The sequence below is a fragment of the Vibrio sp. YT-19(2023) genome (assembly GCF_033337395.1).
Genome location: NZ_JAWOQN010000024.1, coordinates 1 through 57,671 on the forward strand (window position 1 = coordinate 1; position 57,671 = coordinate 57,671).

Here is a 57,671-nt window from a genome sequence, read left to right on the forward strand (position 1 = left end):
TGAAACTCAGTATATTGTATAAAAGTCGGTCAACTTTAGGAGGTTTGGTTTCTCGTCTGAATTACGCAACAAAGCCCTTTGACTCTGAAAAATTCACAACTCTCGACATAGCCTATGCCAATAAAGCTAACGTATTCGTTTTGGACAATGAGGCAAACCATGAATCCGAGCTTAACGGTAAACTGGCCGTGAAATGCTACTACCGACAACCTTACATGACCAAAGAATTGACCATCGCTCACAAGTGGGTTTCAGAAATCGTGGACTTCTCTATGCTTAGTTTTGATGAGGCTACTAAAAAAACGTACTTCGTAGATACTGAACAATTGAGAATGCAGGTAATCGAACAAATTAATGATGAAAAGCTTAGACACCAAATCGAACAGCAAGAAAGAAATCGAGCCAGAGAAACTGCCTTACAACAAGAAAGAGATACACAAGAGCGACTTAATAAGTTAGAACGCTTGTATTCAAATTTTCATGCACCCAAAACCTACAGAGAGAAAGCTCATCGAAACCAGAAACTATCCTCCGTACCAACGTCGGTCAAATCTGCTGGTAGCGCCTCAATCTGCCGAAAGTGCATGAACATAGGAAAACCTCGAAAAATGGGTAGATTAACCGTTTGCAGCAGATGTGGGCATGAAATCGACTAAAAACTAACTAATGAAGGCTTACCTATTCATATTCGTAGTCATTCATATATAATTCCAATAATACCAAAAAAATTTCATCTATAAGTACCGCATTGTAAGGAAGCAACTTGAAACAAGAAAAGCAAACAAATAGTTTGGCAAATAACTCTACATCCAGAGTAAGAAAAGTGGCAAACGTATTTTCCGAAGGAATAATTAGAGAGTTAGAGATATCGGTTAACTCTCAATGCAACCTAAACTGCATTGGTTGTGGTTTTAATGTTCCTAACCAATTATCTCCTTACAATAAATCAGGTGTAGATGAACATATATCTGCATTAGTAAATTTAAAAAAGTGCGGAATAAAAATAAATAAAATTGTTATTGCTGGCGGCGAAGCAACACTGTTTAAAGATCTAAACTCTACTATTATAAAGATAAAATCGCTGAACATATCAAATGAAATTGAATTAGTAACAAATGGTTTATATCCAAAAGGTGTATCTCCTGACTTACTTAACGTCTTGGATAGCATTGTTATAAGTGACTATATCAAAACAAATGCTTTCGAATCAGCATGGATTGATTTTCTTCAAGGCCATAACTTTAAAGGTAATGTTGATTTTAGACGCAAAGATGCTTGGGATGATCTTCTTTCAGAGGTTTTTAACAGCAAAGAAGAAACCGCACGTCATTGGCAAACATGTTTTTATAGAAAGTTCGATGTTACGTTAGAGCGCAGCCGTATTTTTAGTTGCTCTCGAATAGCTAAAAAAGGTTGGGATGATCAAGGTTTTCTTATTGATGAAAGCACTACGTCAGAGCAAGTTATCAACTACCTATCTGATGATAAACCTAAAGAAGCTTGTTATTCATGTGCAACAATAAACAGAGAATCAAATATTAAGGTTGCATTACAAAGTTCAGGAAACTTAGAAAGAATAGCTGACAAATCAATACAATATTTAAACGAGAACAATAACAAATGAATAACAAGCTTTACTTCGTAGTTGGATTAGAGGGATCTGGTAAAACCACAGCAACAAAACTTCTTGCTGATAGTGTCGAGGGTGGTGTAGCAGTCCAAACATCATCTCGTTTAATTTCTTTCTTAGAACAAGAAAATACATCCATCAAAGAAATAAACACCCTCTCTACACAGCAACGTGAAGAAATCATTAATAGATTTCACTATCAATTATATTATGATAAAGAAATAAACATATTTTCATTTTTTGATGGACATATGTTTGTGGATAACATTGAAAAAGGAATAAGAATTAAAGCTATGGCTACTGAAAACCGTTCAGTTAGTGATGGATTGATTTTTCTTAATGCCTCATCCTTTCAAATCAACAAAAACATTACGAATGACAATATAAATCAAACACGTTGTCGAAATGTAAAAAAAATAAATAAACTTAAAGAATTATCTGAAATTGAGTTTCAAGCAGCAGAAGATTATTGCTTAAAGAACAAACTTGATTTTGGTTTTTTAAATGCTACTGATAATAACGGGGAGTTTGCAAGTAAGCGTTTCTCTGACATTACATTTTTAAACCACTATTTATTGCCTCAAAATGAGGAGTTAAGAGATAAGTACAAAGATCAGTTTGATTTCGGTCTGAAACCATCATGCCTGAGAGAACGTCACCTTGATATTGGTCGGTTAATAGAACACTCTTTCCACACAAAGATCGATATCAGTAAAGATAGCTACCAAGTCATTTCAATGGATCGCTCTGGTAACTTCATTGCAAATGGTTTTGTCCATAACTTCGATGGACAATACTCTACATACCATCAGGGATGTAGTGCTATCGACTTAGTTTCTATGGATAAAGACCTTATTATCATCGACTCAGTAATTGATACTGGTGCGACAATTGAAGACATAGTGGGAAGATTTCCAAGTAACTACAACAAACAGATCCATGTTATCTGTCTATGCATCAATATCAAATCACTTCCTAAGCTACAAGCTCTTAGCAACAAAGTTACTTTCCATTGCTTGGGTTTTTCCAATAAAGAGGATAGACCTACTGGCAAGAAAGACATGGGTGCTCGTTTATATGGTACAAGCAGCTAAATAAAGGACCTTGATGCTTCGGTTGAGCCATTCTTTGGAGTGGCTCTCATCCAGTAAAGAGACTGTTCAATTACAGAAAGTTAATTAATCGTTAAATTTCGGACACCCTGCCATCTTCCATTGGGCTTGGTGCGGTTGCACCACCATTGCCATCCATCACTACGGAGTGGCCCGACTGAGATTGCCCAAGGAATTTAAAATCTTCTATCCATTTAACTTCAGCTTGCATGATTTACCTCATTTAGCATCGCTTATTCAAGGCATCGTTGCCCTTACTAGCGGTGTGTTTCTTGTCGATACTTTAGCTCTATCGCATAAAAGGGCAACGGAATTTTCAACATTACCGTAATTTTTTCGCTCGGTTACCTTTCTCTATACGTAACACTTTTTATTTAAGTAACACTTTCTACAAAAATAACGATGAGGTAGCTATGAAGAATATGTCTAAGTTATTGGCCGGTTTCTCCTTCGCACTTCCAGTCTTGTTTCTACTATTGAGTACAACAGGTACCGCCGATACGATGGATAAGCTGAAGGCTTCAGAGAATACAAGAATCGCAACGCTAGCTGGCGGTTGTTTCTGGTGTACAGAATCGGATTTAGAGCAACTGCCCGGCGTAATCGATGTTGTATCAGGTTATTCAGGTGGTCATATTGAAAACCCGACTTACCGCCAAGTCTCTTCTGGTAAATCTGGTCATATTGAAGTGATTGAGGTGAAGTACGATCCTGCTGTCGTGAACTACGAGCAAGTGCTGGACTACTTCTTCCGTCATATCGACCCTACCGACGATAAAGGTTCATTTGTTGACCGTGGCCCTCAATACCGTCCAGCGATCTTCTACCATAATGCGGAGCAAAAACAGATTGCTAAGCAGTTTATGATGGAAATCGACAAGGCGATGATCTATCCAAAACCGTTGAAAACAGAGCTGATCGAGTTTGAAAAGTTTTACCCTGCGGAGTCGTACCATCAGGATTACTACAAGAAGAGTAGCTTGAAGTACAAATACTACCGCTACGCATCAGGTCGCGATAAATATCTCGACGAAGTATTTGGTGAAGATCGAAAAGAAAGTCCTAAAACACTTCGACAGTTGATTGAAGAAAAAAAGCTGCTTTCGAAAGTGAAAGCGTACAGTAAACCTGCTCAGTCTGAAATCAAATCAAACTTAACAGAGCTACAGTATTACGTGACGCAAGAAGAAGGCACGGAGCGTCCGTTTGATAATGAATACTGGGACAACAAAGAAGCGGGAATTTATGTGGATATTGTGACCGGTGAACCGCTATTTTCTTCTACTGATAAATACAAATCTGGCACAGGTTGGCCAAGCTTTACTCGACCAATTAACCCGGGTTACATCGTGGAGAAAACCGATTATAAACTGCTCTACCCTAGAACGGAGATCCGCAGTAAGTTTGGTGATTCACACCTAGGTCATGTGTTTAAAGATGGTCCGAAGCCGACGGGATTACGCTATTGTATGAACTCTGCTGCGATGAAATTTGTACCTGTGAACAAGATGGCGAGTTTAGGCTACGGCGATTACCTGTACCTATTTGATAAGTAGTTTTAACCAAATTAGGAGTGAACATTCAGCGCGATGAAAGGTTTTAAATCCAACCTTCCCATGAAAGTCTGTCCGGTCTGTCAGCGCCCATTTTCTTGGAGAAAGAAGTGGGCGCGAAATTGGGAGGAAATCGTTTATTGTTCTGAGCGTTGCCGAAGAAATAAATCAACGAAAACGTAGGTCACTCCGACCCTCTCTGGAGTATGTTATTTCATTTGTATTAACGTTTGTACGCGTTCTCTTACCAAGGTAATAACGTCCCATCATAAGCCCAAAACGCCCCGCTATCTTGCGGGGTTGCTTTTTCTATCAAGCCTAATAAATCCTTAGCAACTCGCTCTGGCGTGAACAACTTTCCCTCTGGGACATTGGTTTGAAAAGGTGCCGACAAAGCGGTATCTGTGGTGCCAGGGTGAAGTGAAAGCACCGTGCCATGTTTGACCACTCTTTGCCATTCGATCGACATGGTTTTTAGGAACATGTTTAATGCGGCTTTCGATGCTCGATAGCTGTACCAACCACCTAACTGATTATCGCTAATGCTGCCAACTTTGGCCGAAATGGTCGCAAACTTGGGTGCAGTACTGCGCTTTAGCTTGGGCGTGAAGTATTTTGCCAACAGTAAACTTGGCAAAGTATTAACCGTGATGGTTTGCTGAAAGAAGTCTGCGTCGAGCGAGCTAAGATTCTTCTCAGGACCTTTCTCTTGGGTGTGCAACATACCAACACAGTTCACCAACCAATCGACGTGTTCAATCTGCTCACTGAACGCTTTTACCTGCTCGTCTTGCGATACATCCACTTGATGCCAAACGACATTTGGGTGTTGCCAATCTGGTTGCTGCTTACGATAAGTGGCATGCACGCGAGCTTGAGGAAACCGAGCTGCGGCTTCTCTCACCATCGCCAAACCAATTCCACCATTGCCACCGACGATGAGTATTTCCATCACAAGTTCTCCACGTTTTCTATGTAGTGCTCTGCGGTATCAAGAATCGCTTGGCGTTGTTGTTCTTCCATGTTGTCCCAAGAGCGGAAAATCATCCCGATTCGTGGATTGGCTGCGAGGCGCTTGTCGTGTTTGTTCATAAAGCGCCAATAAAGGCTGTTAAACGGACACGATCCTTCCCCACTCCTCGCCTTATTGTCGTAATGGCAACCCTTACAGTAGTCGCTCATTTTGTTGATGTAAGAACCACTCGCCGCGTAAGGTTTGGTGCCAACAATGCCGCCATCCGCAAACAATGCCATGCCACGAGTGTTCGGCATTTCGACCCATTCAATCGCATCAACATAGATACCGAGATACCACTCATCCACTTGGTCTGGATCTATCTCGGTTAGCAAACAAAAGTTACCTGTGACCATCAAACGTTGGATATGGTGTGCGTAGGCATAATCGAGGGATTGACCAATCGCATTGCGCATACAGGCCATTTTGGTTTCGCCATTCCAAAAGAAGTCTGGCAGCTTCCTTTCTGCGCCCAACTCGTTCTTTTTCGGGTAATGAGGCATGTTTGTCCAATAGACGCCTCGGATGTATTCTCGCCATCCTAAGATTTGGCGAATAAACCCTTCGACTTGAGAAATGTCGATATCTGCGTTGGAATGAAATGCCTTGAGTGAAGCATCAATGACTTCTCTCGGGTGCAGCAATTTGCTGTTAAGCGAGAATGAAATTCGGCTGTGATACAAGCTCCACTTAGCATCGTGCTGGCCTGTCATGGCATCTTGAAAACGTCCGAATAACGGCAGACAAACTTGGCAGAAATGCGCGAGTAAAGACAGGCTTTGCGCGCGATTGATCGGCCACAACAAGTCTCCTTCGAGGTTTCCGATGGTTTTGATGTCATGTTCTGCCAACCGCTCAATAATGCCGTGGACGTCGGTACTGAACATCAAAGGTTGTGGAAGTTGTTCAATGTCTTTGGCTTTGAGCTTGTTACGATTATTGGCATCGTAATTCCATTTTCCGCCGACAGGCTTTCCGTCTTGCATCAAGATGTCGAAGCGCTTGCGCATACGGCGGTAAAAGTGCTCCATCATGATGTGTTTGCCTTGAGGAAACTGCGATTCTATTTCCTCAAACGGTAACAAAAAGTGTTCCGAATCGACACAACGCGTCACGACCCCATCAAGCTTTAATTTGGCTAACTGCTCTAGCAGACGGTATTCATCCGGGCGTTGATATTCAAACTTACTTGCACCAACTTCACTCGCGTAGTGTTGCAAGACTTGCTCAAGATCGTCGAAGGATTGTGTGTCATCCAATGTGAGGTGCAGAACTTGGTGACCTTCACTCTGACGCTCTTTTGCAAACTGTTCCATTGCAGAAAAGAACGCACACACTTTCTGAATATGATGCGTGACGTAAGTATTCTCTTGCTTGAGCTCCGCAATCAGGTAAAGCACTTGCTCATCCGGTTGCTGAAACCAAGAGTGCTCACTGTTAAGTTGATCGCCCAAGATCAATCGTACGGTTTCAAATTGCATTACGGTTTCTCCGATGACGAAGCTTTGTCACTGCTGCCCATCACAATCGGCCAATCGACCATGTCTACACTATCCAAATGCGCGCCAGGACAACGACCTTGCCACCTATCGATGAACTCCATGTGCGGATCGTACATTTCGGTTTGCTTTTCGAGGTTGAATTGTCGTGAACCACGCGGATCAGCACCAACGCCCGCTAGGTATTGCCAATTTCCCCAGTTTGATGCCACATCGTAATCAACCAGTTGTGACTCAAAGTACGCCGCGCCATAACGCCAATCGAGGCCAAGTTCATGCACCAAACAACTGGCAACTAACTGTCTGCCACGATTCGACATATAACCCGTTTCATTAAGTTGGTGCATACACGCATTGACGATAGGAAATGGCGTTTCACCTTTCTTCCATTGTTGAAAACGGTGCGCGTAAAAGCTGGTGAGTGGTGCTCGATTTTGGATGCCACCGAATCGGAAGAGCTGTCGCTTGTGTCGACGGGCATACCAATAAAAGTATTCACGCCAAAGCAGTTCGAAGTAAATCCAGTAGGTTGAATCATTTGCACCATTCTCCGCTTCATAACGTTTCAACATGGCATAAATAGTTTTCGGAGAAACGCACCCATGAGCTAGCCAAGGAGAGAACTTGGTGGAGTAATTCATGCCATCTAAACCATTGCGTGTTTGTTTGTATTCACTGGCTAGTGTGGAAGCAAAATACTGGCGACAATGTTCAAGCCCGCGGCTTTCTCCACCATGAAACGCAGCTTTTGTGTCAAAGTAATATGCAGTAACGGAAGGAAGATTCACACCTAAGGGAATTGGAGGTAACGAACGGACACTCTCGTGGGGCCGAGAGATGTCTGAACCTTCAACTTGCTTTCTAAACTGCGTGAAAGTGGTAGGCAGATTGCTCAAGTCAAATGGTAGTTGTTCTTCCCTTAACAGGGTCCGGATTGTTTGCTGTTTTGTTTTTACATGAGAAGCGCCTTCAGCTACGCGATCTAACGCTTGTTGCTCATCCGAACCGGGAAAGGCGTCAGCATATATGTGTGTGACGCCGAAGCGATTAACAGCATACTTGATTGCTTGATCGGGCGTCAGTTCAACCGCCCATAATCGCTGACCAAGGTGATTCAAAGATTGATTGAGTTCACTAAGCGATAAGTCGAGAAACTGCAATTTCGCACGCCCGAAAGAGGCTTCCTGCGCAAAGTGATGCAAGTAAGGCGTCATTGAAGGGTAGCAATACAAGCAAATTAACTCGTCCATTTCTACACTGGCGCTTTTCAACAGTGGGTTGTCGTGCAATCGCAAGTCGTTCGTGAACCAATAAAGTCCTATTTTCTTTTTCAATTCGCACCCTCAGATGTTAATTCTTCGTCTACGAGTTCTTTTCACGGAGACCCTGACGTTAAGCATTTTGATTTACTTGCTTTTATACGAAAACGAGAGTTTGACGATCATTAGGTTACTAACGTTCACACGGAATCCATTTGCTGGATATCTCAAAACACGCAATACCACCAAATTCCTGTACATGTTTCATACTGATATTTTATAAAATTTGAATCCAACGGTATTGATCACGATCTTAATCACTCATTTTCTATATAAACCATGCAAAAGTGATAAAAATTAAAGCGACATTAGTTAATATCCGTTAATCTAAGCCCAATCCCATTTTGCTAGTACCATCGCAGAAATGACCGACGAGTTTAAGAAATCAACCGCTAATTTAAAAAAAGCGATCCCACTGATGATCAAAAACCATGTTGCTGCCACGCCAGCCAACTACGCGCTTTGGTATACCTACGTTGACAAGACCATTCCAGAACTCAACTTTGAGTTAGACATGGTGTTAGAAAACTACGGTATTTGCCCGCCAGCAACCAATAAACAGCTTTACAACAACTATGTGGCCAGCAAAGCAGAAACCAGCCTTGAAGATCTTAGAACCAATGTAGAAGTTCTGCTACACGAAGTATCCAGTTCAATGAGCGATACGATTTCAGATACTTCCTCCTTTTCCGAGATGGTAGACAAAAGCTTTAATAAACTGGAAAAAGTTGAGGACAATAGCCTAAGCATTGAAGAAGTGATGGTGGTGATTCGTCAACTTGTCGCAGAGTCACATGAAATTCGTCACTCAACAAAGTTTTTGAATAGCCAATTGACTAACGCGAGTGAAGAAATTTCTCGCCTCAAAAACCAACTGGCTGAAGTACAGCAAGATGCGTTGTTCGATGGTTTGTCAAACCTATACAACCGCCGAGCATTTGACAAAGATCTCTCTTCACTTATTGCATCAAATCAGGCAATGACCTTGATCATGCTTGATATCGATCATTTCAAATCATTTAACGACAATTACGGGCACCTTTTTGGCGATACAGTATTAAAAGCCATTGCCCGCCGGCTACAACAAAGCTGTCGAGATGGGATATGTGCGTACCGTTTTGGTGGTGAAGAATTCGCGTTAATTGTACCTAACAAATCTCTGCGAATTGCTCGCCAATATGCAGACACACTACGCCGGATGATAGAAAAACTGCGTATCAGAGATAAGCGCTCAGGCACACAAGTTCACAGCATTACCGCTTCTTTTGGGGTGGCAGAGTTTGAGCCTGGTGATACGCCTGAAGCCTTAATCAATAAAGCCGATAAACAGCTTTATGAAGCAAAACAACTCGGTCGTAACCGCGTGATGCCAATTTAAATAAACTGGCTAAGCGAAAACGACTTTTATGATAAAAAAGAAAACCCCGCGCTGTAAAGTGCGGGGTTTTTGTATCCAATCATGAGTATCTTAATCGACGCTGTAACAGTAACTTAGAATGTAGTCGTCACCATTTTTTGCGGTATATTCTTTATCTTCACTGCATGCCATCGGCTTACCTTTTTTGTCGCCTTTGATTAGGCTTATCCAATGGCGCATCGCGGTTGGTGCATTGCCAGTTAGTTCAGGATGAAACGTCGTGCGAGTTTCCAATTGAATATCGTCAATGTCCACTAATTCCACGCAACCAGTGCCTTTGTGACAGCCAAACAGCACTTCTACATGATTGCCCGAATCATCTTTAAACAAAATCGACTTTGGATCTTCCTTTTCACCAGTGTACGCCACAAAATGTTTCGGGCTTTTCAGGCCGCTATGCGTACCGTCTTTGAAGTAAGCCAATACATGGCGATAATCAATTACGTAACTTGATACGTCTTGGTGCGACCCGTTCTCCAATGGGAACATGCGGTCAAGCAGTTGCTTCGCTTTTACTTGTTTCTCACTCTGCTGCTCGGCACTTACCGCTTCGACGGCAAATACGGCTTCAGCGATAAATGGGCGTTGTTGTTGTTGCATCTCTTTTTTATCGAAGTTCAGCATATTCATCGTCATATCCTCGCACTTAAAAACTCGTCCTAGAGTAAAAACTTAAATCCTTTATTTAAGTTTCAGGCAATTCTGTGAAGTGGATGGTTAATTTCCTTGCCTGCTCATTATGTAGACTAGCGAAATATTGACTACAATTTCACAACAAAAATTTTACAATGTGAATTTTACAAAATGTCTGTGTCAAAAAGCCTTATTCGTCAGTCTCATTTTCTTGGTACGAAAATTCGTAATCTAAGAAAAAACAACCATTTAACGATGGAGGATTTATCTGCCCGTTGTGTAAGAATTAATCCAGAGTACGCTCCTTCGGTTTCTTACCTTTCGATGATTGAGCGCGGAAAACGCGTACCGAGTATCGATATGCTCGAAGTGATCGCGGAAGTTTTTCAAAAAGATCCGGCGTGGTTTTTAGATGATGAACCCGAATTAGAAGCCATCACACCCAACAAAGGGAATCGTGGTGGGATTAGTGGCATGGCGCTGGAGCCGAGCTTCCTGTTCTCCAATGATATTCTTCAAATCGCGATACCAGAAATGCTCTCCCAAACAGGTATCACAGGGCGTCAATTCGCCCACTTACTGATCCGCGCACACCAAGAGAACCACCAAAACCATTTCCCAGACTTAGAACGGGCAGCGGAAGAAGTGGGCTTAAAGCGACTTAATCTGTCAGTGGAAGATCTGATCGACATTGCAAAAAGCATGGGGTTGGATATTCGCTGGGTAGACCGAGCGCCACAAGATGTGATTGATGAACTGGGCGTCAGCGCCAAACAGTTGATTACGTCTTTCATGGAGCCACCTGGGACTATTTATCTCAATAAACGAATGCGTGACTATCCAACCCGATTGAAGTATGACTTGGCGGTATATATCGGCCATCGAGTGCTCCATAGCAGCGATGCAATGAATAACGTTTTATCTATCGGGCATCAAAACAATTGGGAGCAAATGGACAGCCCTGTGTCGAACTCTGAACTCAATTCGCAAGATATCCTGCAAGCTTGGCGTGATTTTGAGTCCAGCTTCTTTGCCGGTGCCCTACTCTGCCCCAAAGTACCCTTTCGTCAGTTGCTTGACCGTTCTGGTTACGAGATTGATGTTCACAAAAAGGCGGGGGTTTCTCCTTCCGTTGCAATGCGTCGCATGACGGTGGTCTCGCCTTACCCTCATTGGCACTATTTTGATGCCTATGGCCCTGGCAAGTTAAAAGCCGTGTATCGCGGAAATGGTATTCCATTGCCTTGGGGCAACATGCGCAAAGTGAACGACCCTTGCCAGCACTGGGCCGTATTACGACGCCTTTCCCAGCCTTTGGATACCAGTTCAGCGCAAATTTCGATTTTAAATGTTGGCGACGAGCCACGTATCTACTGCTGCGAATCGGTCAACGTATTTGATCCTGCGGGGAATAATCGCGTGCTATGTGCCGGTATTGATCTTAACCCTGCCATTTCTGCACAAGGTGGCGATGCCGTTTCCATAGCGGAAGAACTTAAGTCCCTTTGTGTCGCTTCCGGCGGAAGTAGTGTTATTCCTCCCCACATCAAAAAAGACTTAACGACTATCGCTAAGATATTAAACATCAACTGGATAGAGCGCGGGATTCAAACCCAAGCAAGGTTGATCTGCTCCAGAGGGGCGGTTTGTCCAAGACAACCTAGTTGTTACAGCAAGTGCGGAGAAGCTGATGAGACGGGCAACGACGTGAATATCATCGGTCTTTAGAAAGAAAAAACGCCAATCACAATATACGTGATTGGCGGTATATACTTGTGAACAATTTGTATTCACTAACAACGTCAGTTGGCTAGGTGACCCTCGGCTTAATAAGGGTCACTCTAAATAAAGCACGATGCGTGCCAACTTTAAAAAAGCCGTTTTTTAGTAGATCCAGATGCATATCGTTGCTTTATTAACCATTAATTTCGCAAACTGCATTTGCAAAATGCAACATTATGCAAATATGCCACTTAATGCACTTCTAATAACGACTCTCTCAGCAAAGTGTCTGTGAACATATGAAGTCACATATTCTTGTACCCAAATGATGATGAGATTTCGGGCTCCCAACTTTACCATTCTTCTAACCCCTTATTGAAACTGGGTTCAGGCTCATCCGCCATGCTTTTGTTGATACATTCTCTCATCGGCTAGTTTCATCATTTGCTCAGAAGATGACATTTTCGGGTCAAATATCGCGTACCCAATACTGGCTTTCAAATAGATAAGCGTTTCATCGTAAATGACGGGCGTCGAGCATAGCGCTAATCGAAGTTTTTGTAGAAGGGACTGAACATTTTCTTCCGTTCCTGGGTGATGAACTACAACTAAAAACTCATCACCGCCCATTCTGGCTACGATGTCTGATTTACGCAGAGAGCTTTTTACCCTTTCAGCCGTAGCGATTAAAACTTTGTCACCTGCGTCGTGACCATAGGTGTCGTTAATGTGTTTAAACCTATCTAGGTCAATATTAATTAAGGCGAAGCTATAACGCTTTTTATAACGTTTCGCTATTTCAAACTGCTGCTTGTAAAACTTCATAAAATAGCGACGGTTTGGTAAATGCGTGAGTTCATCGTGTAAAGCTCTGTCATCTGCAATGGTATACAGTCGATAAATGGCGAACAGCGCGAGGCTAAGTGCGAATATAATGGGATAGCCGATTACTCTAGCTAAATGCAACTGATGCCAAGAGATTTGGCGATCAGCTTTGCCTCCAGAGAAAACCACCATACTCCACCCACCATAAGGAAAATGAACCATCTCTTTTGCATATGCCATGCTATTTACACTTTGCGCGCCAAAGAAAGCATCACCAAATGAGCCACCGCTATCGTAACCACGGATCATTAAAGGGTAGCGATACGAGAAATCAATTACGCCGGTTTCTCTCATCAGAGCATCGAAATCAATCACCGCACTGATCACTCCCCAGTAGTCCTGATTCATTGGAGGATCAAGAAAAACAGGCACACGCACGATCAAACCTCGGCCACCTTGAATCAAAGTCACTGGCCCTGCGATGAAAATTTCTTGTACATCCTTGGCTTTTTGCACCTGTACCCACTGCTGTGGCACTGCGCGGTAATCAAGGCCGATTAGGCGCTCATTACCTTGGCGTGGAAATACATGACTAATTACATCATTTTTCGCGATACCGATGATTGTAATATGTTTACTTTTATTTAGGATTCGGTGAGCGGCGATGCTCAATTCTTCTTCTTGATTTTTAGGAAGTAACGTAATGAGTGTCGCTAAAGTACTGGCTTTGTAGATATCCGCCATAAGTACCGCTTCCAAATTGGAACGGAGAATGGAAAGTTGTTCTTTGGCCTCAACTTGAACTCGCTCTTTGTGAAGCTCTTGCTGGTTTCGATTTAACAGCTCGATAACCCCAATACACAAAGCGAAGAAGGTGAGGAAGAACAATGCAAAATAGCATCGTTTTCTGGGTAAATAACGCATTTTCTCCCCACAACTCGTATACAACTACGAGATTTTTTATTTATTGTTAAAAATTCTTATTATCACAAGAATAACCAATCATAATCAGAAAGGTAACAGTGATTGACAACTTTTATGTTTTAGGTGTGAGATGATGCATCAACAAGGCGATTTATTTGGCGGCGATCTATGGCAAGAAGTAGAAAGAGGAGAACTTTATTATGATCCTCATTTTCTTAACCATCTTGAGGCGGATAATTACTTTGACCAACTTCGAAAGACACTGCCATGGCACCAAGAACACATTACTATGTTCGGCAAGTCAGTACTTCAACCTCGCTTACAAGCGTGGCACGGTGATGCAGCATATACTTACTCAGGCTTAACCATGCAGCCTCACCCTTGGACTCCTGAGTTAACTCAGCTCAAAGTGCGTTGTGAATCAGTTGCTGATGTCACTTTTAATTCTGTTCTCGCTAACTTATATCGACACGGGCAAGACTCAATGGGCTGGCACCAAGATAATGAACCAGAGTTAGGTAGAAACCCTGTTATCGCATCTTTGAACTTAGGTGAAACACGTCGATTTTTGCTTAGAAATTTACATTGTAAAACTGAGATTGAATATGAGCTTTCTCACGGCTCCTTACTGATTATGGCTGGCGAGCTCCAGCATCACTGGAAGCACTGCGTACCAAAAACCGCGAAAACCAAAGATGAACGTATCAACCTGACTTTTAGGCAAATTTTCAACTATTGACTCAGCTTTTACATTCTCAATTAATATTGATGGTAGGTTTAGGTTCAGGACTTCATAGGGAATGGATTTATGCGTATTAAACCTCTTAGCTTAGCGGTCTTACTCTCTTGCTCACTTACCTTTGCTGCTCAGGCATCACAGGAAGACGTACCGCTTCTCGATAATACTCAATCAGCGCAGTTGATTCGTAGTACCTACGAACAAGAACTGTTCACTTTCCCGGCGTTTAAAGAGGGCCATTTTGGCTTACGCATGTACCGCCAAACATTAGATGAGAAATATCACGCTGCCATTTGGACCGACATGGCACAAGTAGCCAGCCGGTTAAACCAATTTGCTAATGAAGTCGTTGAACCAGAAGACATCATTCTCTATTCATCTCAAAGGTTGACCACGTATCAAGAGAAAGAAACCGAACGAGGGCAGCGACGCTATACCGTGACTAAACACCATCCTGAGTACCTTTATCTTGGTGTGGATTTGCTTGGCGCAATGGCAAGAGCAAACGAATATGGCCTACAACATAAACAAGACAAAACGCTGAGAAAAATTATTAGGCGCTACGATTTCTCGCGTTACGTTACGGACAAAGAGATGATAGAGGCATGGGCAGCTCAGCTTGCAAACCAAGTCTACTGGCTTCGTCAGCTAGGAGAGCAAGATGTGGTCGAGGAATTCACTCAAACCTTCCGGAACACCTACCCCGACGATAAAGATAAGATGCTTTCAGCTCAGCAGTATTGGAACAAACTCTATGGTATGACGCACATCATCTTTGCCGATTCACAGTATTATCAGGAGCGAGTAAGCGAGAAGAAACACCAATGGATTTATGATTACTTTCGCAACAACATCGACACTATCCTACTGCGCGCCAAAGAAGACGTGATTGCGGAAGTCGGCATTTCGTTTTTGTTAGCAGGCTTGGACCATGATCCGGTCGTAAAGAAGACCCGCCAAGCCATTCGTCATGCAATCAACGCAGAAAAAGGGATGATTCCGTCGGTCGACGGTAACTTTGATCTCAAGTACGGCGAACACCGTAACGTGCTAGCCATCATGCTGCTCGATTGGAAAGGGGTACATAAAGCGCCAACTTATCAAGAGCACCCAGAGGCTTTTAAATCGATACCTTACGGCTTAATGCCCAAGCCTTAGAAATAACAAAACCCGCCATTTAGGCGGGTTTTTAGTGTGTATCTTCAATCTAAATTAGAGAGAGATAAAAATGCCCGCTAAGCACGCACTCATCAGGTTAGCGAGTGTACCAGCAGCAACCGCTTTTAGGCCTAGACTTGCAACATCTTTGCGGCGCTCAGGTGCCATCACGCCGATAGAACCCAACTGAATCGCAATTGAGCCAATGTTCGCAAAACCACACAACGCAAAAGTGATAATAATTTGAGTATGCTCAGACAGTGTCGCTTTGTGCTGCACAAAATCGATAAACGCAACAAACTCATTCATCACCACTTTCTGACCAATGTATGAACCCGCAGCTAGGATTTCGTGGCTTGGCACACCAATCAACCATGCGAGAGGTGCAAACAAATAACCAAAAATCGCTTGTAGCGTTACGCCAGAGAAACCAAGTATCTCACCCAAGTTTTCTAGCCCCGTGTTCACCATCGCGATAACACTCACGAAAGCGATAAGCATGGTACCAACAGCAACAGCAACTTTCATACCGCCCATAGCACCGCTTGCTAGCGCATCAATTACGTTGCTTTCTTCTGATTTATCTAGCTCAATATTGTTGTAATCGCTTGGCGTTTGACGCTCAGGAACGATAATTTTTGCCATCATCAAACTACCTGGCGCTGCCATAAAGCTTGCCGCGATCAAGTATTTGAGGTCGACACCCAAACCAGCATAACCACCAAGCACACTGCCCGCCACTGAAGCCATACCACCAGCCATCACGGCAAACAGTTCAGAGCGAGTCATGTTAGAAAGAAATGGACGAATAAGAAGTGGTGACTCGCCTTGAGATAAGAAGATGTTCCCTGTTGCAACCAAAGACTCTGCTTTACTCGTACCCAAGAACTTCTGGATAGCGCCGCCAATAAATTGAATCACTTTTTGCATAATGCCCAAATAGTAAAGGGCGGAGATAAGAGCACTGAAGAAGATGATGATAGGAAGGACACGAATAGCGAAGATAAAGCCAGAAGAAGCGAGGTCACCAAAGAGGAATTTAATCCCTTCATCAGCAAAGCTGAGTAGCCCCGCGACCCCATTACTTAAACTCGCCAGCGCCGCTTGACCCAACGGGAAATAGAGCACCAAAGCAGCAAACCCCATTTGTAGCATCAAGGCGCGAGATACAGTTTTCCAATTAATGGAAGAACGACCCTCAGAAAGTAGGAAAGCACAACCTAGCAGTGCAACAATACCAAATAGACTAAATAGAACACTCATGAGCTGGACCTACTAAACGTTGAAAAAGAAAAAAGAGCCAAAGGAATTGGCAGAAGAAAGGGACAACGCAGCGAGTGATAACTCACTTTTAGATCCAGAATGTAGACAGAACGAATAGTTCGACATCTTATTTTTACCTTATACAAGCAATTGAACGTAGCTGGTCCGGTCCGTGGGGTCATTCACTGCTGGCGAGCATGTTGCTTGGCCTGCTCCATGTGACGGCTTGTATGGGTAAGGGTCCTGAACAACTAAACCCTAATTCCCGCTTAAACGGGACGCAAGTATAGCCAACAAAAAGAGATATTCATCACATTTATTTACGCAAACGTTCAAGCGTTCAAAATTTAGGCAAAAGCACTCTTTTGTCGTCATACTATTAATAAAAGTAAGGGCATAAGGATAGGCGTTGATGGTAAAAAACATAAAAGTGACCAATAAATATGCAATCAAACTCGAAAGAGCCAAAATTCGTCATTTTGCTCTCGCCAACAGGTGGATTTTGGTTATACAATTCGCGTTGCTTCTTTCGAGGCCTCTGAGTATTCAGAGCATCATGATGCCGAGATGGTGAAATTGGTAGACACGCTAGCATGAGGTGCTAGTGCCTTTGGTGTGAGGGTTCGAGTCCCTCTCTCGGCACCATTATCCTTCTTCCCTAATTTTGTTCGAGTGTAATGCAAAGTTCTAAGCAGGCAAGACAGTCTACAGATGCTAATCAACTTCTGAGTGAGCTTGCGGTTCACGCTTTATTACACCTGCACTTTAAAATTCACGCGTCCTCGCATGGCCTCTCCCTTAAAGAACGTAATGACTTACTTCAGAAATGGCTGAAACCAAAACTGAAGAGTAATCGCTATAAGCTGATTAAAAAGCCGTTAAAATCTTTGACTCAGCAGGCAAAAGGTGAGAACGGAAATCTGGAAGCATTACTCGAGCGCTGCGTCGGTGCAGACAAACCCAGCAACCCTCAACCCGATCTAGATAGCTACTTGCTGCTGATCAACGAGATTGAGAAGAAACTGGGGACTACCGTGTTATTATCTCGACCGGAAGACGTCGACTTATCTCACGACCAACACGGCTGTTTGCTGTGTGTGCTTTCTGAGAACTTAAATCAGCACTTCGATGATAATAACGCCCTAATCGCTCCTATTTCGATGCTGTTCCGCGGACCAATGAGTCAACGTTCACTTTTTCTTGGCAGCATTTACGCCAGTGGTACCTTCAATTATGAAGTGCAGTATCAAGACGACCAGTTCGTTCGCATCACATTAGAGTTGGCGTAAGTGTAACGCTAAGAAATAAACGAATCGAAAAAGGCCGCGAAACTCGCGGCCTTTTGCTTATCTAGATTTAAACTTGAGTTAATCGATCTCTTTAAATCGAGCAGTAAAGTGGCGCAGCACTGGTGGCTCGTACTCGAAAGTGAGCCCTTTTAACTCATGTGCACGATTTTTCAGTTCGATAATCGCATCCGCAATGTAATCCATATGATCGTTTGTGTAGACACGACGTGGAATGGTCAAACGCATCAACTCAAGCTCTGACACTTTTTGTTTACCCGTTTCCGGATCTCGACCAAGCAGCAACGATCCTATCTCTACTGCTCGAATACCCGCTTCCAAGTACAAAGCATTACACAATACCTGCGCAGGAAACTGATCCGCTAGAATATGTGGCAAAATCTTAGCGGCATCCACAAACACCGCATGACCACCCGTTGGGTATTGAATCGGAATACCGCCTTCACGTAAGCGCTCACCTAAGTATTGAACTTGGCTAATTCTATAGTGAAGAAAATCCTCATCCGCGGCTTCATACAAACCGCGAGCGAGCGCTTCCATATCACGCCCAGCCATGCCGCCGTATGTTACAAATCCTTCCATGGGTACGCAGCGCGTCTGCACCGCCTGGAACAACTCCTTATGATCACGAATACAACACATGCCACCAATGTTTACCATCGGGTCTTTCTTAGCTGACATGGTGAGCATATCACCGTACTGGTACATCTCACGGATGATTTCCAGAATCGATTTATTCTCGTAACCCGCTTCACGCTGCTTGATAAAGTAGGCGTTCTCACAGTAACGAGCCGAGTCAATCACCACTGGAATATCGTACTTGGTTGCAATCTCGTACACACTGCGCATGTTTTCCATCGACACAGGCTGACCACCGGAGCTATTACAAGTAATCGTGGTGATAATTGCACAAATGTTATGCGAACCGTGCGCTTCAATTGTTGCCACCAGCTTATCGATATCAAAATTGCCCTTCCAATCATAAGGCGTAGTGGTGTCGAATGCTTCTTCCGTTACCACGTTAATCGCTTTACCGCCATTGAGTTCAATGTGACCCGCTGTGGTATCAAAATGGTAGTTCGAGATAAATACTGGCGTTTCGCCACCACGCACCTGACGCATACGCTCAATCAAAGCTGGGAACAAAATTTGCTCGGCACCACGCCCTTGGTGTGCAGGCACGGTGAGCTTATAACCGAAGAAGTGCTCCACTGCATCACACAGGTTGTAGTAATTTCGACTCCCCGCATAGGATTCATCCCCCATCATGATGCCAGCCCACTGATTATCACTCATGGCACCAGTGCCAGAGTCAGTCAGCAAATCGATATAAACATCATCACTACGAAGAAGAAATGGATTATAGCCCGCTTCTTTTAACGCGACTTCACGGTCTGCCAAAGTCGTCATTTTGATTGGCTCAACCATTTTGATACGGAAAGGTTCTGGAATACGTTTCATTGTTAATTTCCTTATACGCATTGCCCTACGCAGTTTCACGTAAGACTAAAAAACAAATAGATAGAATGCTTTTCAATGCGATTGCATTGAGGAAATCAACGAGAAGAGATTTTACTAAGAAGAGACAAGCAGTAGTCTAGGTTATACCAGAACGACAGCACCAAACGGCTATCGAGAATATCCTTTATTCTCATCGTCTTCGTCCTCCTGATAAAAATAAAAAGTCAGAAACCCCATGTCTCTGACCTTTTCAATATAGTGCAGTTTTCAATCAATTTTCAGTGAGGTCACCCTCATTTTAAGAAGGTCTCGCCCTTTTCATTCTGCGTTTGATATTACTTTCTTTGACTAGGTAATCGAAAAGTGGCGCGAATAAGTTAGCAAATAGAATAGCTAACATGATGCCTTCTGGATAAGCCGGGTTCAGCACTCGGATAAAAATCGTCATCACGCCGATTAATAGTCCGTATGCCCATTTCCCGTTATTGGTAAAAGCTGCCGAGACAGGGTCTGTCGCCATGAAGAAGGTACCAAACGCAACCCCACCAATCACGAAGTGCCAGTAGAACGGCATGGAGAACATGGGGTTAGAGTCTGAACCGATCGCATTCAATAGTAATGAAGCTCCGATTAAACCGACCAACACGCCCGCAACAATTCTCCACGATGCAATCTTCATAAAGATGAGAACCAAGCCTGTTAGTGCGATCAACAACGTGGAGACTTCACCCATCGAGCCTGGTAAATTACCAACAAAAGCATCTCCCCATGAAATTGGCTCTCCCGTCATATTATTTATCAAAGCACTTTGCCCTCCTTCATACCATTGGCTAAGTGGAGTAGCGCCAGAGTAACCATCAGCCGCGACCCACACGGCACCACCGGACATGTTGGCAGGATAGGCAAAGTATAAGAACGCGCGCCCTGCTAAAGCTGGATTTAGGAAGTTTCGTCCAGTACCACCAAAAATCTCCTTCGCCACAACAATACCGAAAGTGATACCTAAAGCCGCTTGCCATAGTGGAATTGTCGGAGGAAGGATCAGCGCAAAGAGTATAGAGCTGACAAAAAAGCCTTCATTTACCTCATGCTTTCGCACAATAGCAAACAGAACTTCCCAGAAACCACCAACGATAAACACCGTCGCATAAACTGGAAGAAAGTAAGTAGCACCAAGCCACATTTTACTTCCCCACCCCGCTTGTGAAACCGCATCTAACGAGCCCCATACCCAACTCAGTTGCCATGAAGAAACAAGCGCTTGCTGAGCTGAGGCTTGATCCATTCCATACAACAAGGCATCACTCGCTTGCTGGCCTATGTTGTACATACCCCAGAACATGGCAGGGAAGACCGCCAGCCACACCATGATCATAATACGTTTTAAATCGATGCTATCTCGAACGTGAGTCATGCCCTGGTTTACCTTACCAGGCGTGTAAAAAATGGTTTCGACAGCTTCGAAAAGTGGGTAGAACTTGTGATACTTCCCACCTGGACCAAACTTAGGTGTCGCTTTCTCAAAGTAATGTTTAAGGCTCATAACGCTCCTCCTTTATCTAAAAGATGGTACGCACATGTGTAAAAAGCGATCGTTTTTTAATCTCTTCGTCTTCCTTCTTCGTATTTCACCTTGTTCGCCACTCTTCTGTCTCCTCTTTAAATCCGGCGAACAGTTTATCCAACGAAAAAGGGACCGCTCATGGACACACTCGCCATTGACCTAGCTAGATTCCAATTTGCCTTTACTGTCTCTTTCCACATTATTTTTCCAGCTTTTACGATTGGTTTGGCAAGTTATCTCGCTGTATTAGAGGGCTTGTACTTAAAAACGGGCAACAAACAGTACATGCAAATCTATAAGTACTGGCTCAAAATCTTTGCCATCAGTTTTGGTATGGGTGTGGTGAGTGGCATCGTGTTGAGCTATCAATTCGGTACTAACTGGAGCGTGTTTGCCGACAGAACAGGCCCAATCCTGGGCCCGCTAATGGGTTATGAAGTTTTTACTGCGTTTTTCCTCGAAGCGGGGTTTTTAGGCGTGATGCTTTTCGGTATGGATAAGGTGGGTAAGAAGCTTCACTTCGCCGCGACTTGTATTGTTGCATTCGGGACGTTTTTGTCTGCGTTTTGGATACTTTCGGTTAATAGTTGGATGCAAACACCAGCGGGCTACAGTATCAACGAAGCCGGACAGTTTATCCCAGAAGACTGGTGGGCGATTGTCTTCAACCCCTCCTTCCCTTACCGGCTCGTTCATATGTTGCTCGCCGCTTACCTTACTACTGCCTTTGTTGTAGCCGGCGTTGCCGCTTATCACTTACTAAAAGCAAACCATAACCCTCTAGCCAGAATTATGTTCTCGATGGCAATGTGGATGGCTGCCATCGTGACACCAATTCAAATCGTTGCTGGAGACATGCATGGTTTAAACACCCTTGAACATCAACCCGCCAAAGTCGCCGCGATGGAAGGGCACTATGAGTCTCACCAAGGCGCGCCATTGATCCTCTTCGGTATCCCTAACGATGAAGAAAAACGCATGGAATACGCACTGGAAATCCCCAAACTCGGTAGTTTGATTTTAACTCATGACCTCAACGGTGAAGTGAAGGGATTAGATGCTTTTCCAGAGGAGGAACACCCTCCTGTCTCTATCGTTTTCTGGTCTTTCCGAGTCATGGTCGCGCTTGGTTTTGGCATGCTTGTTATTGGTTTGTGGAGCCTTTGGCTAAGAAAACGTCGCAAACTTTTTGATTCGAGGGCACTTCAACGTATTTGTGTGCTGTTTGCCCCAGCGGGGTTCATTGCAGTTTTAGCAGGCTGGATAACTACCGAAGTAGGTCGACAGCCTTACACCGTATACGGTCTTTTAACCACAGCCAATTCGGCATCGCCTATTGATGCCGCCGCGGTGAGCGTCTCCCTGACGGCGTTCATCGTGGTTTACTTTGTGGTTTTTGGAGCTGACTTCTTCTATCTCCTACGTTTGATGCGCAAGTCTCCAACTCGATATGAAGAAGGTCTAGATAGCCGACTTCCTGATGGCACGAAAACTGATGCCATCACACATTCTAACCATCTAACCTAGGAGCTAACTCATGGATTACGCATTAATTTGGTACGCTTTGATTGGGCTCGCCGTTCTGATTTATGTCGTGTTAGATGGCTTTGATCTCGGTATTGGTATCCTATTCCTCAGCGCTAATGACGATGAAGAGCGCGACATGATGATGAACAGCATCGCTCCTGTTTGGGATGGGAATGAAACTTGGCTAGTTCTTGGCGGTGGTGGGCTTTTTGCCGTGTTCCCCCTCGCCTACGCGGTCATTATGCCAGCACTCTATGCTCCTCTGATTTTAATGCTGCTCGGATTAATTCTGCGCGGGGTTTCTTTTGAGTATCGCTTCCGAACACAACGCGGAAAGTTTTTATGGGATAGCGCTTTTTTCATTGGTTCACTCACCGCAGCATTGATGCAAGGCATTATGCTCGGAACCCTGCTCCAAGGTATAGAGGTTAGTGAACGAGCATACGCAGGTGGATGGTTTGATTGGCTTTCACCATTTAGCGTATTTTGTGGCTTGGCGCTTGTTTGTGCTTATATTCTGCTCGGTTCATGCTGGTTATTAATCAAGCTTCCAGAAGAGCTGATGGGGCGCTATTACGTGGTCGCGCGACGATGGGGACTAGCGATGGTAACCTGTATATTCATCGCCAGTTTGTGGCTGCCATTGAGCCAAAATATCGTATTTGAACGTTGGTTCTCATTACCAAACTCGCTACTGTTTTTCATTTTACCAATTATTGCAGCGGCACTTATTTGGCAGTTATTCAAAGCCTTACTCGACCACAAAGCCGTCCGAGCCTACGTTCTTGCGATCGGCCTGTTTCTTGTGTCCGCGATGGGTTTCGGTGTCAGTACATTCCCTTACTTGGTCCCATTCGCACTCACTTATCAAGACGTCGCCGCGCCAGATAAGAGTTTGGCATTTTTACTTACCGGTGCGGTGGTATTACTTCCTCTGATCATAGCCTACACGGCTTATTCGTACTGGGTTTTCCGCGGCAAGATGAAACGTGGAGAAGGATATCACTGATGAAACTAAAACCCATTTTGTGGTTCATTGGCATTTGGCTGGTAAGCGTGGTCGCCTTGTTTATCATCAGTTCGTTGATACGAACTGCGATATTGTAGGCCCAGAGTCTACTGCACCACATCTGAAGCCATTGAGGTCTATACTCAAACAAGAGTAAAACAACGGAGTGTTTTTATGACCTTAAAGCGGTTTCTGGTAACTTTGATTCCTTTGACGGTTCCACTGTTTTCACCAAATGCATTGGCCGTAGACAAGCAGATGTCATCCGCCATGAAAAGTAAAATGCGGTCTATTTGCTCCGCAACAAACGAACAGAGCCATTGGCAACTTGCTGAGGCAACTCCTGACGCCAGACGCTCACTCAACATGGTGCTTTATCAAATGAATGCCGATGATAAATTGAAAGCAATTCATGAGGTGAGAACGAAAATGGTCGGCGGCACCCATTATGCTTTTGAGTTCGAGTTGCAAGATGGTCAAGTCTGGAATGCAATTGTATTGCACAGTGCTCGCGGCGATTACATGATAGAAAGGCATGCCAAGAAAGGCGAACTCTGCCCTAAAGATGGCAGCTCCTAATTCCCAGATTCAAATACAATAAAGGCGACAGATACGTCGCCTTTGTTTTATACCGTTTTCGCTTCTATCTTCTCATTCACTTTATCGCAAATGTACTCCCCAATAGGCATTGCCGATGTCGCTGCGGGAGATGGGGCATTGCAAACGTGTAGGCTTCTTGCGCTCTCGGCAAACAAGAAATCATGAACCAAAGTGCCATCGGATAACACTGCTTGCGCGCGAATACCCGCAGGATATGGTTTGAGATCGTCGACCTTGATGCTTGGGCAATATTTGTTGACCAACTTGAGGTAGCCCGGCTTCCACCACGAGTTCTTAAACTCATCCAGTCCGGTTTTTAGATGCTTTTGTGTCACCTTCCAAAAGCCGGAGAAACTGAGCATTTGCATGGTATCTTGCAAGCTGAAGTTAACCTTGTCGTACCCTTCTCGCTTCCAGCCTTGCACCGCATTTGGACCAACCGTCACACTGCCATCAATCATGCGAGTCAGGTGTACACCCAAAAAAGGCAAATCAGGGTCGGGAATTGGATAAATAAGATGATTCACCACTTGGTCGTGTTTGCTATCTAAGCGGTAGTATTCACCACGATAAGGGATGATTTGGAAATCGGTCGGAATAGACATCATCTTAGTCATGCGATCCGCCATCAAGCCGCTGCAAGTGACCAAGAATTTGGCATTGAGCTGCATGGTTTGACCGTCTGAAATGCAGGTCAGTTGGACTTCTTCATCCTTCTCTTCGGCAGCCACCACTTTGGTTCTCAAACTGATTTGACCGCCGAGCTTTTTGAACTCTTCCGCCATCTGCTCAGTGACCAAACGATAATCGACAATACTGGTGGTTTTGACATAAATCGCGCCCAATCCCGTGATGTTTGGCTCAGCCAGTTTAAGTTGAACTTCATCGAGTAGCTTTACGTCGATGCCGTTGACATGGCAGCGCTCATAGAGGGCATTCATGCGTTCGACTTCTTGCTCATTGGTCGCAACCAGTAACTTGCCACAGTTCTCAACCGGAATATCGTGCTGAGCACAGAACGAAATGGTTCGCTCTACCCCACGCTTACAAAAATCCGCTTTTAAGCTGCCCGGTGCGTAGTACACTCCAGCATGAATCACGCCGCTATTGTGTCCGGTTTGGTGCTTGGCAAAACCGGACTCTTTCTCAACCAATAAAATGGATTTGTCTGGATGACGTTGCTGCAGTTGCCATGCCGTCGACACACCAACGATACCGCCACCAACAATGATGTAGTCATAGACTGATTTCATACGACCTCTTATAAAACCGATAGTTGAGATTGTTGCAATTTGAACTTGCGACCACTGTAAATGAACACCGCGACAAATACCGCGCAGCTTGCCACACGAACCAACATTGGGATGTCGTGCCAAACCAGCAATGTACCCACCACTACCAACAAGAGACGCGTCAGAATGTTTAGAGGACCTTCCAAGTAGCCTTCAATCGCACCAATCAATGCATAGGTACCGATGATGGCAAAGAAGCCTACAGTAATCACTGACGTCACATCCCAACTTACTAAGCCTGTGTAAGCAATAAGTAATGGTACAAGATACAAACCCTTAGCGATTTTCCACGCCATCAAACCAGTACGCATTGGCGGTGTTTTCGCGATGGTTGCCGCTGCAAATGCGGTCAAACACACTGGAGGAGTAACGTTACTGTCTTGCGATAACCAGAAGATGATGAGGTGAGCAGCCAGCAATGCCAAGCCTACTGCTTCCATACCCAAACTTTGCTCTAGTAGGGTCTCCATAAAGTCCGCAGGCACTAGCGCCACCATTTCTTTCGCGGTTTCCAACGCCATTGGTGCATTAAGCAGTTCCAGCTTTTCTGGCGCCGCCAACATAAAGATGGCTTTTGCTTGTTCAGGCAATTGACCTGACACCATCAATTCAAGCAATTGGTTTTCCGCAATCAACTTGTAAAGCGCAGGGGCAGACAGTGTACCCAATACAATATACGCCGCTGTTACAGGTAAACCCATACCCAAAACAAGAGAAGCGAGCGCAATCAGAACGATCATGATGAACAGGTCGCCATTCGCCCAACCGTCGATCATCAGTGAGAACGTGTTGCCGATGCCCGTGGTGCTGATCACGTTGATCACCAAACCAATACCCACCAGCAATACGGCAGTCGTCGCCATATTTTTCGCACCTTGTGATAGCGCTTCGATGATCGCTTTTGGTCCCATCTTATGATCTTTCGAGAACCAAGAAGCCACCACCACAGAAATGATCGACAAGCCCGCAGCGTAAGTTGGCGTAAAGCCTTGAACCAACAAAGTAACCAACACCGCCAGTGGGATAAGATTGTGCCAACCGCTGATCAGCACTTTCAGTAGAGACTCATCACTGGTCGTGATTTTTTGAACGCCGCTGCGTTTGGCTTCGATACGCACAAAGAACGCCACAGACAAGAAATAGATAAGAGCAGGAATAAAAGACACCGCGATGATATCAACATAAGGAATTTGCGTGTAAGACGCCATGATGAAAGCACCCGCGCCCATCACTGGTGGCATCAACTGACCACCTGTCGACGCCGCAGCTTCAACCCCCGCTGCAAAGCGCGAAGGGAAACCCGCTTTTTGCATCAAAGGAATACTGATAACACCGGTGGAAACCGTATTTGCCACACTTGAGCCCGATACTGAGCCCATCAATCCCGAACCAATCACCGCAATAAAACCGGGACCACCGATGATTTTGCCTGCCGCAGCTCGTGCCACATTGATGATGTAATCACCTACACCAGAACGAACGAGAAACGCACCAAACAGAATGAACATGAATACGAATGTCCAACTGATGCGCGAAATAGAGCCAAACATACCCTCAGAAGAATAGAAACTGCGGTAGAGCAAGGTTTCCATGCTCAAACCCGGGAAATGGAAAATGCCTGTTGCCCACTTACCCCAAAGCACAACGTAACTCAGACACACCACAATCAGCACTGGAATAAACCAGCCCATGGTGCGTCGGATCAGCTCAATCACAATCAGGATTGCCATGATGGCGAAGACCCAATCGCTGGTCACGAACTTCACGCCACGTTCGTAGAGCGCATCTTCGGCATAGGGAATGTAGAGCAAACACGCGACCGCACCCATAGCAATTAACACATCGATACCGAGTGCAATCTTACTCTGCTTGAGAGAGATATGAGCCGGATACCAAAGCGCACAAATCACCGCAAAGCCAGCAAAGTGGGTAGCGGATATCCATAACTCTGGTAACGTCGATAAGGTATTAAACCAAATGTGCAAAGCAGACAACACAACGCCAAACACTGTGATTGTGGTGGTTACCCACGGAAAATCAGTGCGCGTGGGCAGCTCAAATTTCTGCAATTCCTTTTCTATTGAGTCGCTCATCTCATACTCCAAGCTCTGGCGGCTTTTTCCATCTTAGAAATCGGTAGGGATAAAATGCCCCGAGCCAAAACTCGGGGCCAAGTTAGCGTTATTTCGCCATTAGGTCTGATGGGATTTCGATGCCCATTTCTTTGTAGTAACGCGCCGCACCTGGATGAAGAGGCACTGGCAAGCCAGCAATCGCTTTCTCAATCGCCATTGCTTTTGTTGCTTTGTGGATTCCTTGTAGGAAAGGCAGGTTCTCGTAGATCGCTTTGGTTAGCTGGTAAACGTCTTCTTCCGAGATATCTTCACGAACTGCCAAGAAGTTTGGCTGTGCAATGGTGGTGATCGGCTTATCTAGACCCGGGTACGTGTTCGCTGGGATCTCGTACTTCGTCCATAGGTTGTAATTGCCGTTCGCCTCTTTGATTTGTTCGTCAGTAAACGAAAGAATCGAAATGTCTTTACCCAACGCAGCAAAAGCTTGAGTAAGCGCACCAACAGGTACACCTGCAGGCGTGTTCATGCCGTCAATGGTACCGTTTTGAAGTGTGCTCGCGCTGCCGCCGTAGCCCATGTAAGCAAGATTGAACTTATCAGGGTCGACCTTCAGACCTTTCATGATTTGGCGACCCGAGTTCTCAGTACCAGAGTTCTTCTTACCGATAGAGAACTTCTTGCCATCTAGGTTGTTCAGGTCAGTCACCGTGCCAGTTTTTGCTAGGTCAGAACGAACAATAAAGTGCTCAACGTTTTGCCACAGCATAGAGACTGAACGCAGTTGTTCTTGGCGACCGCTTTTCTCATAAGGACCTTCGCCAGACCAAGCCCATGCACCGTAAAGACCTTGTAGAATCGCGAACTGTGCTTCGTTTTCGTTCAGCAGTTTGACGTTTTCACCAGAGCCCGCAGAGCTGATTGCAGAAAGGGAGAAGTGGTGCTTTGGTGCCAATTTCACTTTGCTTAACGTCGCCAGCGCTACGCCCACAGGGTAGTAGGTACCACCTGTCGATGCCGTTGCAAGAATGTAGCTACGATCTTCTGCCGCAGCGTTAGCAGCAATACCAAAAGAAGTCACAGCGACAGCCAAAGCTTTTACCAACTTGTTCATTTTCATTATTACTCTCCGTGTAGTCGTTTCACGATTGGGGATTTACATCATGTTAAATCTTTATTAACAACACATTCCCTAGAGCAATTGAAATGCCAACTTTTAACTCTTTGTATTTATTGAACTAAGTGCTGAAGGACATCAAAAGTGAGCAAAATTCTGCTGATTTGATAGCAAAGTAATGAGCAAGATCTTGCTCATTGAAGAGAAGAAGGTTGTGCGCCTAGATCGCAAAAGGTTAATAAAATGTGATCAAGACAAAACAAATGCACGATTCACTAATAAGCAATATTTTGCCGATGCAATTTTGGATTGAATTGCAACTAATGAGCGTCTTAACAATAAGAAGAAAAAGCGCATCATTCTAAACTGCTCACTTTATCAGCAGAGGTTTATAGCCTAAACGACTACAAATAGCACAAAAATACAGCAAAACAAGCCATGTTAAAGAAATGAAAAGTCATTTATTCTAATTTTGAATTTAAAAAGCAGTTCGATCCACCAGTTCAGAAACAAACATTGACCGTATCAACTTATTTTCTACTTCGGGGTTGTGCCAATAGCCCTATGTTCGTTAGGGTAACAACACACCAAGGCAAACGTATTCCTTGGTATTTTTTCGTCATTAAGGATCACCCATGTCAGCAACTGCGCAATTACAATTCGCTTTAAAACGCCCATCTGGCGTTGCTGCTGCGATCCTCCTGCTCTCTCTGAAACTGATTCAGAGCTGACAGGCTATATCTAAACTTTCTGTCAGCTTAAGAAGAAGCTGACGGGAACACCACATACTCCTTCCATTCCTTTCAGTTTCTTCCAAGCGAAACATAAGAGGAATAACAATGTTAAGCGCACGCAATATCGCCGCTTTGGGCTTCATGACTTTCGCCATGTACTTAGGCGCGGGTAACCTGATCTTCCCTCCATTTTTGGGTTACCAAGCAGGTGAAAACTTTCTGAGCGGGATGTCTGGCTTCCTCTTAACGGGCGTCGGTCTGCCTGCAATGGCACTGGTGATGGTGGCTATAGTAAACGGTTCAGACAAACTAACCGCCGCCCTACCTAAACCTTTGGCGACCAGTTTTTGGGTGATGGTATTTATTGTGATTGGTCCTGCGTTCGTGATCCCACGTGCGATTACCGTCGCTTACCAATTTAGCTTTGCACCAATGTTTGGTGATGCCGCTTTGGTGCCTTTCACTATTGCCTTCTGTGCTATCACCATTCTATTTGCCCTATATCCGGGTAAGTTGGTCGACAACCTAGGCAAGATCTTAACGCCTGCCTTGATGGGTATCTTGATCATCATGTCTGTGACGGCTTTGATTTCTCCTGCAGGTGAGCTAACTACCGCAACAGGACCATACGTATCTGGCGCATTTGCTGAAGGCTTGACCCAAGGCTACATGACCATGGATGCGCTAGGTTCTATCGGTTTTGGTTGGATTATCTTCCGCGCGATTCGCAGCATGGGTGTGGATAGCCCGAAAGCCACTGCAAAATACACACTAATTGCTGCTTTAATGTACGCGGTTGCCATGGCATTTGTTTACATCTCATTGGCTTACATTGGCTCAACAAGCTCATACTTAGGCTCTGAATTCAGTAACGGTGGCGACATCTTAACGGCATTCACCTTTAGCCACTTCGGCGCATTTGGCTCACTATTACTAGGGGCCGTGATGGTATTGGCGTGTTTGACTACTGCTATCGGCGTAACCACCGCAGGCAGTGAGTTCTACGACAACACTTTCAGCAAAGTGAACTACAAAGGCTGCGTTATCACGACCATGGTATTGGCAGGTTTGATCGCTAACGTAGGTCTAGAGCAACTATTGGCTATCACATTGCCAGCGGTTGTGGCGCTTCACCCAGTCGCGATTGCGTTGATGGTCATGGCACCAGTGCGCAACAAGATGTCACAAATCATGGTGGTAGCGACGGCGTTCACTGCTTTAACGTTTGGTTGTGTTGATGCGCTGCACATCCTAGGTTACATGCCAGATTCCACCGATGAGTGGATGGGTAATTACATGCCTCTGTACAATGACTTTGCTAGCTGGATTATGCCTAGCGTATTTATGATGATTGTTGGTCTGCTGTTTACGACGAAAACCAACCAAACCGAACAATTCGAGCTGGTGAATGAATAGCCGTTTAACATAAGACATCGCTCAATAAGTGAGTTACTATGTAGCTCGCTTATTGATATCAGGCAAAGGAGTTGCCTGAATGAAAGATTGATATGGGTCGCCTATGGATAATCAGTATCTAGACATCAGAACACTGAACTTTATCGTTATTCTGTTCTCTTGCATTTACTCTATTAGTCTGCTTTGTTATCAATACACTCAGGGTAGAGTCAAAGGCCTAAAAACCTTCTCGATATCACTACTGTTTATTGGTTTAGGTCCTTTTTTACTTGGCTTTAGAGGCTCTGCGCCAGACTGGCTGACCATCGTCATAGCCAACACTCTCATATTAGTCGGCTTCTTGCTTACGCTATATAGCGTAAGCATTTTTCGTCAATACCCTTTAAAATTGGCTCACTGTCTCACCTTGTTAACACCTGTTTTTAGTGGTTCATTTTACTATTTCACCTTCCATGACCCTTCTATCAAAAGCCGTATTATTTATCTGAGCACGTATATTTGTATCGTCACCTTCTTTAGTGGTGTCGCCATGCTTAAAGGTACCCAAAAGGACTTAAAGCTCCCTGTTAAAGCAATGGCTTACTCTTTCTTTGGATTTAGTTTTTTTATGGGATTTAGGGCGCTTTGGAGTACTTTTTCAGGTGAGTTACCAAGTTTTATGGTCGCAGGCCTTATCCATCAGCTGACTTTCTTATTTAGCATCTGCCTGATCGTTGCTTTGAGCTTTAGTATGCTGTGGTTAATTAACGGACGCTTGGTGCAATCCATTAATGCTCTCTCTCATTTAGATGCACTCACAGGGCTATATAATCGTCGAGCCATGGAAGAAATCGTTCCAAACTTGGTTAGTAAAGCACATAAAAAAAACCAAGCAATCAGCATTATTATGACTGATGTCGACAAGTTCAAAGCGATTAATGATCACTATGGTCACACGGTTGGCGACTCCGTCATGGCAACGATCTCCACTATTTTTAAAAAGCATCTTCCTGAGTCAGCCTGCATTGTGCGATTTGGTGGTGACGAGTTCATGATTGTTTTGCTCGAAAAAGCACAGCAAGCCAAAATTTTCGCAGAGCAAATTCGCCTTGCGGTCGAAACTGAAACCGCTTTGCAATCATTTAAAACTGAAGTGACCATGAGCTTTGGTATCAGTCAGTTATCTGAGGGGCAATCACTTCAAGAGGCGCTTGCTGAAGCAGACGAAGCGCTATATAGCTCTAAACATACAGGAAGGAACCTCGTTACCTTGTTTGGAGAAGGTAAAGACCTAAATTATAAGTTTGTCCCAGCTCCTGCCAAAAGCGCATAACATGTTTGTTATGCCAGTGATTTCGAATTAGCTAGAAATCGCACTAAGTATAGTCGGAGCGATTCAAACCAAACTTCTGCATCTTTTGGTTAAGGGTTCGACGTGGTAAATCCAACTCCTGCATCACCTCATTGATGCGTCCATGATGCCTGACTAAAGAATCATGCAGCACTTTACGCTCAAAATTATGTAGCTGAATCGCCAACGGAACGCCTGCTTGTGTCTCTTCGGTTGTAGAAGATGGTCGACTGGAGAGAATTTCCATCACGGAGACGGTTTCATCCAGAGCAAAACGCATTGCTACATTTCTAAGCTCACGCACGTTACCGGGCCAAGCGTAAGCAAGAATGGCTTTTCTATCGGCTTCACTCAGCGGACGACTCTCAGGGTTACTTTTCAGGGCAAAGTGTTCGAACAAGATCAACGCGTCTTCTTCTCGCTCACGTAGCGGAGGCAAATAGATCTGCGCCACATTAAGACGATAGTACAAATCCTGACGAAACTCGTCATGCTCATTGAGATCTTCTTTCGCGGCGGCGATCACTCTTAAATCAACCGAGATCTGTTGGTTACCCCCAACGCGCTCAACCGTATGTTCCTGTAATGAACGCAACACTTTCACCTGCATAGACAGTGGCATACTCTCGATTTCATCAAAGAATAAAGTGCCTTTATCCGCGTATTCCAACTTACCAATGCGCTTTTTACCCGCTCCGGTAAATGCCCCTGCTTCATGTCCAAACAGCTCACTTTCAAACAGGTTCTCAGGAATAGCGCCACAGTTGATTGGCACAAAATGATAGGATCTGCGTTGGCTTTCATTATGCAAACTGGTCGCCACCAGCTCTTTACCACAACCTGTTTCGCCGTAAATGATCACGTTAGTATCAATGCGTGCTAACTTGGCAACTTGTTCTCTAAGCTGTTGCATCACACGGCTTCGGCCAATCAGCACTTCTTCTAAGCCGCTAACGCTAGATAGATACTCTTGGCGATCTTGAGTAGACGTTTGTGCGCGATAACTCTCGACCGCATCGGTCACTCGCTGGGATAGGCGCTCAGGTTGGAAAGGTTTCTCGATAAAATCGAACGCACCGTTTTGCAACGCCCCAACTGCCATATCGACATCACCATGTCCGGTGATCAAAATAACTGGCGTTGGGATGTGATTAGCAATCAGGCTTTCTAGTATCGACAAGCCGTCGGTGTCCGGCAGGCGAACATCACTGACAATCGCATCAAATTCTTGGCTAAGAATGGCCGCTTTCCCCTCTTCTCCTAAACTGAATGCGGTCACGTCGAACCCCGCCAGTTGCAGCCACTGACTGGTAGCCTGACGAACAATGTCATCGTCTTCGATAAGTGCAATTTTAGGGATGTCGTCAAAAGCCATGAGTTACTACCGTAGGTGGAATAGAAATCGCTCTTTGCTAACGGTAGCAAAAACCACTGAGGAGAAAAGGAGCTAGATCTCACTTCTTGCTTACAAGTCTTTAACATCCAACCAGTTAGGCGCACTCTTTAATGACTCTCGGTGAGAACGCACTAGCTGAACGGAGTCAGTATGCAGCGCAAAAGGAATGGCAAAACGTGGCTTGTGGTCGTAATTGCAACAGTGCTGATGTTGTCTTGTTATAGCGCCAGCAGAGAGGTTGCTCGTCAATGGTTGAGCGTACAAACTCAAACCGAAGCTCAACAAAAACTGCTCGACTATATCGGTGAAGTTCGCCGTGCACTCAAACGCTTCTATCACTTGCCTTACCTTGTCACCAATAATCCGGAAACCATCGCGTTTGTAAAAGGAAACCGGACTTATTACGAGCCATTGCAAACCCAACTGACTCAGCTAGATAAAGCCGCCAATACGGAAGGTTGGCTAATCCTGTCTAACTCTGGCGAAGTATTGGTCTCGAGTTTAATCGAAGAGCGCTTTAGCCTATCTGACCGAAAAGCCATTGTGGAACAAATTCACAATCAAGGCGGCGGTGTTTCCTTGGTGAACAAAACCAAAGGTTCGAGTCCGTTGTATTATCTTGCAGCCCCTATCTACGACGGTCTGGATATAGCAGGCATTGTGGTGGTGCAAATCAACCTCAGCTTATTGACCGAACAGACTATTACTAGCCAAGACATCATTACGTTGCAGAACCGTCAGCAACGCTTTTTCCTATCGAGCAGCTCGCTCTATAACGCAGACTGGTTTAACGAACCAAGCAACACCGTTCAGTTAGAAACGCAGCGCTTATACGACAACACTAATATCAGTGTGTGGACGCTCAATCAGCAACGCCATTTTGCGCACACCGTTAAATTGGATGATTTGAATTGGTACGTCAGCTACCTCACCCCTTCTAAGCCGATTCAACAAACCATCAACGTGATTGGTTGGAGCGTAGCGGCGCTGCTCTTGTTGGTTGTATTACTCGTCATCATTGGTCTACAACGTCGACAAAAGCACATCAATCAACAACGAATTCAAGCCCTGTTGGAAGAGTCCCAACGCCGCTTGAAACAGATGATCAATAAAACCCACGTTGGTTTGCTATTGATTGATGAACAAGGGCAACTGTTCGATCTCAACCCAATGGCGAAGCGTTTGTTCTGTTTACCAGAGAGCGTCAATCGACACGCTTTTGCTTGGGAATTATTCGACGCAGGCAACCCCAATTCCACCACACTTAAGTTGCTCAAGGACTTGCCTAAGCATAAAGAGCTCGCAGAGATCAGCACGGTCGAAACCATTGCCAGACGCAGCGATGGAAGCGTCTTCCCTGTCCTGTTCTCGCTAACCAGTTTCCCTTGGCATGGCGAGCAGTATTTCCTTGCAACGATCATAGACATCAGTAAGCGGAAAAAAGCCGAGCAATCGCTGCAACAGGTCAACCAAGAACTGGCGCAACGGGTAGAAGAGCGAACTCAAGCGCTAAAAGAAGCGCAAAACCAATTAATTGAATCGAGCAAAATGGCCGCCTTGGGTCGCATGTCGAGCGCGATTACTCATGAGCTCAATCAGCCACTGACAGGCTTGCGTACCCTGCTCACCACGAACGAACTGCTGGCGGAACGCGGCGAAACCGAGATGATGAAAGCCAACAATGTTTTGGTGCAAAAGCTGATTGATCGTATGGCAAGCATGACCAGTCAGCTGAAGACGTTCGCCTACAACAAACCAGAAAGCCTACAAGCAATTTCTCTTACTTCCGCACTCGAAGAGACCCTACGCGTTTATCAAACCCAACTAGACAAAGTGGATGTGCGTGTTCGAGTTGCTCATGACTTACCTAACATCTTGGGTGAAGAACAACGACTGCTTCAGGTACTCGGTAATCTTGTCTCGAATGCGCTAGACGCAATGAACCATACCACCAACCCGCAGCTCAGCTTGATCGTCAATCCAACCGACAATCAGGTCGAACTGATCGTCAGTGATAATGGCTGCGGCGTGTCGAATGAGATGCTTGAATCCATGTTTGAACCCTTCCAAACCTCAAAGAAAATTGGTGAAGGGTTGGGGCTGGGTTTAGCGATTACGGCCAACAATATGCGTGATATGAACGGACAAATTACCGTGCATAAGAATGAACAAAATGGGCTGACTTTCACTCTATTGTTCAAATCAGCCTAGGTTGATATTGATTACAAAATCATCATTAGAACTAAGCATCCCCGCTGTTTGAGAAAAATACGATCTCGATACAAGTATCGAGGTGTCTCCTACACTATTCTCAAGCAATAAATCCACAAACATTTCCTAAATATAAAGAGTGAGAAACATGATTAAGTTTCCTGAACATTTTCTTTGGGGTGGTGCCATTGCTGCAAACCAAGTAGAAGGGGCGTACAACCTTGGGGGTAAAGGGTTATCGACATCAGACATGCTGCCAAACGGTATTTTGAGTCCGCATCAAACCCGTGAAGAACGTACACCGGGTATCAAAGACGTGGCGATCGACTTCTACAATCGCTACCCAGAAGACATCGCGCTGTTCAAAGAGATGGGCTTTAACTGTCTGCGTCTCTCTTTGGCATGGAGCCGCATCTTCCCTAACGGGGACGAACTAGAACCTAACGAAGAAGGTTTGGCGTTCTACGATAAAATTTTTGACGAACTTGCCGAGCATAACATCCAACCTTTCGTGACCTTATCTCACTACGAAATGCCTTACGCACTGGTTGAAAACTATGGCGGTTGGGGCGATCGTCGCGTCATCGAATTCTTCGAACGTTATGCTCGAACTGTGCTGGAGCGCTACAAAGACAAAGTAAAACTGTGGCTAACCTTCAACGAAATCAACATGTCATTGCACGCACCATTTACTGGTGTTGGTTTGCAAGAAGACGCCAGTGAACAAGAGATTTACCAAGCGATTCACCACCAACTAGTCGCAAACGCAAAAGCGGTAAAACTGTGTCAGCAAATCGTACCAAACGGCAAGATTGGTAACATGTTGCTTGGCGCAATCAACTATCCATACACCTGTAACCCTGATGACGTGCTGGCAGCAATGCATGAAAACAACAAGTGGTTGTTCTTCGGTGATGTACAAACACGTGGTCAGTACCCTGGCTACATGAAGCGTTACTTCCGTGAAAATGGCATTGAAATTCAGATGGAAGCAGGCGACTTAGAAGAGATCGCATCGGCAAGTGTCGATTTCATCTCATTCAGCTACTACGCAAGTGGTTGTGCGAGCGCGGATCCGAAACAGAAAGAAGTGGGTAACATCGTCGATAGCGTACCAAACCCATACCTTGAAAAGAGCCAGTGGGGTTGGTTGATCGATCCAAAAGGCCTGCGCGTTCTGCTGAACTTCCTTCACGATCGCTACCAAAAACCACTGTTTGTTGTAGAAAACGGCTTAGGTGCACGTGATGAAATCGATGAAAACGGTGAGATTCAAGATGATTACCGCATCGCTTACTTGAACGACCATCTTGTTCAAGCACACGAAGCGATTCTGGATGGCGTTGAGCTGATGGGCTTTACCAGCTGGGGGCCAATCGATTTGGTCGCAAACTCAACCGCTGAGATGAGCAAACGTTACGGCTTTATCTATGTCGATCGTCATGATGATGGGCAAGGAACGCTAGAACGTAAACGCAAGAAAAGCTTTTTCTGGTATCAAGACGTGATTCGTACTTCAGGCGGTTCATTGAAAAGCTAAGCCTGTTGTCTAGGTATAAAGTGCAACTAGGCATTCGCCTAAACCATCAAGCCCTGCAATTGCAGGGCTTGAATTTTAAGGTGTTTATTCATTTAGAGATTAAACTGCAATCTCTCCACCGTCTTCACGTCGAATAACCACTGTCGCCGCTCGTGGGCGCACAGAAACACCAGCAGGCGTTTCTTCGGCTGCATCTTCACTGTATGGCCAGTTGCCTGGGTGCTGAATATTCACAAACAATGATTTGTAATCAGGGCTGATGGTAAAGCCTGTTACTTCACAACCATTTGGTCCGACAAAGAAGCGTTTCAATTCAGCTTGATTATCCGCACCAATCACAGCTTGATCACCATTCTCATCTGTTAGCTTAGATGGAACAACAGCCAACATTTGATCATTGGTGTAAGACGTGACTTCATCTGCGCCGTTATCAGTCTGAATCCACAAAATACCACGGCCATCAAACGCTAATCCGTCTGGGCTCGCAAACTGGTTTAACTCATTCAAGCCAGAACGGTTGGTATCTGCATCACCATTTGCTGGCGAACCAAACACAAAGATATCCCAAGTAAAGTCAGTTGCTGAAGCACCTTCATCCCAACGAATAACATGACCAAACTTATTATTCAAACGTGGATTCGCAGGGTTGGTTTCATCTGTACGGCGCGTATTGTTCGTCAATGTTAAATATACTGAACCCGTGAATGGATCAACCGTACACCACTCTGGTCGATCCATTGGTGTTGCCCCAACTAAATCCGCCGCACCCGCAGTATTGATGATAATTTCAGCCAGTGAATCAAAGTGATCCGCTAACGTACCACCAGCGGTTGTTACGCTATCAAGCGTTAATGGTAACCAAGTACCTGTGCTGTCTTCATTGAAGCGCGCCACATACAGTGTGCCTTCGTCCATGTACTTGTCACCCATCGCCAAGCGGTTATCAGGGTTAGCATCTGCTGGATCCCACGCTGCCGCAGATTCAAATTTGTATAGGTATTCAAAGCGAGAATCGTGACCAGAATAAAATACCACTGGTTTGCCTTCTTCAAGCTTACCGAAAGTACAGCCCTCGTGACGGAAACGACCTAGCGCAGTACGTTTCTTCGCACGTGAGTTTTGCGTGTAAGGGTCAATCTCGACAATGTAACCGTGACCATTGGCTTCATTACGGTAATCATCCATCGCACTTGCTCCTGTTGGAGCCACATTAAAGCGAGAGAACTCATCAAGACGCTCTTCTGCATTACCTGCTAATGTCTCCCACAAGTAGCGTGTGCTTTGGTCATCAACACCAATGCGATCTTGCTCTTCTGTGCGAGTCCCGGCGTTAACAAAGTAACCAGGCCAGTTCTCTTCACACGTTAAGTAAGTGCCCCACGGCGTGTAGCCGTTGCCACAGTTGTTTAACGTACCACGCGCTTGGCTGCCATCTGGTGAGAAACGAGTGACAGTTAAAGATGTGTGGGCTACCGGGCCAGACAAATCCATGACTGTCGCACCAGTATAACGACGGTTTAGTGGGTCGGTATCAACCAACTTCCACATGTTGTCTTCCAGTTGAATGCGAACCACTGATACACCGTGCGCGTTAATCTCTTTGCGCACTTCATCTACAATGGTACGTACGCCATTTTCAACCGTCGGACCGTTTGGATGCAGTGCTGATGTGTCGATGTACTCGTGGTTAATACATAGCAAGCCATCTGTAGTGCTATCGTTCAATGGGAAAAAATGCATGCCGTCATGGTGCATGCCTAGTGCATTTAACTGATCGGTACTGGTGTTGGTACCATCATTTTGCCATGCGCTGCCTTGTGCATTAAGTGGTGTTCCCCAAGGTACTAGTACTTGTGCGGTGTAGCCTTGTGGAATTGAAACTGCGTCAGTGAGTGAGCCAGGGATAGATTCAAAGTTAAGAACGGCTTTAGATGCGCCCGAACCACTGCTTACTGTACTCCCTGAGTCAGACGAGTTACAACCAGCCAATCCGAAAGCACCAAACGCTGTCATCGCACTGATACCTAAACCACCTTTCAGAATGCTGCGTCGAGATAGGCTCGCTTCTAATACTTCTTCAAATGGTTTGTTTTCACTTTGGTTATAACGCGTCGCGTCAAAGGTTTCCTTGCTCATTTTTACTTTCCCGATCTTATAGTTTAATTAATAAATAAGTGATTAGTTGAACGGCAAGAAGTTTGGATAAGAAAAATGACAAAAGTGCTTAAAACATATGAAACTTGTGTTTCAACAATACTGCCAACCAAACCAACACAGCTAACGAAGCAATTAAATTCTGGTCACATAACAACCAACTGTATCGCTTCATTCTGATTTTACTTGGGCTAAAGTGTGATAGAAGGTATAAGGTGTACGAAATCAAATCATCTACGAGAGATAATCATGAAATTAGACAAGATCGATAACAAGAGCCGTCGTATCCGTAAAAAGCTGTTCTTAGGTGAGTTCGCAATCCTAGGTTTCGAGATCAGCTGTGAAACAGACATTAACGACTTCGACCGTTACGATGCATTCGTTGATGACTTTATCGACTACATTGACGAGCTTGGTCTTTGCTTCGGTGGCGGTGGTCTAGAACTGTTTGAAGGCTTCCTATGTTCTACTGACCGTTACGGCAGTGCGACTGAAGAACAGAAAGCGCAAGTTATCAAATGGTTAGAAGCACGCCCAGAAGTGAAAAGCGCGCAAGCGGGCGAACTAGTTGACGCCAACTACCTGTAACTAAAGGGCAACCTGTAATACGCAGAGCTCAGTAAATGGTAGAGAAAGCTGGTCTTAAGACTGGCTTTTTTATTTTTGGAAGAATGCGATATTAAAAATAGGGTGCTTGGGAAGTTGCGCGGAGTGATTGTGGCGTTTTTGAGCTGGCAATCAACGGGAAACTGCGTTCCACAGCCAGCTCGTGCCTTTAGGTATAATTAACTATGATTTTTTAGCTGGGGCGTCTTTCGTGTCTTTCCAGTATTGAATACGCACACGATGTAGCTGAGCTCTTCTAGTCTTTTTCATAGTAAAGTCCCTCATCTTATATAAGTAACGCTCCTCATGGAGCTTATTGTCTAAGGTCGTATCCCCTTCAATCTATAAGGGAATCAATCATTTAACCGTGACCAATTTCACAACATAATGATAATTACCGGTTTCTTGCAGCCTGTTTTTACTGGCAAACGGCATATTATCTATCTGACACGGTTAACTTACTCACCAGATATGACAGAAAAATGGCAATCAAGTTCCCTACTTATACTGTCATTGAATCTTAATAAGGATTAACAAGGTGGGCATTTCAGATTTACCATACTGTTTATAAAAACCGCAAGAATTTTTATTTCTTTTCAAACAAATCTCTACTCAAGATCAATTCACTTTCATCTTTATCGTCTCCCTTTTAACGCATTGTGATCCAGTTCAATCCACAGAACTCGGAACAAAAAGCGCACATTAATACATTCACCACCAAACTTGTGCGAGATCTCTTACAAGAGTTGTAAGCAAATAGATTAATCACCTCTAAGAGCAATGCCAGAAAAAACATTAAATATATGATTTAAAAGTAATATTTAAATTCACTTAAAATAATAAGTAAAAATAATTTAGAAAAGTTAATTGAGTCAAATCAGCAAAACATCAATACTCAATTTGTCGAAAGGATGTTGGCGGGAACAGGAAAAAAGCCTAAAGGATTGGGTATCTTCAGGATGAAGATTTGATAACTTAGGATGAGTTGTCAGCAAGGATGTAGTTAAGCTCTAGGATAGAGTTCGCCCGTCAGGATGATAGGCAAGAATGGACACCGCTAGGAAGGCGATGAACAAGGAACTCGGTTAAAGGACTTAGCCACAATCAAGGATAGATGCAGGGAGCACCTATTAGTAGCTGGATTGCTGCGAAAAAGAATAAGCCCCGTCTGGGAAACCAGGCGGGGTTTTATTTTGTCTGTAATGTATTGATAACGATTCATCTTTTATCGTTTAAGTCTTCTCTGTTTTCATAAAACACCGTGCTATCATTTTCTTTACGTCTCCCAACAAAGCTCTCAGAAAATCACACACTATGCTTAATCCTGTTTGGTTACATACATTTAAGACATTGATTGAAGTCGGTCATTTTACGCAAACGGCAGAAAAACTTTTTATGACTCAGCCTGGCGTCAGCCAACACATCAAAAAATTAGAGCAAAGCTGTCAGCATGCCTTGATCAAGCGCGAAAAAAAAAGCTTCGAATTAACCGAGCAAGGCAGGATTGTCTACGCATATGCGCTCGAGTTAGAAGATAGAGAGAAGAAGCTGCTCGAAGAGCTCAGTTTTGATGATGCGTTTTCAGGCCATTGTAAACTGGCTTGTTCTGGTGCAATGGCGTTAATGTTGTATGGGCCCATTTTGGAGAAGCAAAAACAGCACCCGAGCTTATCGTTACATTTAGAAGCCGCGCCAAATCAATCTATTCTCAACGCCATAACGCAAGGGCACATTGATATTGGTATCGTGACTGACGTTCCCAACAAAGGTCTGTTTCACAGTGAGCGAATTGGTAAAGAGAGGTTGTGCTTGGTTCTGCCAAAGCAATATCAAAATAAGCAGATAACGCCACAACTCTTGCATGACTGTGGTGTCATTAGCCACCCTGATGCCGAGCATTACATGACACTTTTTTTTGACCAATGTGAAGAACCACAGCTCCAAGAAATTAAGATGAGCGATTTACCATTATCCGGCTACGTAAATCAATTGAGCCAAATTTTGCTGCCTGTCAGCAAAGGACTTGGCTTCACCGTGCTGCCTCAAAGTGCGGTCGACAATTTTCCGCTAAAAGACACGTTACACATTGCTCAATTGAAAAACACTGTATGTGAAGAGCTATTTCTAGTTCGTAAGCGCAGTCGTGCTCTACCTCTGCGCTATCAGACCATCAAAGAAGTGTTATTGGATGTGATCGGTGGCGCGCATCAATGATGTTAGCCACTCTTCGCTGGTAATGCGTTCCTCTTGGCAATCCACCCAATATGGTTTGCCAGATAACCAGCTCTTTGACGCGACCTCTTTTATAAACACATCCACGGAATCAACGTCATCTTTGGCGTAATCCCATTTATTGCGCATGTGTTCTGCCGCTTCTTGATTAGTGTACGCCTTGCCGTTGCGGATAAAGGTGCAAGAGGATTGCTCAACTCGTTTTATCAACGTCGAGATATCTTGCTCTACCCCTGCTAGTGCAAAGGTCGGCAGAATGCTTAATGTAAGTAACAACGTCCACTTTGCTTTCATCGCACCTTTATCCTTATCCCTGACCACGTAACTACTAATAGTAACTACTGATAAGTGACTTAACTATTCTGGTGTTTGGCTGTTTAGTTCAGCAATTATTGCCACCATGCCTGAGCAGGCTGAGGCTCCGCAATCGCCAAGCGTTGACCGATCTCAGGGCTAACTAACGTTACACCGCGCTCTTCACTGATGTCTAACGCGCGTTGCATCGGTTCATTCCAATCGTGCATCGATAAATCAAACGTGCTGTTATGGATCGGCATCATAACTTTGCCCTGCACATCGATGTGTGCTTGAACGCTTTGCTCTGGGAACATGTGAATGTCTGACCAGAGTTCATTGTACGCACCTGTTTCAATCATGGTGAAGTCAAATGGACCGTACTTTTCGCCAATTTCTTTAAAGCCATTGAAGTAACCAGAGTCACCACTGAAGAACACTTTGTGTTGTTGTGCATTGATAACCCAACTGCCCCACAGCGTCGTATCGCGGTCTGTCAAACCTCGACCAGAGAAATGCTGAGTCGGAGTTAGTGTATATTCAATGCCGTCAACAGAGTGTGACTCCCACCAGTCTAGTTCGATCACTTTCTCTTTGGGTACACCCCAATTCACCAGTAATTGGCCAACTTTTAACGGCACCAAGAAAGTGCCCACCTTGTCGCCTAGCACTTTAATAGAAGCTTTATCTAGGTGATCGTAATGGTCATGACTGATCACCACCACATCGATAGTTGGCAAATCTTCTATCGTGATGGGGGTTTGGTGAAAGCGTTTTGGCCCTGCCCATTGTACAGGAGACGCGCGATCACTGAATACAGGGTCAGTCATCACCAGTTTTCCATCGAGCTTCATTAATACGCTTGAGTGACCCAGACGATAGATGACGTCATCTTGCTCTTCTAACAGTTGCCGCGCTGTGATCACATGCACTGGAATTTCAATCGTTGGTGTTGGGTTAAGGCGCTCAGTCGTAAAATACGCTTTCATGATTTCGAACATGTCGCCCAAACCGCTTTTGTATTCCAACTCTGTATTTGCAAATTTGTCCGGGTATGTTGGCGCTTTTTCAGTATCAACATTAGAACAAGAAATCATTGATGTACCCATCGCGAACGCTCCTACTGTGGCTAGCAAAGTTTTTTTCATAAAAAGTTAACCCGAACAAAAGTAAACTACACGGTGCAGTTTACATTCTAATTATCAAAAGTAAACTACTTAGTGTAAAATAGATCAAGAAATGATCTTCTTAACTTAGCAAGCTTATGAATGTAAAAAGAAAAAGTCGTAGCGAAACCAAAAGAGAAGCCATCTTGTGCGCGGCAAGGCAAGCGTTCCAAGAGTTTGGGGTGCAAAACACCAGCATGGATAAGCTCTCTGCAATCGCACAAGTCTCTAAGCGCACGGTCTATAATCACTTCCCTTCTAAGGAAGCGATCGTGACGGAGTTGCTGACTGAGCTTTGGCGTTCGTCAATGATGGAAAGCGATATTAAACGCTTGGCCACTCTGCCACTCAAAGATCAATTGATTGAATTACTCTACAGCGAGATCATTGTGGTAACGGAACCAAACTATATTGAGCTGGCAAAAGTGGCATTTGGGCACTTCTTATTTAAGCCGGAAGATCTCAAAGAACAAGCAGAACAAATGTCGAAACAGGAAACCGCCCTGTACCGCTGGCTTACTGAGAAATCGAACAGTGGCGCTTTGCAAATTGATGATGTACATATAGCAAGCACTCAATTGCACAACTTACTTAAAGGCAGTGCATTCTGGCCACAGTTAATGGGAATTCGCCCCTCTTTGTCGAATGAAGAATCTAGGCTGTTAGCTACCCAAACGGCGGAACTTTTTTTAAGTCACTATCAAAACAGCTAAAAACAGCGGTCAAATTGGCCGCTTTTTTAAGCGATAATTCGTGACAAAGCGATGAAATTTTTGCTCAATTTTATTTATCTCACCCTTGACAGTCTCATACCGCAAGGCGTGAGCGTTCGATAAAATATTTTTGTCGTGTCGACGATGCTTTTTCGTTTTCATCTCACAAAAAAACGCCCTAAGGTGCGCACCTCTGACGACGTGGTTGTTCAACCACAATTCTAAATCGTTGAAGTAAGTAGGTTATGTCATAACATGATCACCTGCCTACTGCATTCTATGCTCTATACTTATATTTTAATTTGGTACTGACTTACTAAGGAATTGCCATGCGTATTGCTATTCTCTCTCGTAATGAGAATTTATATTCAACCATGCGCCTAAAACAGGCGGGTGAAGAACGTGGGCATCAAATCGATGTGATCGACACGCTTCACTGTTATATGGACATTACGAGCAACAACCCTAAGATCCGCTACAAGGGTGAAGAATTACCGCAATACGATGCTGTTATTCCGCGTATTGGGGCATCTATTACGTTTTACGGCACTGCTGTTGTACGTCAGTTTGAAATGATGGGTACATTTTGTGTCAACGAATCTGTCGCGATCAGCCGCTCTCGTGACAAGTTGCGCTCATTACAACTGCTATCACGTAAAGGCATCGGTTTGCCACGCACTGGCTTTGCTCACCATCCTGACAATATTCAGGACGTGATCAAAAACGTTGGTGGCGCACCTCTAGTGATTAAATTGCTAGAAGGCACTCAAGGCATTGGTGTTGTACTTGCTGAAACAAATAAAGCGGCAGAAAGCGTGATTGAAGCTTTCATGGGTTTGAAAGCTAACATCATGGTGCAAGAATTTATCGAAGAAGCAAAAGGCGCGGACATCCGTTGTTTTGTTGTCGGAAATAAGGTGATTGCCGCAATGAAGCGCCAAGCGAAAGAAGGCGAGTTCCGTTCTAACCTTCACCGTGGTGGCTCTGCACAACTCGTGCGTTTGAGCAAAGAAGAGCGTGCGACCGCTGTAAATGCAGCGAAAGTGATGGGCTTGAACCTTTGTGGTGTGGATATCCTTCAATCTAAAAATGGCCCAGTGGTAATGGAAGTGAATTCTTCCCCTGGTCTAGAAGGCATCGAACTAGCAACGGGTAAAAACATTGCAGGTATGATCTTCGATTTTATCGAGAAAAACGCTAAGCCAAATTCAAACCGTACTCGCGGTAAAGGTTGATTTTTGTTTAACGTACAAGAGAGCCAAAAACCGGCTCTCTTGTTACTCGTCGCTAGGATGACACTATGAATCAGAAAATGATCATTGGGAATGCCGAAGCTATTTGCTTGCCAGAGTTAGGGATTACTCACCTTGAAGCGCGTATTGATACAGGCGCTCAAACCTCTTCATTACATGTAGACAATATTGATTGCTTTGAAAAAGATGGTCAGTCTTATGTTGCATTCGATCTACACCCAGATGTATACCATTTAGAACAAGTGGTTCGCTGCACAGCGAAACTAAAAGCAAACCGTAAGGTTAAATCTTCTAACGGTACTTTTGAACACCGCTGCGTGATCACGACGATGCTGCGTATGGGCGACCAACAATGGCCAATCGACATTACGTTGACTAACCGTGAAAAAATGACTTACATGATGCTGTTAGGTCGTCAGGGCATGGCAGACAAAGTGCTCGTTGATCCTAGCCAATCTCACTTATTGGCATCTTAACCCCGTAGCTTCAGATGAGTGATCGAACGTTTTTGTTGAGCATCACTTGTCTGGCTTTATCTTCGCCTACTTCCTACGAAATAACGCAAACAACAATCCCTTCGCTTTAACTTTTGTCACTCGCCAGTGCGTCATTGGCTTAGTCGGCGCTGTATTCAAAATGTGCTGATACGCTTTTTCATCCAAAGTCACCTCTCCCCCATGTGCCAAAAGCAAACATTGCGGATTCATCTCAAACACACGCTTTAATGATTGCCGATATTGATTCGGATGAAATATGGGAAACGGCGCAATCAGATGCTTTTTCACCTGCACCATTAAATCCGCCACATACAACACATCTTGTTCAGAATGATAAACCGACAGATCTCGATCAGTATGCCCTAGCGTTTCTAGCACCTGCCAATCATCAAATCCAGGAATAAACTGTCCATCAATAAGTTCAATATCTGGCTTTAGCTTGCGGGAATACCACAGGTTTTGCTTTGGTTTACGCATCCGATTCGCCATCCAGCGTGCTAACATCAAATCGGTCAAATGCATTAGCCAACCGTCTATACCGCTATACCACTGGCTCTCTCGCTTTGCGGCCAATAGCTTGCATCCTGTTAAATCACGTAGTTTGTGCGCACCACCAGCATGGTCTGGATGCATGTGGGTCACAACAACCAACTTTAGGTCAGAAAAAGGACGATGGAGTTGATGTTCAATAAAGTCTTTAAGATGAGGGATGTCTGCTCGACTGGCACCATCAAGCAACAATAATTTATCGGGATATTCGGCGAGATACATGGTCTGAATGTACCCCTGAATTCTGTGCAGCTGCAAAATATGTCCTTATTTTAGTGAGATGCTTCATGACCGAACCCTTACTGGTCAGACCAACTATAACAGCAGAATGGACGCTTCGGTAAACAAATATTCACACGTAGCGACGACAACAAATCATAATCGAGATGATAGATTTTAATCATTAGACTCAAGGACCCTTTTATCCGTTAATGCGCGCACACGGAGTTCGTGTCAGGGTATGAGGTAAATGCCTCATGATTTGCTTTTTTGTACTTTTCCTTCTAATTAATTAAGGAGTTAAGTACATTTTTGTGAGAATCGAGTTGGAAAAAGCAACTAAATTAGACCGCATCCGCGCGGACTACAACGTTCACTACTGGAGCCAAGGTTTCTACGGCATTGATGACCAAGGCGAAGTATATGTATCACCACGTAGTGATCGTGCACATCAAATCCCTTTCAGCGCTATTGTAAATGAGCTAGAAGCGAAGCAGTTAAATCTGCCTGTATTAGTACGCTTCCCGCAAATCGTGCACCAACGTGTGCATGGTATTTGCCACGCATTCAACCAAGCAATTGAAGAATACCAATATCCAAACAAATACTTGTTGGTGTACCCAATTAAAGTAAACCAACAACGTGAAGTGGTGGATGAAATTCTAGCGAGCCAAGCTCAACTAGAAACCAAGCAGCTTGGTCTTGAAGCGGGTAGCAAGCCAGAATTGTTGGCGGTACTTGCATTGGCTCAACAAGGTAGCTCCGTGATCGTGTGTAATGGCTACAAAGACCGTGAGTATGTGCGTCTTGCACTGATCGGTGAAAAGCTGGGTCACAAGGTATTCATCGTACTAGAGAAGCTTTCTGAGCTGGATCTGGTACTAGAAGAAGCGAAAAGTTTGGGCGTAAAACCGCGCCTTGGTTTACGCATTCGCCTCGCCTCTCAAGGCGCAGGGAAATGGCAAGCAAGTGGCGGTGAAAAATCGAAGTTTGGTTTATCAGCATCGCAAGTGCTTAGCGTTATTGAACGTCTTAAACGCGAAGGCAACCTAGACGCGATGCAACTGGTTCACTTCCACCTTGGTTCACAGATGGCAAACATCCGTGATGTACGCAATGGTGTGAACGAGTCTGCACGTTTCTACTGCGAACTACGCGCACTCGGTGCAAACATCGAGTACTTCGATGTGGGCGGCGGCTTGGCAGTGGATTATGACGGCACACGCAGCCAATCATCGAATTCGATGAACTACGGCCTTGCAGAATACGCACGTAATATCGTCAACACAGTGGGCGATGTGTGTCTGCAATACGAACAACCAATGCCAGTGATCATTTCGGAATCGGGTCGCTCGCTAACAGCGCACCACGCTGTGTTGATTTCTAACGTAATTGGTACCGAGTCGTACCTACCGGAAGAAGTACATGAGCTTGATGATGACGCTCCGCTTTTGCTACAAAACATGTGGCGAAACTGGGAAAACTTGCAAGATGGTACAGACGCTCGTGCGTTAATTGAGATTTACAATGATACCCAAAGTGATTTGGCAGAAGTGCACTCTCAATTTGCTACAGGTGTGCTTAACTTGGAACAACGTGCGTGGGCAGAACAATTGTCACTACGCATTTACTTCGAATTAAGCCGCAAGATGAGCACTAAGAATCGCTTCCACCGTCCGATTCTGGACGAGTTGAGCGAACGTCTTGCGGATAAGTTCTTCGTGAACTTTTCTCTCTTCCAATCTCTACCAGATGCTTGGGGTATTGATCAGGTGTTCCCTGTTCTGCCACTTTCTGGTCTTGGCGAGGCGGAAGAGCGTCGTGCAGTGATGTTGGACATCACATGTGACTCTGATGGCGCGATCGATCACTACGTTGATGGTCAAGGCATCGAGAGCACGCTACCTGTACCAGCTTGGAGCAAAGACAAACCGTACCTAATGGGCTTTTTCCTAGTAGGCGCATACCAAGAAATCCTTGGTGACATGCACAACCTATTTGGTGATACCCACAGTGCTGTAGTCAATGTTGATGAACATGATCAATTTGAGATCAGTTACATCAACGAAGGTGATAGTGTAGAAGACATGATGCGCTACGTTCATATCGACGTGGATGCGATTCGTGACAATTATAAACAATTGGTTTCACAGCGAGTTGAAGCCAATGAACAAGCACAAATCCTAGCAGAACTAGAACAAGGTCTAGCAGGATACACCTATTTAGAGGACTTCTGATATGAATGATTTGTTTACTAAAACTGATTATTCGCTTTACTCCAACTCTATGTCGTTTTTACGTCTGCCGTACATTCGTAACCCGGTATCGGCAGACGCAGACGTTGTGGTGTTGGGAGTCCCTCTGGACATGGCAACATCTGGTCGTCCAGGTGCGCGTATGGGTCCAGATGCAATTCGCCGTGCCTCAGTCAACTTGGCATGGGAAGGTAAGAAGTTCCCGTGGAGCTTCAACGTATTGGATAAACTGAAAGTGATCGACGCAGGTGATCTCGTGTTCGATTGCGGTGATGCGGAAGATTTTACTTACCGCCTTGAAGCGGCAACCAGTGAAATTCTAAAAAGTGGTAAAACCATGTTGGGATTGGGCGGTGACCACTTCATCACGCTACCTATCCTACGTGCCTATGCGAAGCATCATGGCCAAATGGCTTTGATTCACTTTGATGCTCATACGGACACCTATGCAAATGGCAGTTCATACGACCACGGTACGATGTTCTACCATGCGCCGAAAGAAGGTTTGATCTCAGCGAAGAACTCAATACAAATCGGCATTCGTACGGAGTACAAACAGCAAGATCACGGCTTCAATGTGATTAATGCGATGCAAGCGAATGACATGTCGGTGAACGAGATCCTAGAAGAAATTCGTCGCACCGTCGCAGACAAGCCAGTGTATGTTACTTTTGACATCGACTGCTTAGACCCGGCCTTCGCACCGGGAACTGGTACACCAGTTTGTGGTGGCTTGAACTCAGACAAAGCGCTGAAAATTATTCGTGGTTTAGCCGGCATGAATATCGTGGGTATGGATGTTGTCGAAGTATCGCCTCCATACGACCACAGTGATGTTACCGCACTAGCGGGAGCAACCATCGCACTAGAAATGCTTTACGCATACGCATCTGAGCGCGAATAGACATAATCATTTCTAAGGGAGCTTCGGCTCCCTTTTCTTTCTGATGCTTTCCTCTACCTTTTATTCACTCGTTTCATCTTGAACTCAGCTCAACCGAGCAGACGCTTTATTTTTGCACTTTAACCATTAAAACCAGTTACCTATAAGGCTCATTCTATTCACGAAAAGTAAAAGATTTAACGTAATTAGACAAAGAAATGCACCGCTTTTTGAAAACAAAATCGGATTAGTTTTTCTAATTGAAATCATAGATTTTTATCTTGCTCAACTTCACACTTTTCGATTGCTAATTATACAAGCAAGCACTATTATCTCGCGCAAATATCCCCGCAACACAAGAAGTCAGTTGGCACTCTGTAAAAGAGCGCTAAGGGTTTTTACGTCTTAAACTTTTTGGAGAGATACGCAAATGTCTGCTTCGTTTCCATTAGCGAAACTTACCTTTTTAATCGCTATATTGACTGCCGTGGGTCAAATGACCCAGACAATGTACGTGCCTTCAATCGGTCATATGGCGGGCGAGTTTTTGGTATCTGCGTCATCACTTCAAGCTGTGATGGCTTGTTACCTAATCCCATATGGCTTGTCGCAATTTGCGTATGGCACACTATCGGACCGCTTGGGACGCAAACCGATCATCATCGTCGGGCTGCTTATCTACATCGCGGGTACACTGGTAGCATTATTTGCACATCAATTTGAATGGTTCTTGATTGGTAGCTTTATCCAAGGCTTAGGTATTGGCTGCGGCGGTGCGATGTCACGCACTCTGACTCGCGATTGCTTTGAAGGCTCTGATCTACACAGAGCAAACAGCTTAATTAGCATGTGTGTGATTTTCTCACCATTAATGGCACCAGTATTAGGCGGTTACCTAACAGAAGCTTTCGGATGGCGGTCGAGCTACTTGTTCTTAGCGCTATTTGCTATCGCGGTTGTGATCACCATGATGACAAGCATGATGGAGACGCTACCAAAAGAGAAACGCAAATTCGAACCAGTAGCCAAAAGCTACAAACACGTTTTGTCTGACCGTCGCTTTCAAGGCTTTTTGATTTGCCTGGTTGCAACATTCGCTGGTGTGGGTGTATTCGAAGCAGCGGCTGGGGTGTTGTTGGGTGGGGTATTAGAATTACCTGCAACAACGGTAAGTTTGCTGTTTATATTGCCGATCCCAGGTTACTTGGTGGGCGCAGGCTTATCTAGCTACATCGCAAGACGTCGCTCTGAGCGTCGTGCTTTAAACGTAGGCTTGGTCTCTATTTTTGTAGGCTCTGCTATTGTGCTCATCCCAGGCTTGTTTGGTTTAACCACGGCATTAACGCTAGTTGGAGGCGCAACCGTGTACTTTTTGGGTGCGGGCATTCTCTTCCCAGCAGCAACAACTGGAGCGATTGCGCCATTCCCATACCATGCAGGAACAGCAGGCGCGACATTGGGTGGCATGCAAAACTTGGGGGCAGGTGTCGCAACTTTGCTCGCGTCACTATTTCCAGCGCATAACCAGATGCCTTTGGGCATTTTGATGATGGCAATGTCGGTAATTGCAATGCTTGGGCTAATGTGGGTGAATCGAGCACACAATCACTCAAACGAAGTACCGCAAGTTATCTGATCATTATCAGCTTACTTTCAAAATCCAAAAGGGACACACTCAACAAGTGTGTCCCTTTTTTCATATCACACTATATCGATTTCCCGATGAGAATGATTTAACTTTCGAATTGATATTTGTTAAAAATAACAGCTGCTTACACAATGTGTTTTCAGCTTCCTTCAAATTGAGTAGCCAACTCGAAAATATTGAGGATTCTCACTTTTTCGGCATACCCCATAACAAAGAATGGACAACTGAAAACCACTAACAAAATGAAAGCCCAGCCCTCAGGATGAGGCCACTTGGGTGTACAATAAGGATAAAATCAGATGCGTTTCACTTTAACTACGTTGGCCGTCTCGGTCGCGCTTGTCGCCGGATGCAGCAATCAAGGAATTCCTAGCATGACTCAATACTCCCAAACACAGATCGTTGCTCAACAAACTCAAGCTCCGGTTGCGAAAAAAGTCCCTCACGCGATGACTATTCATGGCGATACCCGCGTTGATAACTACTACTGGATGCGTGACGACGAACGTAAAGACCCTGAAATTTTACAGCACCTAGAGAAAGAAAATCAGTACGCAGAAACCGTTCTAAAGCACACTGAAACACTTCAAGATACGCTATTTGAAGAAATTAAAGGGCGTATCGCAAAAGACGACAACTCAGTACCTGTTCGTAAAGGCAACTACTTCTACTCCAGTGAAGTGACCGGAGATAACGAGTACGAAGTCCATTTGCGAGCTAAAGACTTTGCAGGCAAAGACAAACAAATCATTTTAGATGTCAATGAACTAGCAAAAGAACATGAATTTTTCAGTATCGGCGGCCTATACGTTAGTCCGAATGAAAACTTATTGGCGTATGGCGAAGACACATTAAGCCGCCGCGTGTACACCCTTAAGATCAAAGACCTGACAACAGGCAATTACCTACAAGATGAAATCGAAGGGGCCTCAAGCGCTGTCGCATGGCAGAACGATAACAACGCCTTTTACTACATCAAAAAAGATCCACAGACCTTATTGGGCTACCAAGTTTATCGTCATGTATTGGGCACACCACAAAGCAGCGATGAGCTGATTTTTGAGGAAACCGACAGCGCCTATTACACCTCACTAAGCAAAAGCAAAGATGGCGAAGATATTTATATCTGGCATTCGAGTACAGAAACCAGTGGGGTCTCTATTATTGATGCGAACAACCCTAAAGCAAAGGCGAAACCGTTCTATCCTCGTGAAGATGGCATTGAATACAGTATTTCTAAGCTAGGCGATTGGTACTACATTTATACTAACTATCAAGCCGTCAACTTCCGTTTGATGAAAGTTCATCAAAATGACATGCATGACCGCTCTAAATGGCAAGATGTGATTGCGGCAGACAACAACACTCAACTTGTCGACTTCGAGTTATTCGATGATCACATCGTCTATGAGCAGCGCTCTAACGGCCTAGCAAGCGTCACTGTACGTCAGCTTTCAACAGGAAAAGAATTCCCCCTCACATTTAATGACGATGCGTTTGCTGCCTATTTGACAGGTAACCTAGAGCTGGATAACGAGAAAGTTCGTATTTATTACAGCAGTTTAACCACTCCAGGAACCTACTACGATTTCGATCTAAAAACGGGCGGGTCAGAAGTCATGAAGCAAACACCTGTACTTGGTGATTTTAATCCTAACAATTACCAATCAGAACGCATCATGGTCACAGCCCGTGACGGTAAAGAAGTACCCGTTTCTTTGGTGTATCGTAAAGACTTATTTAAGAAAGATGGTACGAATCCACTCTACCAATATGGTTATGGATCTTATGGCGCAACCATTGAGCCAACTTTCCGCTCGACACGTTTGAGTCTGTTGGATCGCGGCTTTGTTTACGCCATTGCTCATATTCGTGGATCTGAAATGCTTGGCCGCCCTTGGTATGAAGACGGTAAAAAACTAACCAAGCAAAACACATTCAACGACTTTATTGATGTGACTAAAGGTTTGGTTGAACAAGGCTACGGCGCGAAAGATAAAGTCTTCGCTGTTGGTGGCTCTGCAGGAGGTCTCTTAATGGGGGCTATCATCAACCAAGCACCAGAACTGTACCGCGGTATCGGTGCACATGTTCCGTTTGTGGACGTGGTAACCACTATGCTCGATGAATCAATTCCATTGACCACCAATGAGTATGATGAATGGGGTAACCCAAATAACAAAACATACTATGACTATATGTTGAGTTACTCGCCTTACGACAACATCAAGGCGCAAAACTACCCGAACATGTTGGTAACGACTGGCTTGCACGACTCTCAAGTACAGTACTTTGAACCAATGAAGTGGGTCGCCAAACTTCGTGAAATGAAGACAGACGATAACGTCTTGTTGTTCAAAACCGATATGGAAGCCGGACACGGCGGCGCATCTGGTCGATTTAAGCGCTTAAAAGAAGATGCGCTAGAGTATGCCTTCTTCCTCGATTTACTCGATAAAAAATAAGCGTATTAATAGAACTGCATCTCTTCTAACAACAAAAATGCCCGCAAGTTGCGGGCATTTTTTATAGACGCACTCTCTAAACAAGGAGTGGGGTTACCTAAGCACAGAACGACCAGCGTCTCTTATAGCCAAAGGAAAGCAGAAAGAAAAACGCCTACTCACAACGAGTAGGCGTTAACACAATAAATGTGTTTAGGCAGTAGAAACTGGCCTATTTATTAGAAGTAGTAACGAGCACCTAGAGTCCAGTAGTCGTTCTCTTCATTGTTGTAGTCGTTACCTAGGTCAAACTGGTAACCAGCGAAAGTAACGAATGCAGGAGTTACTGCGTACTCTGCTTGTAGCGCAGTTTCGCTTGAAACTGTCTTGTTGTCTTTGTCGTCTTCTACACCTTCGTAGTTAACGCTGAACGTCCAATTGTTGACTCCGTACGCTAGTAGGCCCTCAATCTGAGTAGTTTCTTCACGCATCTCGTAGAAGTATTCGTTCATGCCGTATACAACAGCTGCGTACAGACCAGAGCCATACTCACCGTAATTTACAGAAACAAGGTGTGATTCAGCAGTTTTAGTACCTAGACCAGAATTCTCAACATCACCGCCGCTGTATACGTAGCCTAGACCAAAGCCCGCAACAGAGCCGCTCAGTGCGATTTGACCACGTTGGTCATACTTGCTGCCTTTAGAAACGTATTCTGGAAGACCTGTGTTAGGGTTTTGTTGTAATGATAGGCCTCTATCATCATTTTCACCTTGCCAACCAAGACCTAGGTTGAAAGCAAAACCTTCGCCAAACTCAAAGCTTTTACGGTAGCTGATCATTTTTTCAGCACGACCAGTACCTAGATTGTTGTGATTGTCGTACAAAAAGTCGTTCGCGAACGCGATTGGTAGATCCGCAACGCCAGCGACATCGTAGTACGGAGACCACTGTGTACCTCCCACTAAACGGCCAAACTGCTGGTGGGTCGCGCCGATGTAGCCCAAACGAGTTGAAAACGACTGGCTACCACCATTTAGGTAGTTAAGTGCCCATTCGCCTTTAGCGTCGATAGTGATACCGTTGCCAATGTCTTTCTTGCCCGCAACATTGATACGTGGAGACACTTGGTGAACTTTTACTTCTTCTTCGAAATACTCACCCACGCCAACTGAAACGTGACCGCCGATCGATAAAGATGTACCATCGCTGTTGTAAACTTCTGCTGCGAAGGCCTGTGAACCACATGCTAGTGCCGCCACTGCAACGGCTAGAGTTTTCATTTTCATTGTTAACATCCGTATAGTTGTTTGTACCGGTTCGCTTAGAAACAGATTAAATCCGAATCAATCGCAACGAACACACAACAAAGTAGTAATGAAATAGAAATGAAACAAACACTTTCTTATGCAACCAGTGGTATCAATGCTCACATTTTGAACTTAATCACAAAAAAATAGGGAACTTTTCATTCCCCATCATAAAATCTGTGGCTTTTTACGTGTCACATCTCCCAACGTGCGAGTGGCTTCTCAGTTTTGATACCGTTACTGCCCCAGCGGTCAATAACATCAATTTGCAGTATGCGGCTCGGTTTAATAAGCGATGTCAAGGTTTTCGACGGTCGTTTATCCGTCACTAACCATAGCGTTTTATCTTGTTCAAACTGAGCTTTTAAAGATAATTTGTCTTCTTCTGTCCACTCAAGTTCCGGCTTAAATTCGCGCCCAACCACAAACAATTGGTTGCCAGAGGCAAAGTCCTCTAATGACTCACTCATCAGTACCACTGAATCGATGCCTTTATCGAAGATCTCTGCCTGTTGTTGGTTGATCAGTTCACGCACATTGAGCATAAGAGCCTGTTGATTCGTTTGAATCGCCTTTTGGTGTTCAGGATATACACGTTGTAGATCCTCTCCAACAATGCCCGCCATTCGGATTAAGTTTGTAGGGTTCAGCCATGCGTACTTCGATGTTGACCCGTTTTCCAATGTCAGTACTGCAACTCCTTGAGCTCTAGGAGAAATGGCCTGCGATGCATCGATTTCAATCAAGTGAATGTTGCCCTGTCGAGCGTAAACATAAGTCGGGTCTTGTTTCCAAATCGCACCAAGAGTAATAGCAACCGTCGCGACTTGACCCGCTTGCTTAACTTGCTCTGTACCTTTATTTGCGAACCAGTTTTCAAGACGCTCAACGCCGTAACGCTTTGGAGGCAGATACTGAGTCTCTATCCCTGTACCTTTCATGAGTTGCTCAGACAACATGTACGTGACGGGAGTGCTGGTTAAAATGTCTTTGGCGCCTGCCAACGATGGAAGTTTCGTCGCTATAACCAAACCAAAAGTTATCGCTAATTTTTTTATCTTCATGTTCATTACTTTATAAAAAGGGTTACGCTTTTTGGATAATTCGGTAAACCGTTGCTATTAGGAAAAATGCCGCAGAAACAATGATGATGGATGCGCCTGATGGCACTGGTAGCTCAAGCTCCATCGGCAGTATGGTTCCTACTAAACACGCAATGGTTGCCAATAAAGAAGAAAGGAGAACAAAACTGCCCATGCGTTTAGTCAATAACCTAGCCGTTGCACCAGGAATCAGTAGCAATGCACCAACCAATACCGCGCCAATAATCTTTACCGCGGCGATGGTGACCAAGGTGATCATCATGACAAATAAGTAATCATAAAAGCTGGTATTAAAGCCGCGTACACGTGCAATATCCGGGTTGATACAAGTTAGCAAAATGCGGTTAAACGTTGGAATAAGAAGCAGTAATATGATCAAACAACTGATCGCTAAAATAAGGATATCGTTGTCCGTCACAGTCAAGATCGAGCCAAACAACACGTTCTCCAACATGTGAATGTTGATCTTGCGAGCAACGTACATTAACAGCGCAGCACCAACCGCTAACGCTAGTGCAAGAAAAACCCCAACCAGTGTGTCGTAAGGTACATTCGTACGATTACGAACAAAGTGAAGCAACAGCGCAAAAATCATACAAAAGCTAAACAATCCGATGATCGGATTCTCTGGCGGCTCACCGAGCAACACACCAATCGCGATTCCGGTAAGCGCAGCATGCCCAACCGCTTCAGAGAAAAAAGCCAGTCGCTTGGCGATGACTAATGTACCAAGACCACCAAGTAATGGTCCTAATATCAGCGCTGCAACAATTGCGTTCACCATGAAAGCATAAGAAAAGCTATCGCTTAACCATCCAGCTTCAACGCCGCTAACCGCTAACTCTCGCAACCAATCCATTATGCAGCCTCCACTTTTGCTGTGTAGTGCTTGAATAATGTTTCTATACGATCAGGACTTAGTACATCTGAATGGTGCCCTGACGCCACAATTTGACGATT

General features: G+C 44.7%; 45 protein-coding genes, 1 tRNA gene and 2 pseudogenes (1 of these 48 running past the window's edge). 27 read left to right on the forward strand and 21 right to left on the reverse strand.

Annotated elements, in window-relative coordinates:
- The 3 genes and pseudogenes from R7E78_RS17025 to R7E78_RS17035 form a co-directional block, all read left to right on the forward strand.
- A pseudogene (locus R7E78_RS17025) lies at positions 1-656 on the forward strand (hypothetical protein); the annotation flags it as partial.
- A 107-nt stretch (positions 657-763) separates the two neighbouring features.
- Positions 764-1,624 carry a radical SAM protein gene (locus tag R7E78_RS17030; protein ID WP_029809791.1) on the forward strand — a complete coding sequence of 287 codons (861 nt, stop codon included), beginning with the start codon at positions 764-766 and terminating at the stop codon, positions 1,622-1,624.
- Positions 1,621-2,724, forward strand: a complete 1,104-nt coding sequence (locus tag R7E78_RS17035) for a phosphoribosyltransferase (RefSeq protein WP_033904269.1) — start codon at positions 1,621-1,623, stop codon at positions 2,722-2,724. The genes R7E78_RS17030 and R7E78_RS17035 overlap by 4 nt, the downstream gene beginning before the upstream one ends.
- A gap of 115 nt (positions 2,725-2,839) precedes the next feature.
- On the opposite strand, the pseudogene R7E78_RS17040 reads toward R7E78_RS17035, so the two are convergent.
- Positions 2,840-2,953: pseudogene (locus R7E78_RS17040) on the reverse strand (osmotically inducible protein OsmC); the annotation flags it as partial.
- A 202-nt stretch (positions 2,954-3,155) separates the two neighbouring features.
- Between R7E78_RS17040 and msrB the strand changes: the two are divergent.
- Both msrB and R7E78_RS17050 read left to right on the forward strand, forming a co-directional pair.
- On the forward strand, positions 3,156-4,298 hold the full coding sequence (msrB, locus tag R7E78_RS17045; protein ID WP_258670558.1) for a peptide-methionine (R)-S-oxide reductase MsrB: 1,143 nt from the start codon (positions 3,156-3,158) through the stop codon (positions 4,296-4,298).
- Between the two features lie 33 nt (positions 4,299-4,331).
- A complete protein-coding gene (locus R7E78_RS17050; protein WP_005374142.1) occupies positions 4,332-4,478 on the forward strand; it encodes a DUF2256 domain-containing protein in 147 nt (48 codons plus the stop codon).
- Between the two features lie 61 nt (positions 4,479-4,539).
- Here R7E78_RS17050 and R7E78_RS17055 read toward each other — a convergent pair whose 3' ends face one another.
- The 3 genes from R7E78_RS17055 to R7E78_RS17065 are packed head-to-tail and all read right to left on the reverse strand — an operon-like array spanning position 4,540 to position 8,143.
- Entirely contained in the window at positions 4,540-5,247 is a 708-nt protein-coding gene (locus R7E78_RS17055) for an SDR family oxidoreductase (RefSeq protein ID WP_017819732.1), read from the reverse strand.
- On the reverse strand, positions 5,247-6,791 hold the full coding sequence (locus tag R7E78_RS17060) for a cryptochrome/photolyase family protein (protein ID WP_318058091.1): 1,545 nt from the start codon (positions 6,789-6,791) through the stop codon (positions 5,247-5,249). Before R7E78_RS17060 ends, R7E78_RS17055 begins: the two co-directional genes overlap by 1 nt.
- A complete protein-coding gene (locus R7E78_RS17065; RefSeq protein WP_213987155.1) occupies positions 6,791-8,143 on the reverse strand; it encodes a DASH family cryptochrome in 1,353 nt (450 codons plus the stop codon). The genes R7E78_RS17060 and R7E78_RS17065 overlap by 1 nt, the downstream gene beginning before the upstream one ends.
- 349 nt (positions 8,144-8,492) lie before the next feature.
- Here R7E78_RS17065 and R7E78_RS17070 point away from each other — a divergent pair, with 349 nt between their 5' ends.
- Positions 8,493-9,506, forward strand: coding sequence for a GGDEF domain-containing protein (locus R7E78_RS17070; RefSeq protein ID WP_318058092.1), 1,014 nt, complete (start codon positions 8,493-8,495; stop codon positions 9,504-9,506).
- Between the two features lie 90 nt (positions 9,507-9,596).
- On the opposite strand, the gene R7E78_RS17075 is transcribed toward R7E78_RS17070, so the two are convergent.
- The gene (locus R7E78_RS17075) at positions 9,597-10,175 is read right to left on the reverse strand and encodes a malate synthase (RefSeq protein WP_005374156.1); all 579 of its coding nucleotides are present in this window, start codon (positions 10,173-10,175) and stop codon (positions 9,597-9,599) included.
- 174 nt (positions 10,176-10,349) lie between these two features.
- On the opposite strand from R7E78_RS17075, the gene R7E78_RS17080 reads away from it, so the two are divergent.
- Positions 10,350-11,906: a DUF3612 domain-containing protein gene (locus tag R7E78_RS17080; RefSeq protein ID WP_318058093.1), complete on the forward strand. Its 1,557-nt coding sequence runs from the start codon at positions 10,350-10,352 to the stop codon at positions 11,904-11,906.
- Between the two features lie 387 nt (positions 11,907-12,293).
- Here R7E78_RS17080 and R7E78_RS17085 read toward each other — a convergent pair whose 3' ends face one another.
- Entirely contained in the window at positions 12,294-13,649 is a 1,356-nt protein-coding gene (locus R7E78_RS17085) for a diguanylate cyclase (RefSeq protein ID WP_318058094.1), read from the reverse strand.
- 133 nt (positions 13,650-13,782) lie between these two features.
- On the opposite strand from R7E78_RS17085, the gene R7E78_RS17090 reads away from it, so the two are divergent.
- Positions 13,783-14,388 carry an alpha-ketoglutarate-dependent dioxygenase AlkB family protein gene (locus R7E78_RS17090; protein ID WP_182015931.1) on the forward strand — a complete coding sequence of 202 codons (606 nt, stop codon included), beginning with the start codon at positions 13,783-13,785 and terminating at the stop codon, positions 14,386-14,388.
- Positions 14,389-14,457: 69 nt separating this feature from the next.
- Complete coding sequence (locus R7E78_RS17095) at positions 14,458-15,546, forward strand: DUF3541 domain-containing protein (RefSeq protein WP_182015788.1); 1,089 nt, start codon at positions 14,458-14,460, stop codon at positions 15,544-15,546.
- Between the two features lie 54 nt (positions 15,547-15,600).
- Here the strand turns inward: R7E78_RS17095 and R7E78_RS17100 are convergent, their stop codons facing one another.
- Positions 15,601-16,809, reverse strand: coding sequence for a NupC/NupG family nucleoside CNT transporter (locus R7E78_RS17100; protein ID WP_017635515.1), 1,209 nt, complete (start codon positions 16,807-16,809; stop codon positions 15,601-15,603).
- A gap of 561 nt (positions 16,810-17,370) precedes the next feature.
- On the opposite strand from R7E78_RS17100, the gene R7E78_RS17105 reads away from it, so the two are divergent.
- Positions 17,371-17,454: transfer RNA gene (locus R7E78_RS17105), tRNA-Leu, on the forward strand.
- Between the two features lie 32 nt (positions 17,455-17,486).
- Entirely contained in the window at positions 17,487-18,098 is a 612-nt protein-coding gene (locus R7E78_RS17110) for a DUF2913 family protein (protein ID WP_005374167.1), read from the forward strand.
- Between the two features lie 78 nt (positions 18,099-18,176).
- On the opposite strand, the gene R7E78_RS17115 is transcribed toward R7E78_RS17110, so the two are convergent.
- Together R7E78_RS17115 and R7E78_RS17120 are read right to left on the reverse strand one after the other, a co-directional pair.
- Positions 18,177-19,577, reverse strand: a complete 1,401-nt coding sequence (locus R7E78_RS17115; RefSeq protein ID WP_318058095.1) for a tryptophanase — start codon at positions 19,575-19,577, stop codon at positions 18,177-18,179.
- A 298-nt stretch (positions 19,578-19,875) separates the two neighbouring features.
- Positions 19,876-21,120 carry an NADH:ubiquinone reductase (Na(+)-transporting) subunit B gene (locus tag R7E78_RS17120; RefSeq protein ID WP_047102825.1) on the reverse strand — a complete coding sequence of 415 codons (1,245 nt, stop codon included), beginning with the start codon at positions 21,118-21,120 and terminating at the stop codon, positions 19,876-19,878.
- A gap of 159 nt (positions 21,121-21,279) precedes the next feature.
- On the opposite strand from R7E78_RS17120, the gene R7E78_RS17125 reads away from it, so the two are divergent.
- From R7E78_RS17125 to R7E78_RS17135, 3 genes are all read left to right on the forward strand, one after another.
- The gene (locus R7E78_RS17125) at positions 21,280-22,668 is read left to right on the forward strand and encodes a cytochrome ubiquinol oxidase subunit I (RefSeq protein WP_318058096.1); all 1,389 of its coding nucleotides are present in this window, start codon (positions 21,280-21,282) and stop codon (positions 22,666-22,668) included.
- Positions 22,669-22,678: 10 nt separating this feature from the next.
- The gene (gene cydB / locus R7E78_RS17130; RefSeq protein WP_085569246.1) at positions 22,679-23,677 is read left to right on the forward strand and encodes a cytochrome d ubiquinol oxidase subunit II; all 999 of its coding nucleotides are present in this window, start codon (positions 22,679-22,681) and stop codon (positions 23,675-23,677) included.
- A gap of 174 nt (positions 23,678-23,851) precedes the next feature.
- The gene (locus R7E78_RS17135) at positions 23,852-24,256 is read left to right on the forward strand and encodes a cystatin (RefSeq protein ID WP_318058097.1); all 405 of its coding nucleotides are present in this window, start codon (positions 23,852-23,854) and stop codon (positions 24,254-24,256) included.
- A 47-nt stretch (positions 24,257-24,303) separates the two neighbouring features.
- Here R7E78_RS17135 and lhgO read toward each other — a convergent pair whose 3' ends face one another.
- The 3 genes from lhgO to R7E78_RS17150 form a co-directional block, all read right to left on the reverse strand.
- Positions 24,304-25,530 (reverse strand): L-2-hydroxyglutarate oxidase, encoded by a 1,227-nt coding sequence (gene lhgO / locus R7E78_RS17140; protein WP_318058098.1) that lies wholly within the window; start codon positions 25,528-25,530, stop codon positions 24,304-24,306.
- A gap of 8 nt (positions 25,531-25,538) precedes the next feature.
- Complete coding sequence (locus tag R7E78_RS17145; protein ID WP_009705104.1) at positions 25,539-27,662, reverse strand: TRAP transporter permease; 2,124 nt, start codon at positions 27,660-27,662, stop codon at positions 25,539-25,541.
- A gap of 88 nt (positions 27,663-27,750) precedes the next feature.
- Positions 27,751-28,761: a TAXI family TRAP transporter solute-binding subunit gene (locus tag R7E78_RS17150; RefSeq protein WP_318058099.1), complete on the reverse strand. Its 1,011-nt coding sequence runs from the start codon at positions 28,759-28,761 to the stop codon at positions 27,751-27,753.
- A gap of 836 nt (positions 28,762-29,597) precedes the next feature.
- Between R7E78_RS17150 and brnQ the strand changes: the two genes are divergently transcribed.
- Entirely contained in the window at positions 29,598-30,908 is a 1,311-nt protein-coding gene (gene brnQ / locus R7E78_RS17155; protein ID WP_064354484.1) for a branched-chain amino acid transport system II carrier protein, read from the forward strand.
- Between the two features lie 103 nt (positions 30,909-31,011).
- On the forward strand, positions 31,012-32,220 hold the full coding sequence (locus tag R7E78_RS17160; protein WP_064354483.1) for a GGDEF domain-containing protein: 1,209 nt from the start codon (positions 31,012-31,014) through the stop codon (positions 32,218-32,220).
- Between the two features lie 43 nt (positions 32,221-32,263).
- On the opposite strand, the gene R7E78_RS17165 is transcribed toward R7E78_RS17160, so the two are convergent.
- Positions 32,264-33,613, reverse strand: coding sequence for a sigma-54 dependent transcriptional regulator (locus tag R7E78_RS17165; protein WP_318058100.1), 1,350 nt, complete (start codon positions 33,611-33,613; stop codon positions 32,264-32,266).
- A gap of 171 nt (positions 33,614-33,784) precedes the next feature.
- Here R7E78_RS17165 and R7E78_RS17170 point away from each other — a divergent pair, with 171 nt between their 5' ends.
- Together R7E78_RS17170 and R7E78_RS17175 are read left to right on the forward strand one after the other, a co-directional pair.
- Positions 33,785-35,845: a sensor histidine kinase gene (locus R7E78_RS17170; RefSeq protein ID WP_318058101.1), complete on the forward strand. Its 2,061-nt coding sequence runs from the start codon at positions 33,785-33,787 to the stop codon at positions 35,843-35,845.
- A 148-nt stretch (positions 35,846-35,993) separates the two neighbouring features.
- Entirely contained in the window at positions 35,994-37,385 is a 1,392-nt protein-coding gene (locus R7E78_RS17175; protein ID WP_186585534.1) for a glycoside hydrolase family 1 protein, read from the forward strand.
- 99 nt (positions 37,386-37,484) lie between these two features.
- On the opposite strand, the gene R7E78_RS17180 is transcribed toward R7E78_RS17175, so the two are convergent.
- The gene (locus tag R7E78_RS17180) at positions 37,485-39,521 is read right to left on the reverse strand and encodes a PhoX family protein (protein WP_017635525.1); all 2,037 of its coding nucleotides are present in this window, start codon (positions 39,519-39,521) and stop codon (positions 37,485-37,487) included.
- A 267-nt stretch (positions 39,522-39,788) separates the two neighbouring features.
- Here R7E78_RS17180 and R7E78_RS17185 point away from each other — a divergent pair, with 267 nt between their 5' ends.
- Positions 39,789-40,127, forward strand: a complete 339-nt coding sequence (locus tag R7E78_RS17185) for a YggL family protein (RefSeq protein ID WP_005374208.1) — start codon at positions 39,789-39,791, stop codon at positions 40,125-40,127.
- Between the two features lie 1,332 nt (positions 40,128-41,459).
- Positions 41,460-42,359 (forward strand): LysR family transcriptional regulator, encoded by a 900-nt coding sequence (locus R7E78_RS17190; RefSeq protein ID WP_318058102.1) that lies wholly within the window; start codon positions 41,460-41,462, stop codon positions 42,357-42,359.
- On the opposite strand, the gene R7E78_RS17195 is transcribed toward R7E78_RS17190, so the two are convergent.
- On the reverse strand, positions 42,327-42,671 hold the full coding sequence (locus tag R7E78_RS17195) for a DUF5329 family protein (protein WP_033906240.1): 345 nt from the start codon (positions 42,669-42,671) through the stop codon (positions 42,327-42,329). The genes R7E78_RS17190 and R7E78_RS17195 overlap by 33 nt on opposite strands.
- A gap of 95 nt (positions 42,672-42,766) precedes the next feature.
- Positions 42,767-43,780, reverse strand: a complete 1,014-nt coding sequence (locus tag R7E78_RS17200; protein ID WP_053349394.1) for an MBL fold metallo-hydrolase — start codon at positions 43,778-43,780, stop codon at positions 42,767-42,769.
- Between the two features lie 155 nt (positions 43,781-43,935).
- Here R7E78_RS17200 and R7E78_RS17205 point away from each other — a divergent pair, with 155 nt between their 5' ends.
- The 3 genes from R7E78_RS17205 (at position 43,936) to R7E78_RS17215 (ending at position 46,279) form a co-directional block, all read left to right on the forward strand.
- Positions 43,936-44,550 carry a TetR/AcrR family transcriptional regulator gene (locus R7E78_RS17205; RefSeq protein WP_025768062.1) on the forward strand — a complete coding sequence of 205 codons (615 nt, stop codon included), beginning with the start codon at positions 43,936-43,938 and terminating at the stop codon, positions 44,548-44,550.
- Positions 44,551-44,879: 329 nt separating this feature from the next.
- Positions 44,880-45,785: a 30S ribosomal protein S6--L-glutamate ligase gene (gene rimK / locus R7E78_RS17210; protein WP_005374224.1), complete on the forward strand. Its 906-nt coding sequence runs from the start codon at positions 44,880-44,882 to the stop codon at positions 45,783-45,785.
- Positions 45,786-45,850: 65 nt separating this feature from the next.
- A complete protein-coding gene (locus tag R7E78_RS17215; RefSeq protein ID WP_005384193.1) occupies positions 45,851-46,279 on the forward strand; it encodes an ATP-dependent zinc protease in 429 nt (142 codons plus the stop codon).
- A gap of 66 nt (positions 46,280-46,345) precedes the next feature.
- Here R7E78_RS17215 and R7E78_RS17220 read toward each other — a convergent pair whose 3' ends face one another.
- Positions 46,346-47,071, reverse strand: a complete 726-nt coding sequence (locus R7E78_RS17220) for an MBL fold metallo-hydrolase (protein WP_213877023.1) — start codon at positions 47,069-47,071, stop codon at positions 46,346-46,348.
- A 323-nt stretch (positions 47,072-47,394) separates the two neighbouring features.
- Here R7E78_RS17220 and speA point away from each other — a divergent pair, with 323 nt between their 5' ends.
- From speA to R7E78_RS17240, 4 genes are all read left to right on the forward strand, one after another.
- Positions 47,395-49,305 carry an arginine decarboxylase gene (gene speA / locus R7E78_RS17225; RefSeq protein ID WP_411913759.1) on the forward strand — a complete coding sequence of 637 codons (1,911 nt, stop codon included), beginning with the start codon at positions 47,395-47,397 and terminating at the stop codon, positions 49,303-49,305.
- 1 nt (position 49,306) lies between these two features.
- Entirely contained in the window at positions 49,307-50,227 is a 921-nt protein-coding gene (gene speB, locus R7E78_RS17230) for an agmatinase (protein WP_005374233.1), read from the forward strand.
- A 409-nt stretch (positions 50,228-50,636) separates the two neighbouring features.
- Entirely contained in the window at positions 50,637-51,842 is a 1,206-nt protein-coding gene (gene emrD, locus R7E78_RS17235; protein WP_005374234.1) for a multidrug efflux MFS transporter EmrD, read from the forward strand.
- A 311-nt stretch (positions 51,843-52,153) separates the two neighbouring features.
- Positions 52,154-54,319 carry a S9 family peptidase gene (locus tag R7E78_RS17240; RefSeq protein WP_151515839.1) on the forward strand — a complete coding sequence of 722 codons (2,166 nt, stop codon included), beginning with the start codon at positions 52,154-52,156 and terminating at the stop codon, positions 54,317-54,319.
- A 218-nt stretch (positions 54,320-54,537) separates the two neighbouring features.
- Here the strand turns inward: R7E78_RS17240 and R7E78_RS17245 are convergent, their stop codons facing one another.
- From R7E78_RS17245 to R7E78_RS17260, 4 genes are all read right to left on the reverse strand, one after another.
- Entirely contained in the window at positions 54,538-55,587 is a 1,050-nt protein-coding gene (locus R7E78_RS17245) for a porin (RefSeq protein ID WP_005374238.1), read from the reverse strand.
- Between the two features lie 215 nt (positions 55,588-55,802).
- Positions 55,803-56,672: a metal ABC transporter solute-binding protein, Zn/Mn family gene (locus tag R7E78_RS17250; RefSeq protein WP_262642707.1), complete on the reverse strand. Its 870-nt coding sequence runs from the start codon at positions 56,670-56,672 to the stop codon at positions 55,803-55,805.
- Positions 56,673-56,694: 22 nt separating this feature from the next.
- A complete protein-coding gene (locus tag R7E78_RS17255) occupies positions 56,695-57,570 on the reverse strand; it encodes a metal ABC transporter permease (RefSeq protein ID WP_318058104.1) in 876 nt (291 codons plus the stop codon).
- Positions 57,570-57,671, reverse strand: partial view of a metal ABC transporter ATP-binding protein gene (locus R7E78_RS17260; RefSeq protein ID WP_205391282.1) — the final stretch only. Its footprint extends 627 nt past the window's final position; only the last 102 of its 729 coding nucleotides appear in the window; its start codon lies beyond the right edge, outside the window; it ends in the stop codon at positions 57,570-57,572. Before R7E78_RS17260 ends, R7E78_RS17255 begins: the two co-directional genes overlap by 1 nt.

Bases quoted from the DNA above. Each gene is read 5' to 3' on its own strand.
- R7E78_RS17035 (WP_033904269.1), top strand. From the start codon at position 1,621: ATGAATAACAAGCTTTACTTCGTAGTTGGATTAGAGGGATCTGGTAAA.
- msrB (WP_258670558.1), top strand. From the start codon at position 3,156: ATGAAGAATATGTCTAAGTTATTGGCCGGTTTCTCCTTCGCACTTCCA.
- R7E78_RS17050 (WP_005374142.1), top strand. From the start codon at position 4,332: ATGAAAGGTTTTAAATCCAACCTTCCCATGAAAGTCTGTCCGGTCTGT.
- R7E78_RS17055 (WP_017819732.1), bottom strand. From the start codon at position 5,247: ATGGAAATACTCATCGTCGGTGGCAATGGTGGAATTGGTTTGGCGATG.
- R7E78_RS17060 (WP_318058091.1), bottom strand. From the start codon at position 6,791: ATGCAATTTGAAACCGTACGATTGATCTTGGGCGATCAACTTAACAGT.
- R7E78_RS17070 (WP_318058092.1), top strand. From the start codon at position 8,493: ATGACCGACGAGTTTAAGAAATCAACCGCTAATTTAAAAAAAGCGATC.
- R7E78_RS17075 (WP_005374156.1), bottom strand. From the start codon at position 10,175: ATGAATATGCTGAACTTCGATAAAAAAGAGATGCAACAACAACAACGC.
- R7E78_RS17080 (WP_318058093.1), top strand. From the start codon at position 10,350: ATGTCTGTGTCAAAAAGCCTTATTCGTCAGTCTCATTTTCTTGGTACG.
- R7E78_RS17085 (WP_318058094.1), bottom strand. From the start codon at position 13,649: ATGCGTTATTTACCCAGAAAACGATGCTATTTTGCATTGTTCTTCCTC.
- R7E78_RS17090 (WP_182015931.1), top strand. From the start codon at position 13,783: ATGCATCAACAAGGCGATTTATTTGGCGGCGATCTATGGCAAGAAGTA.
- R7E78_RS17095 (WP_182015788.1), top strand. From the start codon at position 14,458: ATGCGTATTAAACCTCTTAGCTTAGCGGTCTTACTCTCTTGCTCACTT.
- R7E78_RS17100 (WP_017635515.1), bottom strand. From the start codon at position 16,809: ATGAGTGTTCTATTTAGTCTATTTGGTATTGTTGCACTGCTAGGTTGT.
- R7E78_RS17110 (WP_005374167.1), top strand. From the start codon at position 17,487: ATGCAAAGTTCTAAGCAGGCAAGACAGTCTACAGATGCTAATCAACTT.
- R7E78_RS17115 (WP_318058095.1), bottom strand. From the start codon at position 19,577: ATGAAACGTATTCCAGAACCTTTCCGTATCAAAATGGTTGAGCCAATC.
- R7E78_RS17120 (WP_047102825.1), bottom strand. From the start codon at position 21,120: ATGAGCCTTAAACATTACTTTGAGAAAGCGACACCTAAGTTTGGTCCA.
- R7E78_RS17125 (WP_318058096.1), top strand. From the start codon at position 21,280: ATGGACACACTCGCCATTGACCTAGCTAGATTCCAATTTGCCTTTACT.
- cydB (WP_085569246.1), top strand. From the start codon at position 22,679: ATGGATTACGCATTAATTTGGTACGCTTTGATTGGGCTCGCCGTTCTG.
- R7E78_RS17135 (WP_318058097.1), top strand. From the start codon at position 23,852: ATGACCTTAAAGCGGTTTCTGGTAACTTTGATTCCTTTGACGGTTCCA.
- lhgO (WP_318058098.1), bottom strand. From the start codon at position 25,530: ATGAAATCAGTCTATGACTACATCATTGTTGGTGGCGGTATCGTTGGT.
- R7E78_RS17145 (WP_009705104.1), bottom strand. From the start codon at position 27,662: ATGAGCGACTCAATAGAAAAGGAATTGCAGAAATTTGAGCTGCCCACG.
- R7E78_RS17150 (WP_318058099.1), bottom strand. From the start codon at position 28,761: ATGAAAATGAACAAGTTGGTAAAAGCTTTGGCTGTCGCTGTGACTTCT.
- brnQ (WP_064354484.1), top strand. From the start codon at position 29,598: ATGTTAAGCGCACGCAATATCGCCGCTTTGGGCTTCATGACTTTCGCC.
- R7E78_RS17160 (WP_064354483.1), top strand. From the start codon at position 31,012: ATGGATAATCAGTATCTAGACATCAGAACACTGAACTTTATCGTTATT.
- R7E78_RS17165 (WP_318058100.1), bottom strand. From the start codon at position 33,613: ATGGCTTTTGACGACATCCCTAAAATTGCACTTATCGAAGACGATGAC.
- R7E78_RS17170 (WP_318058101.1), top strand. From the start codon at position 33,785: ATGCAGCGCAAAAGGAATGGCAAAACGTGGCTTGTGGTCGTAATTGCA.
- R7E78_RS17175 (WP_186585534.1), top strand. From the start codon at position 35,994: ATGATTAAGTTTCCTGAACATTTTCTTTGGGGTGGTGCCATTGCTGCA.
- R7E78_RS17180 (WP_017635525.1), bottom strand. From the start codon at position 39,521: ATGAGCAAGGAAACCTTTGACGCGACGCGTTATAACCAAAGTGAAAAC.
- R7E78_RS17185 (WP_005374208.1), top strand. From the start codon at position 39,789: ATGAAATTAGACAAGATCGATAACAAGAGCCGTCGTATCCGTAAAAAG.
- R7E78_RS17190 (WP_318058102.1), top strand. From the start codon at position 41,460: ATGCTTAATCCTGTTTGGTTACATACATTTAAGACATTGATTGAAGTC.
- R7E78_RS17195 (WP_033906240.1), bottom strand. From the start codon at position 42,671: ATGAAAGCAAAGTGGACGTTGTTACTTACATTAAGCATTCTGCCGACC.
- R7E78_RS17200 (WP_053349394.1), bottom strand. From the start codon at position 43,780: ATGGGTACATCAATGATTTCTTGTTCTAATGTTGATACTGAAAAAGCG.
- R7E78_RS17205 (WP_025768062.1), top strand. From the start codon at position 43,936: ATGAATGTAAAAAGAAAAAGTCGTAGCGAAACCAAAAGAGAAGCCATC.
- rimK (WP_005374224.1), top strand. From the start codon at position 44,880: ATGCGTATTGCTATTCTCTCTCGTAATGAGAATTTATATTCAACCATG.
- R7E78_RS17215 (WP_005384193.1), top strand. From the start codon at position 45,851: ATGAATCAGAAAATGATCATTGGGAATGCCGAAGCTATTTGCTTGCCA.
- R7E78_RS17220 (WP_213877023.1), bottom strand. From the start codon at position 47,071: ATGTATCTCGCCGAATATCCCGATAAATTATTGTTGCTTGATGGTGCC.
- speB (WP_005374233.1), top strand. From the start codon at position 49,307: ATGAATGATTTGTTTACTAAAACTGATTATTCGCTTTACTCCAACTCT.
- emrD (WP_005374234.1), top strand. From the start codon at position 50,637: ATGTCTGCTTCGTTTCCATTAGCGAAACTTACCTTTTTAATCGCTATA.
- R7E78_RS17240 (WP_151515839.1), top strand. From the start codon at position 52,154: ATGCGTTTCACTTTAACTACGTTGGCCGTCTCGGTCGCGCTTGTCGCC.
- R7E78_RS17245 (WP_005374238.1), bottom strand. From the start codon at position 55,587: ATGAAAATGAAAACTCTAGCCGTTGCAGTGGCGGCACTAGCATGTGGT.
- R7E78_RS17250 (WP_262642707.1), bottom strand. From the start codon at position 56,672: ATGAAGATAAAAAAATTAGCGATAACTTTTGGTTTGGTTATAGCGACG.
- R7E78_RS17255 (WP_318058104.1), bottom strand. From the start codon at position 57,570: ATGGATTGGTTGCGAGAGTTAGCGGTTAGCGGCGTTGAAGCTGGATGG.